The 56,992-nt window shown below is 59.2% G+C and carries 51 protein-coding genes (2 of these 51 cut by a window edge); 33 read left to right on the top strand and 18 right to left on the bottom strand.

The features are described 5' to 3' along the window. The 3 genes from J0G10_RS15725 to J0G10_RS15715 all read left to right on the top strand — a co-directional run. Positions 1-851: the 3' portion of an NAD(P)/FAD-dependent oxidoreductase gene (locus tag J0G10_RS15725; protein WP_220556162.1), read on the top strand. It extends 451 nt beyond the left edge of the window; the window shows 851 of its 1,302 coding nt (coding positions 452-1,302); the start codon falls outside the window, past its left edge; its stop codon occupies positions 849-851. Between the two features lie 256 nt (positions 852-1,107). Further along, on the top strand, positions 1,108-2,763 hold the full coding sequence (locus J0G10_RS15720; RefSeq protein ID WP_220556161.1) for a PqiB family protein: 1,656 nt from the start codon (positions 1,108-1,110) through the stop codon (positions 2,761-2,763). Between the two features lie 17 nt (positions 2,764-2,780). Beyond that, the gene (locus J0G10_RS15715) at positions 2,781-3,335 is read left to right on the top strand and encodes a PqiC family protein (protein ID WP_095048916.1); all 555 of its coding nucleotides are present in this window, start codon (positions 2,781-2,783) and stop codon (positions 3,333-3,335) included. 5 nt (positions 3,336-3,340) lie between these two features. Here J0G10_RS15715 and J0G10_RS15710 read toward each other — a convergent pair whose 3' ends face one another. Further along, complete coding sequence (locus tag J0G10_RS15710) at positions 3,341-4,186, bottom strand: site-specific integrase (protein ID WP_245398056.1); 846 nt, start codon at positions 4,184-4,186, stop codon at positions 3,341-3,343. 447 nt (positions 4,187-4,633) lie between these two features. Between J0G10_RS15710 and arnB the strand changes: the two genes are divergently transcribed. From arnB to J0G10_RS15660, 10 genes are all read left to right on the top strand, one after another. Continuing rightward, positions 4,634-5,782, top strand: a complete 1,149-nt coding sequence (arnB, locus tag J0G10_RS15705; protein ID WP_095048915.1) for a UDP-4-amino-4-deoxy-L-arabinose aminotransferase — start codon at positions 4,634-4,636, stop codon at positions 5,780-5,782. Then, on the top strand, positions 5,779-6,801 hold the full coding sequence (gene arnC / locus J0G10_RS15700) for an undecaprenyl-phosphate 4-deoxy-4-formamido-L-arabinose transferase (protein ID WP_220556160.1): 1,023 nt from the start codon (positions 5,779-5,781) through the stop codon (positions 6,799-6,801). Before arnB ends, arnC begins: the two co-directional genes overlap by 4 nt. Further along, positions 6,798-8,789 carry a bifunctional UDP-4-amino-4-deoxy-L-arabinose formyltransferase/UDP-glucuronic acid oxidase ArnA gene (gene arnA / locus J0G10_RS15695; protein ID WP_095048913.1) on the top strand — a complete coding sequence of 664 codons (1,992 nt, stop codon included), beginning with the start codon at positions 6,798-6,800 and terminating at the stop codon, positions 8,787-8,789. Before arnC ends, arnA begins: the two co-directional genes overlap by 4 nt. After that, positions 8,789-9,673 carry a 4-deoxy-4-formamido-L-arabinose-phosphoundecaprenol deformylase gene (arnD, locus tag J0G10_RS15690; RefSeq protein WP_095048912.1) on the top strand — a complete coding sequence of 295 codons (885 nt, stop codon included), beginning with the start codon at positions 8,789-8,791 and terminating at the stop codon, positions 9,671-9,673. Before arnA ends, arnD begins: the two co-directional genes overlap by 1 nt. Then, positions 9,670-11,322: a lipid IV(A) 4-amino-4-deoxy-L-arabinosyltransferase gene (gene arnT, locus J0G10_RS15685; protein WP_095048911.1), complete on the top strand. Its 1,653-nt coding sequence runs from the start codon at positions 9,670-9,672 to the stop codon at positions 11,320-11,322. Before arnD ends, arnT begins: the two co-directional genes overlap by 4 nt. After that, complete coding sequence (gene arnE, locus J0G10_RS15680; protein WP_095048910.1) at positions 11,319-11,663, top strand: 4-amino-4-deoxy-L-arabinose-phosphoundecaprenol flippase subunit ArnE; 345 nt, start codon at positions 11,319-11,321, stop codon at positions 11,661-11,663. Before arnT ends, arnE begins: the two co-directional genes overlap by 4 nt. Further along, positions 11,660-12,064 (top strand): 4-amino-4-deoxy-L-arabinose-phosphoundecaprenol flippase subunit ArnF, encoded by a 405-nt coding sequence (gene arnF, locus J0G10_RS15675; protein WP_220556159.1) that lies wholly within the window; start codon positions 11,660-11,662, stop codon positions 12,062-12,064. The genes arnE and arnF overlap by 4 nt, the downstream gene beginning before the upstream one ends. Next, positions 12,061-13,440 (top strand): UDP-glucose dehydrogenase family protein, encoded by a 1,380-nt coding sequence (locus J0G10_RS15670; RefSeq protein WP_220556158.1) that lies wholly within the window; start codon positions 12,061-12,063, stop codon positions 13,438-13,440. The genes arnF and J0G10_RS15670 overlap by 4 nt, the downstream gene beginning before the upstream one ends. Then, entirely contained in the window at positions 13,413-15,035 is a 1,623-nt protein-coding gene (locus J0G10_RS15665; RefSeq protein WP_220556157.1) for an ArnT family glycosyltransferase, read from the top strand. Before J0G10_RS15670 ends, J0G10_RS15665 begins: the two co-directional genes overlap by 28 nt. A gap of 107 nt (positions 15,036-15,142) precedes the next feature. Continuing rightward, positions 15,143-15,661 carry a GNAT family N-acetyltransferase gene (locus tag J0G10_RS15660; protein ID WP_095048906.1) on the top strand — a complete coding sequence of 173 codons (519 nt, stop codon included), beginning with the start codon at positions 15,143-15,145 and terminating at the stop codon, positions 15,659-15,661. Positions 15,662-15,663: 2 nt separating this feature from the next. Here the strand turns inward: J0G10_RS15660 and J0G10_RS15655 are convergent, their stop codons facing one another. Further along, positions 15,664-16,629, bottom strand: a complete 966-nt coding sequence (locus tag J0G10_RS15655) for a LysR family transcriptional regulator (protein WP_220556156.1) — start codon at positions 16,627-16,629, stop codon at positions 15,664-15,666. 296 nt (positions 16,630-16,925) lie between these two features. On the opposite strand from J0G10_RS15655, the gene argH reads away from it, so the two are divergent. The 11 genes from argH (at position 16,926) to J0G10_RS15600 (ending at position 29,050) form a co-directional block, all read left to right on the top strand. Then, positions 16,926-18,353, top strand: coding sequence for an argininosuccinate lyase (gene argH, locus J0G10_RS15650; protein WP_220556155.1), 1,428 nt, complete (start codon positions 16,926-16,928; stop codon positions 18,351-18,353). A 151-nt stretch (positions 18,354-18,504) separates the two neighbouring features. Beyond that, positions 18,505-19,383, top strand: a complete 879-nt coding sequence (locus tag J0G10_RS15645) for an amino acid ABC transporter permease (protein WP_095048903.1) — start codon at positions 18,505-18,507, stop codon at positions 19,381-19,383. Positions 19,384-19,393: 10 nt separating this feature from the next. After that, complete coding sequence (locus J0G10_RS15640; protein ID WP_064587499.1) at positions 19,394-20,158, top strand: amino acid ABC transporter ATP-binding protein; 765 nt, start codon at positions 19,394-19,396, stop codon at positions 20,156-20,158. Positions 20,159-20,196: 38 nt separating this feature from the next. Further along, a complete protein-coding gene (locus J0G10_RS15635) occupies positions 20,197-21,021 on the top strand; it encodes an ABC transporter substrate-binding protein (RefSeq protein ID WP_220556154.1) in 825 nt (274 codons plus the stop codon). A 208-nt stretch (positions 21,022-21,229) separates the two neighbouring features. Then, the gene (locus tag J0G10_RS15630) at positions 21,230-22,075 is read left to right on the top strand and encodes a polysaccharide deacetylase family protein (RefSeq protein WP_220556153.1); all 846 of its coding nucleotides are present in this window, start codon (positions 21,230-21,232) and stop codon (positions 22,073-22,075) included. Beyond that, on the top strand, positions 22,068-22,955 hold the full coding sequence (locus J0G10_RS15625) for a polysaccharide deacetylase family protein (protein ID WP_220556152.1): 888 nt from the start codon (positions 22,068-22,070) through the stop codon (positions 22,953-22,955). Before J0G10_RS15630 ends, J0G10_RS15625 begins: the two co-directional genes overlap by 8 nt. A gap of 163 nt (positions 22,956-23,118) precedes the next feature. Beyond that, positions 23,119-24,297, top strand: coding sequence for an MFS transporter (locus tag J0G10_RS15620; RefSeq protein ID WP_220556151.1), 1,179 nt, complete (start codon positions 23,119-23,121; stop codon positions 24,295-24,297). A 157-nt stretch (positions 24,298-24,454) separates the two neighbouring features. After that, positions 24,455-25,141 (top strand): HPP family protein, encoded by a 687-nt coding sequence (locus tag J0G10_RS15615; protein WP_220556150.1) that lies wholly within the window; start codon positions 24,455-24,457, stop codon positions 25,139-25,141. Positions 25,142-25,393: 252 nt separating this feature from the next. Beyond that, positions 25,394-26,500, top strand: a complete 1,107-nt coding sequence (locus J0G10_RS15610) for an enoyl-CoA hydratase/isomerase family protein (RefSeq protein WP_220556149.1) — start codon at positions 25,394-25,396, stop codon at positions 26,498-26,500. A gap of 3 nt (positions 26,501-26,503) precedes the next feature. Next, the gene (locus J0G10_RS15605; RefSeq protein WP_220556148.1) at positions 26,504-27,655 is read left to right on the top strand and encodes an acyl-CoA dehydrogenase family protein; all 1,152 of its coding nucleotides are present in this window, start codon (positions 26,504-26,506) and stop codon (positions 27,653-27,655) included. A gap of 241 nt (positions 27,656-27,896) precedes the next feature. Beyond that, a protein-coding gene (locus J0G10_RS15600; protein WP_320413737.1) for an IS3 family transposase occupies positions 27,897-29,050 on the top strand; the annotation gives its coding sequence in 2 pieces (ribosomal slippage) (positions 27,897-28,170 and positions 28,170-29,050; 1,155 coding nt in all). Positions 29,051-29,126: 76 nt separating this feature from the next. On the opposite strand, the gene J0G10_RS15595 is transcribed toward J0G10_RS15600, so the two are convergent. The 6 genes from J0G10_RS15595 to J0G10_RS15570 form a co-directional block, all read right to left on the bottom strand. Next, the gene (locus J0G10_RS15595) at positions 29,127-29,900 is read right to left on the bottom strand and encodes an enoyl-CoA hydratase (protein WP_095048895.1); all 774 of its coding nucleotides are present in this window, start codon (positions 29,898-29,900) and stop codon (positions 29,127-29,129) included. Positions 29,901-29,915: 15 nt separating this feature from the next. Continuing rightward, the gene (locus J0G10_RS15590) at positions 29,916-31,043 is read right to left on the bottom strand and encodes an acyl-CoA dehydrogenase (protein ID WP_220556146.1); all 1,128 of its coding nucleotides are present in this window, start codon (positions 31,041-31,043) and stop codon (positions 29,916-29,918) included. Positions 31,044-31,185: 142 nt separating this feature from the next. Further along, positions 31,186-32,379 (bottom strand): acetyl-CoA C-acyltransferase, encoded by a 1,194-nt coding sequence (locus J0G10_RS15585; protein ID WP_095048893.1) that lies wholly within the window; start codon positions 32,377-32,379, stop codon positions 31,186-31,188. Between the two features lie 12 nt (positions 32,380-32,391). Further along, positions 32,392-33,153 (bottom strand): SDR family NAD(P)-dependent oxidoreductase, encoded by a 762-nt coding sequence (locus J0G10_RS15580; RefSeq protein WP_095126290.1) that lies wholly within the window; start codon positions 33,151-33,153, stop codon positions 32,392-32,394. A 16-nt stretch (positions 33,154-33,169) separates the two neighbouring features. Next, the gene (locus J0G10_RS15575) at positions 33,170-34,834 is read right to left on the bottom strand and encodes an AMP-binding protein (RefSeq protein WP_220556145.1); all 1,665 of its coding nucleotides are present in this window, start codon (positions 34,832-34,834) and stop codon (positions 33,170-33,172) included. Positions 34,835-35,101: 267 nt separating this feature from the next. Beyond that, the gene (locus J0G10_RS15570) at positions 35,102-36,118 is read right to left on the bottom strand and encodes an AraC family transcriptional regulator (protein ID WP_095048890.1); all 1,017 of its coding nucleotides are present in this window, start codon (positions 36,116-36,118) and stop codon (positions 35,102-35,104) included. Between the two features lie 286 nt (positions 36,119-36,404). Between J0G10_RS15570 and efeU the strand changes: the two genes are divergently transcribed. From efeU to efeO (J0G10_RS15550), 4 genes are read left to right on the top strand one after another with little or no spacing between them, the layout of a single operon-like run. Then, positions 36,405-37,244: an iron uptake transporter permease EfeU gene (gene efeU, locus J0G10_RS15565; RefSeq protein WP_095048889.1), complete on the top strand. Its 840-nt coding sequence runs from the start codon at positions 36,405-36,407 to the stop codon at positions 37,242-37,244. 8 nt (positions 37,245-37,252) lie between these two features. After that, complete coding sequence (efeO, locus tag J0G10_RS15560; RefSeq protein WP_220556144.1) at positions 37,253-38,452, top strand: iron uptake system protein EfeO; 1,200 nt, start codon at positions 37,253-37,255, stop codon at positions 38,450-38,452. Between the two features lie 18 nt (positions 38,453-38,470). Further along, entirely contained in the window at positions 38,471-39,769 is a 1,299-nt protein-coding gene (gene efeB, locus J0G10_RS15555; protein ID WP_220556143.1) for an iron uptake transporter deferrochelatase/peroxidase subunit, read from the top strand. A gap of 28 nt (positions 39,770-39,797) precedes the next feature. Continuing rightward, entirely contained in the window at positions 39,798-40,622 is an 825-nt protein-coding gene (gene efeO / locus J0G10_RS15550; RefSeq protein ID WP_095126287.1) for an iron uptake system protein EfeO, read from the top strand. A 131-nt stretch (positions 40,623-40,753) separates the two neighbouring features. On the opposite strand, the gene pssA is transcribed toward efeO (J0G10_RS15550), so the two are convergent. Further along, on the bottom strand, positions 40,754-42,097 hold the full coding sequence (gene pssA, locus J0G10_RS15545; RefSeq protein WP_095048886.1) for a CDP-diacylglycerol--serine O-phosphatidyltransferase: 1,344 nt from the start codon (positions 42,095-42,097) through the stop codon (positions 40,754-40,756). A 204-nt stretch (positions 42,098-42,301) separates the two neighbouring features. On the opposite strand from pssA, the gene J0G10_RS15540 reads away from it, so the two are divergent. Next, a complete protein-coding gene (locus J0G10_RS15540; protein ID WP_007914737.1) occupies positions 42,302-42,865 on the top strand; it encodes a TetR/AcrR family transcriptional regulator in 564 nt (187 codons plus the stop codon). 54 nt (positions 42,866-42,919) lie between these two features. After that, positions 42,920-43,399, top strand: a complete 480-nt coding sequence (locus tag J0G10_RS15535) for a nuclear transport factor 2 family protein (RefSeq protein ID WP_095048885.1) — start codon at positions 42,920-42,922, stop codon at positions 43,397-43,399. A gap of 110 nt (positions 43,400-43,509) precedes the next feature. Here J0G10_RS15535 and sfnG read toward each other — a convergent pair whose 3' ends face one another. Then, positions 43,510-44,592 (bottom strand): dimethylsulfone monooxygenase SfnG, encoded by a 1,083-nt coding sequence (gene sfnG, locus J0G10_RS15530; RefSeq protein WP_093432753.1) that lies wholly within the window; start codon positions 44,590-44,592, stop codon positions 43,510-43,512. A 359-nt stretch (positions 44,593-44,951) separates the two neighbouring features. On the opposite strand from sfnG, the gene J0G10_RS15525 reads away from it, so the two are divergent. Then, on the top strand, positions 44,952-45,731 hold the full coding sequence (locus tag J0G10_RS15525) for a TSUP family transporter (RefSeq protein WP_095048884.1): 780 nt from the start codon (positions 44,952-44,954) through the stop codon (positions 45,729-45,731). Here the strand turns inward: J0G10_RS15525 and nudC are convergent. The 4 genes from nudC to J0G10_RS15505 all read right to left on the bottom strand — a co-directional run bounded on the left by nudC (position 45,699) and on the right by J0G10_RS15505 (position 50,049). Continuing rightward, a complete protein-coding gene (gene nudC / locus J0G10_RS15520; protein WP_220556142.1) occupies positions 45,699-46,529 on the bottom strand; it encodes an NAD(+) diphosphatase in 831 nt (276 codons plus the stop codon). The two genes, J0G10_RS15525 and nudC, sit on opposite strands and share 33 nt — an antisense overlap. A 6-nt stretch (positions 46,530-46,535) precedes the next feature. Next, positions 46,536-47,348 (bottom strand): crotonase/enoyl-CoA hydratase family protein, encoded by an 813-nt coding sequence (locus J0G10_RS15515; protein WP_095048882.1) that lies wholly within the window; start codon positions 47,346-47,348, stop codon positions 46,536-46,538. A 195-nt stretch (positions 47,349-47,543) separates the two neighbouring features. Next, positions 47,544-48,467 (bottom strand): magnesium transporter CorA family protein, encoded by a 924-nt coding sequence (locus tag J0G10_RS15510; RefSeq protein WP_220556141.1) that lies wholly within the window; start codon positions 48,465-48,467, stop codon positions 47,544-47,546. Positions 48,468-48,474: 7 nt separating this feature from the next. After that, a complete protein-coding gene (locus J0G10_RS15505) occupies positions 48,475-50,049 on the bottom strand; it encodes a RimK family protein (RefSeq protein ID WP_245397978.1) in 1,575 nt (524 codons plus the stop codon). Positions 50,050-50,141: 92 nt separating this feature from the next. On the opposite strand from J0G10_RS15505, the gene J0G10_RS15500 reads away from it, so the two are divergent. Then, entirely contained in the window at positions 50,142-51,242 is a 1,101-nt protein-coding gene (locus J0G10_RS15500) for a GNAT family N-acetyltransferase/peptidase C39 family protein (RefSeq protein ID WP_095048879.1), read from the top strand. Positions 51,243-51,348: 106 nt separating this feature from the next. Here the strand turns inward: J0G10_RS15500 and J0G10_RS15495 are convergent, their stop codons facing one another. Together J0G10_RS15495 and J0G10_RS15490 are read right to left on the bottom strand one after the other, a co-directional pair. Continuing rightward, a complete protein-coding gene (locus J0G10_RS15495; protein WP_220556140.1) occupies positions 51,349-52,503 on the bottom strand; it encodes a PQQ-dependent sugar dehydrogenase in 1,155 nt (384 codons plus the stop codon). A 51-nt stretch (positions 52,504-52,554) separates the two neighbouring features. Further along, a complete protein-coding gene (locus J0G10_RS15490) occupies positions 52,555-52,875 on the bottom strand; it encodes a hypothetical protein (RefSeq protein WP_220556139.1) in 321 nt (106 codons plus the stop codon). A 189-nt stretch (positions 52,876-53,064) separates the two neighbouring features. On the opposite strand from J0G10_RS15490, the gene ku reads away from it, so the two are divergent. Next, positions 53,065-53,931, top strand: coding sequence for a non-homologous end joining protein Ku (ku, locus tag J0G10_RS15485; RefSeq protein WP_095048876.1), 867 nt, complete (start codon positions 53,065-53,067; stop codon positions 53,929-53,931). A gap of 117 nt (positions 53,932-54,048) precedes the next feature. Here the strand turns inward: ku and lpxO are convergent, their stop codons facing one another. Continuing rightward, positions 54,049-54,948, bottom strand: coding sequence for a lipid A hydroxylase LpxO (lpxO, locus tag J0G10_RS15480; RefSeq protein ID WP_220556138.1), 900 nt, complete (start codon positions 54,946-54,948; stop codon positions 54,049-54,051). Positions 54,949-55,273: 325 nt separating this feature from the next. Then, positions 55,274-56,992, bottom strand: partial view of a hypothetical protein gene (locus tag J0G10_RS15475; protein WP_220556137.1) — the 3' portion only. It continues 33 nt past the right edge of the window; the window shows 1,719 of its 1,752 coding nt (coding positions 34-1,752); its start codon lies beyond the right edge, outside the window — the gene reads right to left on this strand; it ends in the stop codon at positions 55,274-55,276.

Genomic DNA, 56,992 nt, shown 5'->3' with positions numbered 1-56,992 from the left:
TCGGCTATGCCCATGAAACCCGCCTGATCGGCCCCGAGCAGGTGCGCCAGCAGGTGGTCAACTCCGACATCTATGCCGGTGGCCTGGTCGACATGGGGTCCGGTCATCTGCATCCGCTGGATTTGGTGCAAGGCGAAGCGCGACTTGCAGCATCGTTGGGCGTAAGGATTTTCGAGCAGAGTGAAGTGCTGGAAATCATCCACGGCTCGACCGTGCAGGTGCGTTGCGCAAACGGCTCAGTGCGTGCCGGCAGTCTGGTGCTCGGCTGCAATGCGCATCTGGACGACCTCGAACAGCAACTCAGTGGCAAGGTGCTGCCGGCCGGCAGTTACATCATCGCCACCGAACCGTTGTCCGAGGCGCGCGCCGCGCAACTGATCCCGCACAATCTGGCGGTGTGCGACCAGAAAGTCGGCCTCGATTACTACCGGCTCTCGGCGGACCGACGCTTGCTGTTCGGCGGTGCCTGCCACTATTCCGGGCGTGATCCGGCGGACATCGCCGCTTACATGCGCCCGAAGATGCTCAAGGTCTTCCCGCAACTGGCCGACGTGCGCATCGATTACCAGTGGGGCGGCAAGATTGGCATCACCGCCAACCGCTTTCCACAGGTCGGCCGGCTCAAGCAGCACCCGAACGTGTTCTATGCGCAGGGCTATTCCGGCCATGGCCTGAACGTCACGCACTGGTGCGCGAAACTGCTCGGCGAGGCGATTCATGCCGGTCACAGCCAAGGCATGGATGTGTTCAGCGGCGTGCCGCACATGACCTTCCCGGGCGGTCCGGCCTTGCGTTCGCCACTGCTGGCACTGGGGATGTTCTGGTATCGCCTGCGGGAAATGCTCGGCTGACAGCACAAACCGCGCTGACACGATCTGATCGTTCCCGGCTTTGATCGTTCCCACGCTCCGCGTGGGAATGCCTCAAGGGACGCTCTGCGTCCAGTGACGCGGAGCGTCACGGGCTGCATTCCCACGCAGAGCGTGGGAACGATCAGGTCGCGGCAGGTGAGCTATTCACATTTGCTCTATCGCCAAGCACTTCTATATTGATGAGGTGCTTTGGCGTTCCTGACGCTCAGTGCCCAATCAATCGAGGAGGACATGGATGAAGTCGTCAGCCACCGACGAGCCGCGAGCACCCGGCCAAGCCCCAGTCAAAACCCGCCGTTTCAGCATTTCACTCGTCTGGATCGTGCCGATTGTGGCGGTGCTGGTGGGCATCTCGCTGGTGGTGCACAACGTGATGCAGGAAGGGCCGACGATCATCGTCAACTTCAAGACCGGCAGCGGCCTGACGGCCAACAAGACCGAGGTCAAATACCGCAACGTGGTCATCGGTCAGGTGACGGATGTCGAGTTGAGTAACGACCAGAAAAGTGTCGACGCCACCATTAAACTGTCAAAACAGGCGGAAACCTTCACGCGCGAAGACTCACAGTTCTGGGTGGTGCGCCCGCGCATTGGCGCCGGCGGCGTTTCGGGCATCGACACCCTGCTTTCCGGTGACTACATCGGCGCCGACGTCGGCCAGTCCGATGGCCGCGCAAAGAACTTCAAGGGTCTGGAAAACCCGCCGCCGATCACCTACGGCGAACCCGGCAAGCGCTTCATGCTGCATGCGCCGGACCTCGGTTCACTGGATATCGGTTCACCGGTTTATTACCGCAAGATTCCGGTCGGCCAGGTCGTCACCTACGCCCTCAACCCCGAAGGCAAAGGGGTGGATATCGAGGTGTTCATTCACGCGCCGAACGACGCGTTCGTCACTGAAAACACCCGTTTCTGGAATGCCAGCGGCATCGACATCAATGTCGGTGCCAACGGCTTTGCCGTGAAGACCGAATCGCTGTCGACCATGCTGGTGGGCGGGATTGCGTTCCGTGCTCCGGATTACAGTCCCAACGATGTGGCCGCCGCAGACGACAAAGATTTCGAACTGTTCGCCGACCAGCAGAGCGCCCTCGCCCCACCGAATGGCAAGGCGCAATACATGGTGCTGCGTTTCGAACAGTCACTGCGCGGGCTCAAGGTCGATGCGCCGGTCGAGTTCCTCGGTATGGAAATCGGCCGGGTCGTGGGCATCAACCTGGATTTCGATGCGAAAAAACGCACCTTCCCGCTTAACGTCGGTATCGTCATTTACCCGCAGCGTCTCGGTCAGGCCTACAAAAAGATGCTCACCGAATTCAAGCACGACCCCAACGACGAAGCCGCTGGCATCCGCTTGCTGGGCACCTTCGTCGATAATGGCCTGCGTGCCCAGGCGCGCAGTGGCAACCTGCTGACCGGCCAGTTGTACGTCGCGTTGGACTTCTTCCCGAAAGCGGAGAAAGTCGCGTTCGACCCGAGCGCTCGCCCGGTCGTTCTACCGACCGTGCCCGGCAGCCTCGAACAGTTGCAGGAAAAACTCGAAGCGGTGGTCGACAAGCTCAACAAGTTGCCAGTGGATCGCATCGCCAACAACCTCGACAGCAATCTGATCGAGCTGCGCAAAGGTCTGACTCAGTTCAACGCCAAGACCCTGCCGGGCGTGCAGAGCACGCTCGCCGACGTCAGCAAGACCTTGCAGTCCGCCAGTTCAACCCTGGCCGAAGATTCGCCACAACGCGAGAAACTCACGGAAACCCTCGACGAACTCGGGCGCATGTCGCGTTCGCTGCGTGAGCTGTCGGATTACCTCGGTCGTCATCCGGAATCGCTGATTCGTGGTCGCCCCGATAACGCAGCACCTATCGATCTGAAAGGACCGCCACGCAATTGAGCACAGGAGCTAACACAATGGCTTTACCGCTAAAGATCACCGTGCTCGCTGCGTTCATGCTGCTGAGCGCCTGTCGCAGCGACCCGATCAGCTTTCACACCCTGACGCCGGTGCAGATCGCCAACACACGGACCGGCGCGCAGATTCCGATTGAAGCGCTGAGCGTGCCGCCGCAGGTCGACCGTGCGCAAATCGTTATCCGCCAGGGCAACAGCGGCCTGGCGATTCTTGAAACTGATTGGTGGGGCGCGACACTGGCGGATGAGTTGCGCGGTGCGTTGGCCGATCAATTGAGCAATACCGGTGGGCAAGGCAACGTTTCGGTGCGCATCGAAGTGCAACGCTTCGACTCGATCCCCGGTCAGTACGGCCTGATCGACGCCAAATGGCGCTTGCGTCCTGTCGGCGCCACTGACAATGGCTCGCTGACCTGCCGTTCGACCCTGCAAACACCGTCCGGCCCGACCATCGATGATCTGGTGGGGGCCCAGCAGCACAACGTCAAACGGCTGGCCGAGCAGATCAGTCGGGCGGCAACCGGCAACGCGCGCACCTGCCCTTCCCCGTCCTGACGGACCTACAGATCGAAGCGATCCACCGCGCGCCGCCGCTCGTTGTCGTCCCGCACATCGTAATTGGCGGTGGTCTGGATATTGCTGTGGTGCGCCAGTTTCTGCGCAATCGACAAATCATGCTCCTCGATCACCCGCGTAATAAACGAACGGCGGAAATCGTGCGGCATGATCTTCACCCCGACCTGGGTGCCACGCTGACGGGCGATGTAATAGATCGCGTGTTTGGTGATGCGCTCGCGGGTGATATGACTGCCGCGACGGATACGGTTGAACAGAAAGGCATCGTCACTCTCGCCCTCCTTCAGCTCTGAACGCCGCAGTTCCAGCCATGCATCGAGTTTGGCGAACGCCCAGGCCGGTGCGTACTTGATCAGTTGCTTATTGCCTTTGCCGGTGACGGTCAGGCTGCGCTCCGTGAAATCGACCTGATTCAAGTCCAGGTCCACCGACTCTGATTTACGCATGCCGGTGCCGTACAACAACGCAATCACCGCTGCGTCGCGCAGCCCTTGCGGACGCGGATCAGCGGCGCAGACTTCCATCAATTCGTGAATCAAGGTGCGCTTCAAGTTGCGCCCCTGAGATAACCGCGTGCCGGCGATGCCTTTGACCGAACGCATTTTCAGCAGATGATCCTGGCTGATCAGGCTCATGCGCCAGGCTTCATTCATCACACCGCGCACGGCATTCACGTACAGCGACGAGGTATTCGGCGCATAACCGTCGGAGCGCAATGCGGCGACCAGCGCCACGACGTCTTCCGGTTGCAGCCGGTGCCAGGGGATTTCCTCGATGTCCACGTCTTCAAAACCAAGACGGTCAGCGGCGTCCTGCAAGACATAACGCATGGTCAGTTGGCTGGACGGCGCCAGGCGGGCCAGATAAAGCGTCAGCGGATTAGTGTTGGACGGGGTGGATTCAGTACTCGACAAGTCAATCAAACGAAACGGCCTTGAATAGAAAACAGTTCAACAAAACAACTTAAAAGTGCAAAGAAACTTATATAAAGAGCGACTCTTCCGTAAAACTTTTCTACTAAAACAGCCGATAAACGGAAGAAGTCTGAACGGTGGCTGTATGGCTTACAGATAGACGAATCGCCGACCGTTTTTTCATGTTCCTTTCACAAAAACGCGCATAACCTTAGTTACAACAGGTTGCCCCGAAAGGCCTGCAACCCTGCCGACCGCGGACTGAAAAGTCAATCAGGTATCCCCCGATCGGTATCTCAACCCTTTGAAATTCCGTGTTTTTCAGACAATCGGCTGAAGGATGGCTATCGCCTCGAGGTTCTTATGAGTCAAGCGTTTCTGCCGTTTTCCCGCCCGAGTATCGGCGATGAAGAAATAGCCGCCGTTGAACAAGTATTGCGGTCAGGGTGGATTACCACCGGCCCTAAAAACCAGGCACTGGAAGAACACTTCGCCAACTATGTCGGTTGCAAACACGCCGTGGCACTTTCCTCGGCCACCGGCGGCATGCACATCACTTTGCTGGCCTTGGGCATTGGCCCGGGTGACGAGGTCATTACCCCGTCGCAGACCTGGGTCTCGACCGCCAACATGATCTCCCTGCTCGGCGCCACACCGGTGTTCGTCGACGTTGATCGCGACACCCTGATGACCGATGCCGCGCGCATCGAAGCCGCCATCACCCCACGCACCAAAGCAATCATTCCTGTGCATTACGCCGGCGCCGCGTTTGATCTTGATCCGCTGTACGCGCTGGCCGACAAACACGGCATCGCCATTATCGAAGACGCCGCCCACGCTGCTGGCACCCGTTACAAGGGCCGGCACGTCGGTGTGCAGGGCACGGCGATTTTCTCCTTCCACGCGATCAAGAACATGACCTGCGCCGAAGGCGCGATGTTCGTCACCGACGACGAAGCGCTGGCCAGCCGCGTGCGCATGCTCAAGTTCCACGGTCTCGGCGTCGACGCCTACGATCGTCTGACCGGTGGCCGCAAGCCGCAGGCGCAAGTGATGGAACCGGGGTTCAAATACAACCTCGCCGACATCAATGCCGCGATTGCCCTGGTGCAACTGGAGCGTCTCGACGCAATCAATGCGCGCCGCACCGAACTGGCCGCCGCCTACCGGCAAAAACTCGAAGGCCTGCCGGTGCAAACGCTGGCCCTGCCCGCCTACGCACAAACCCACGCCTGGCACCTGTTCATCCTGCGCATCGACAGCGAGCGCTGCGGCATGGACCGCGAAGCCTTCATGAAAGGCTTGCAGGACCAAGGCATTGGCTCCGGCATCCATTTCATCGCCACCCACTTGCACACCTGGTATCGCCAGCGTGACCCCGACCTTTACCTGCCCGACACCGAGTGGAACTCGGCGCGGCTGTGCTCGATTCCGTTGTTCCCCGACATGAGCGATCAGGACCTTGATCGCGTGGTCGGCGCCATCGCCACCCTTATGGACAAACGCCCGTGAAAACCTATCCGATCCGCTGTGTGTCGATCGTCATCCCGGTCTACAACGAACAGGACAGCCTGCCGGAACTGCTGCGCCGTACTGAAGCCGCCTGCAAGATGCTGCGTCACGACTTTGAAATTGTCCTCGTCGACGACGGCAGCCGTGACGAGTCCGCCAACCTTCTGGAAGAAGCCGCGACCCGTGAAGACAGCCCGTTCGTGGCGGTCATCCTCAACCGTAACTACGGCCAGCACGCAGCAATCATGGCCGGTTTCGAACAATGCAAAGGCGATGTGGTGATCACCCTCGACGCCGACCTGCAGAACCCGCCGGAAGAAATCCCCCGGCTGGTTGCCGAAGCGGAAAAGGGTTACGACGTGGTCGGCACCGTGCGCGGCAACCGCCAGGACTCGGCCCTGCGCCGCTATCCATCGAAGCTGATCAACCTCGCCGTGCAACGCTCCACCGGCGTCGCCATGAGCGACTACGGCTGCATGCTCCGCGCTTACCGCCGGACGATCATCGACGCAATGCTCGCCTGCCGTGAACGCAGCACCTTCATCCCGATTCTGGCCAACAGCTTCGCCCGCCACACCACCGAAATCGTCGTCGCCCACGCCGAACGTGAGCACGGCGATTCGAAGTACAGCCCGATGCGCCTGATCAACCTGATGTTCGACCTGATCACCTGCATGACCACTACACCTTTGCGCCTGCTGAGCATCGTCGGTTTCACCATGGCCGGGCTTGGGTTGCTGTTTGCTTTCGCACTGATCGTTATGCGTCTGGCTTTCGGTTCCGGCTGGGCCGGTGACGGCATGTTCGTGCTGTTCGCGGTGCTGTTTGTGTTCACCGGTGGCCAGTTCATCGGCATGGGCCTGCTCGGCGAATACCTGGGGCGCATGTACAGCGACGTGCGCGCCCGCCCGCGTTTCTTCATCGAAAAAGTCTTGCGCAGCCACGCCGCCGAGCCAGCGCCTGCCGTCACGGTTGACGGTCTCTCTTCTACTTCTACTACCGGTCAGGTTCACTCATGAGTGCAAAAACTGTTGTCTTCGCTTACCACGATATTGGCTGCGCCGGCATTCAAGCCCTGCTCGACAGCGGCTATGACATTGCGGCGGTGTTCACTCACGCCGATGACCCGAAAGAGAACGCGTTTTACAGCTCGGTCGCACAACTGTGCGCCACCAAAGGCATCCCGGTGCATGCGCCGGAAGACGTCAACCACCCGCTGTGGATCGAGCGCATCGCCAAGCTCGATCCTGAATATATTTTCTCGTTCTACTATCGCAACCTGCTAAGCGAGCCGCTGCTGGCACTGGCGAAAAAAGGTGCGTTCAACCTGCACGGTTCGCTGCTGCCAAGCTACCGTGGCCGCGCCCCGGCCAACTGGGTACTGGTCAACGGCGAAAGCGAAACCGGCGTCACTTTGCACCGCATGGTCAAACGTGCCGATGCCGGCGCCATTGTTGCCCAACAGCGTATCGCCATTGAACGCAGCGACACCGCGTTGAGCCTGCACGGCAAATTGCGCATCGCCGCGACGGATCTGCTGCGCGACACCTTGCCGGCCATGCTGCAAGGCAAGATCAGCGAAACCCCACAAGACGAATCGAAAGCCACGGTGTTCGGTCGTCGCACCGCCGCGGACGGCAAACTGGTCTGGGCGAAACCGGCCGAGCAACTGTTCAATCTCGTGCGTGCCGTGACCCAACCTTACCCGGGCGCCTTCTGCGCTGTGGGCGAGCACAAACTGATCGTCTGGAGCGCTGAAGTTGCCAAGGGCAACGACGGCCAGGCACCGGGCCGAGTAATCAGCGTCAATCCGCTGCGCATTGCCTGCGGCGAAGATTCGCTGGTGATCCTCTCCGGTCAGCGCAACGACAACGGTCTGTTCCTCAGCGGCCCGCAACTGGCCAGTGAACTGGGTCTGGTCGACGGCTCGCTGTTGCGCGGTGCCGAGTCCGGCCGTGCGCCACGCCGTACTCGCGTGCTGATCCTCGGCGTCAACGGTTTTATCGGCAATCACTTGTCTGAGCGCCTGCTGCGTGATGACCGCTACGAAGTCTATGGTCTGGACATCGGTTCCGACGCTATCGAGCGTCTGCGCAGCCATCCGCACTTCCACTACGTCGAAGGCGACATCAGCATTCACTCCGAGTGGATCGAGTACCACATCAAGAAGTGCGACGTGGTCCTGCCGCTGGTGGCCATCGCCACGCCGATCGAATACACCCGCAACCCGCTGCGTGTGTTCGAACTCGACTTCGAAGAAAACCTGAAACTGGTGCGCTACTGCGTCAAGTACAACAAGCGCGTGATCTTCCCGTCGACCTCGGAAGTCTATGGCATGTGCCAGGACAAACACTTCGATGAAGACACTTCCAACCTGGTGGTCGGCCCGATCAACAAGCAGCGCTGGATCTACTCCGTGTCCAAGCAACTGCTGGACCGGGTGATCTGGGCCTACGGCGCCAAGGGTCTGAATTTCACCCTGTTCCGCCCGTTCAACTGGATGGGCCCGCGTCTCGATCGCCTGGACTCGGCACGCATCGGCAGCTCCCGGGCCATCACCCAGTTGATCCTCAACCTGGTCGAAGGCACGCCGATTCGCCTGTTCGACGGTGGCGAGCAAAAACGCTGCTTCACCGACATCGCTGACGGCGTCGAGGCACTTGCACGGATCATCGATAACGACAACGACGTCTGCAACGGCCAGATCATCAACATAGGCAACCCGGACAACGAAGCCAGCATTCGTCAGTTGGGTGAAGAGCTGCTGCGTCAGTTCGAAGCGCATCCGCTGCGCGACAACTTCCCGCCGTTCGCCGGTTTCCGCGATGTCGAGAGCAAGGCGTTCTACGGTGCCGGTTACCAGGACGTCGAACACCGTAAACCCAGCATCGCCAACGCCAAACGTCTGCTCGACTGGACGCCGACCGTGGAAATGCGCGAGACCATTGGCAACACGCTCGACTTCTTCTTGCGTGAAGCCATGCTCGAACAAGCGGACAAGCGCTAATGCAGGCCGGTCTACGCATCGACGTCGACACCTTTCGCGGCACCCGTGAAGGTGTGCCGCGCTTGCTGGAAATGCTCGACGAGGCGCAGGTCAAGGCAACTTTCTTCTTCAGTGTCGGCCCTGACAACATGGGCCGGCATCTGTGGCGCCTGATCCGCCCGCAGTTTCTCTGGAAGATGCTCCGCTCCAATGCCGCCGGCCTGTATGGCTGGGACATTCTGCTCGCCGGCACCGCGTGGCCGGGCAAGCCGATTGGCCGCGATCTCGGGCACCTGATGCGTCAGGCCCGTGATGCCGGTCATGAAGTGGGTTTGCATGCGTGGGATCACCACGGCTGGCAGGCCAATGCCGGGCGCTGGAGCGACACGCAACTGATCGAGCAGATCCGTCAGGGCGTCGACACCTTGAGCGACATTCTCGGCGAGAAAATCCAGTGCTCGGCCGCCGCCGGTTGGCGTGCCGACGAGCGCGTGATCGAGGCCAAGCAAGCCTTCGGTTTTCGCTACAACAGCGATTGCCGTGGGCGGCGTCTGTTTCGTCCGCTGTTGGCCGATGGCACGCCGGGCACGCCGCAGATTCCGGTGGACCTGCCGACCTTCGATGAAGTCGTCGGCCCCATCGTCGCGGCGCGGGACTTCAACGGTTTCATCCTTGATCACTTCCGCCCGCAACAACTCAACGTCTACACCATTCACGCCGAAGTAGAAGGGATTCTGATGGCTGAGGGTTTTCGTCAATTACTCGCCGATGCGCGTCAGCGCCAAATCGACTTCAAACCACTGGGCGACTTGCTGCCCGAGTTCTTCAACACCTTGCCCGTGGGGCGCGTGCAACGCGGCACCCTCGACGGCCGTGAAGGCTGGCTGGGAGTACAAGGCGCATGATTAAACGCTGGACGCTGCCACTGCTGTTGCTGGGTATTTGCTTATTGGCTTACCTGCTGCCGCTGGGCACGCACGGTTTGTGGATTCCTGATGAGACTCGATACGCACAGATCAGCCAGGACATGCTGCTCAGTGGCAACTGGGTGTCGCCGCACTTCATGAGCCTGCGTTATTTCGAGAAGCCGATTGCCGGCTACTGGATGATCGCGCTGGGTCAGGCGTTGTTCGGGCAGAACCTGTTCGGCGTGCGCTTTGCATCGGCGCTGAGCACCGGGTTGAGTGTGCTGCTGTGCTATCTGCTCGCCCGGCGCTTGTGGGACGAGCCGCGTAAAAGCTTCGTCTGCGCCCTGCTCTACATGAGCTTCACGATTGTTGCCGGTCAGGCCGGTTACGCCAACCTCGATCCGCAGTTCACCTGCTGGGTCAATCTGAGTCTGGTGGCGCTGTGGTTTGCCGTCGACAGCCACACCAACGGCAAGCGCATAGCGGCCTGGGCTGTTCTGGGGCTGGCGTGTGGCATGGGTTTCATGACCAAAGGCTTTCTCGCCTGGTTGCTGCCGGTGCTGATCGCCCTGCCGTGGATGCTCTGGCAAAAACGCTGGCGTGAACTGCTGATGTTCGGCCCGGTGGCGATTGCCGTGGCGATCCTCGTCAGCCTGCCGTGGGTGCTTTCGGTGCATGCGCAGGAACCGGACTACTGGCGGTTCTTCTTCTGGCACGAACACATTCGTCGCTTTGCCGGTGATGACGCACAACACGATGCGCCGTGGTGGTTTTACTTGCCGCTGCTGGTCGCGTTCAGTCTACCGTGGATCGGGTTGTTGCCGACCGCGTTCAAGCAAGCCTGGCAAAGCCGCGCTCAGCCCAAAGTCGTGTTTTTGCTGCTGTGGCTGCTGATGCCGCTGCTGTTTTTCAGCCTGAGCAACGGCAAATTGCCGACCTACATCCTGCCGTGCCTGCTGCCGATGGCGTTGCTGCTGGGCAATGCGCTGGCCGATCGTTTGCGTCTGGAGCAAGGTCGGGCGCTGAGCATCAACGGTGTGCTGAATCTGTTGCTGGGCATCGTCACGTTGATCGCGCTGGTCTATCTGCAACTGACCAAACCGGTCTACGACCACGAACTGCACAGCCTGGTGCTGGTGTTCATTGCCCTGATCGGCTGGATCATCGCCAACCTGCTGCAAGCCTTTCTGCCGCTGCAATGCTGGGCGGCTCCGGCGCTGGGCAGCCTGTTGCTGATCGCGGTGTTGCCGGCGGCGCTGCCCAAATCGGTGGTCGCCAACAAGATGCCGGATCAGTTCATCAAGCATCACGTCACCGAACTGGCGCAAACCACCCACCTGCTGAGTAACGACCTCGGTGCCGCGTCCGCACTGGCCTGGCGCCTGAAAACCCCGCAAGTCGCGTTGTACAACACGATAGGCGAATTGAAATATGGCCTTGCCTATCCTGACGGCATTCAACAGCGGGTCGATCCCGATCACGTGCAACAGTGGATGCGCGAGGCACGCCGCAGCGGTGCGGTCGGCGTGGTGATGCGCGTCAAGGGGCAGGACGAACTGGACGAAATCGACAGATTGCCAAAGGACGGCGTCCGTTATGAGCAGGGCAACCTGGTGATCATGATCCTGCCCAAGGAGGCGTCATGAGCCTGTTGCTGCTGTTGGCTGCGTGCCTGCTCACCTGCCTCGGGCAGGTTGCGCAGAAGCACGCCGTGGAGAGCTGGCGCGGTGTCGAGTCGGGCTGGGCCGACAAACTGCGTACGCCGTGGTTGTGGCTGGCCCTGCTCGCCCTCGGCTCGGGTCTGTTGGTTTGGCTGCTGGTGTTGCAGCGTCTGGAAGTCGGCATCGCCTACCCGATGCTCAGCCTCAACTTTGTGCTGATCACCCTGATCGCGCGCTTCGTCTTCCGTGAACCCATCGACCGCCAGCATTGGCTTGGCGTGGCATTGGTGATCGGCGGCGTGGTTTTGCTGGGACAACAGTCATGAATCAACGTCGCGGCATCACCTTCGCGCTAGGCAGTGTGTTCCTCGTCAGCGCTGCGCAATTGGGCATGCGCTGGAGCATGACCCGCCTGCCCGTGCCGGAACAATGGCTGCACATCGACAGCCTCGATTGGCTGGCCCTGGCCGTGGTCATTGCGGCGATTTTTGCCTACGCCCTGTCGATGCTTTGCTGGCTCGCCGCCCTGCGCGATCTGCCGTTGGGCCGGGCTTACTCGCTGCTGAGCATCAGCTATGCGCTGGTTTATCTGCTGGCGGCCAGTCTGCCGCTGTTCAACGAATCCTTCAGTTTCACTAAATCACTGGGCGTGGCGCTGGTCATGCTCGGGGTCATCACCATCAACACTCGTCCGTCTCGTGCGCCCGAATTCAGGAGTGCTCCATGAAAATCACAGTATTTGGCAGCGGTTACGTCGGTCTGGTGCAAGCGGCTGTGTTGGCCGAGGTCGGCCATGATGTCGTGTGCATGGATGTCGACCAGAAGAAGGTCGACCTGTTGCGCCAGGGTCATGTCAGCATTTTTGAGCCGGGGCTGGCCAGCCTGGTGCGCGAAGGTCTGGATTCGAAACGCCTGCAATTCACCACCGATGAAAAACTCGCCGTGCAGCACGGTCGGGTAGCGTTCATTGCCGTGGGTACGCCGTCGCGTGAGGACGGTTCGGCCGATCTGCGCTACGTGCTATCGGTCGGTGATGCCATTGCCCGGCATCGTGAGCAGCCGTTGATCATCGTCGAGAAATCCACGGTGCCGGTAGGCACGGGCGACACCCTGCGCACGCACATCGAAAAAGCCTTGATCAAGGTCGGCCGCCTGCTGCAGTTCGATATCGTCTCCAACCCGGAATTTCTCAAGGAAGGCTCGGCTGTCGCTGACTGCCGCCGCCCGGACCGTATCGTCATCGGCTGCGAAGGTGATGAGGTGCGCGACGTAATGCGCGATCTGTACTCGCCATTCAACCGCAACCATGACCGCATCATGTTCATGGATCTGCGCAGCGCTGAGCTGACCAAGTACGCCGCCAACTGCATGCTGGCGACCAAGATCAGCTTCATCAACCAGATCGCCGAACTGGCCGAGCACCTGGGCGCCGACATCGAATCGGTGCGCCAGGGCATCGGTGCCGACACGCGCATCGGTTACCACTTCATCTACCCCGGCTGCGGTTATGGCGGCTCGTGCTTCCCCAAAGACATGCGCGCATTGATTCACAGCGCCGAAGAAGCGCACTGCTTCAGCGACTTGCTGCAAGCGGTCGAGGCGATCAACCAGCGGCAGAAACACAAGCTGTTCGAGCGCATCAACGCGTTCTACAAGGGTGATCTGCGCGGCAAGACTTTCGCCCTCTGGGGCCTGGCGTTCAAACCCAACACCGATGACATGCGCGATGCGCCAAGCCGTGTCTTGCTGGAGGAGCTGTGGGCCGCCGGTGCCAGCGTGCGCGCCTTCGACCCGGAAGCCATGCAGGAAACCCAGAACCTTTACCCGGACGAGTCGAAGCTGATGTTGATGGGCACGCCGGAATCGGTACTGCCCGGCGCCGACGCACTGATCATCTGCACCGAATGGCAGCAGTTCAAGGCGCCGGATTTCGATCTGATCAAACAGCGCCTCAACACCCCGGTGATTTTCGACGGGCGCAACCTGTACGACGCCGAGCGACTGGCGCGCAATGGTTTCCAGTACTTCCCGATGGGCCGTGGCGAATCGCGTAAGTTGCCGATCCCGCTGCAACAATGGCCACACGCGTCAGACGTCGCTTGATCAGCTTATCGCCTGAGATTCGCCGGCAGTCCCTGATCGCAGGGCTGCTGGCGTTTTTAGTGTTCATCGCCGGGGTCTACGGGCAGGCGCCGATCGGTTTCGATTCGCGGTTCGTGTTGTTCGCGCAAGAAATGCTGCGGCATGGGCCGACGGTGTTTCCGACCACCTATGATCAACCGTATGCGGATTATTCAGCGGTTTCGACGCTGTTCATCTGGCTGCTGTCGCTGCCGTTCGGCGCGGTGAATGCGTTTACGGCGTGGGCGCCAAGTGCCGTCGCCGGCGCGCTGATCGTGACGCTGATGTATCGACTGCTGGCACCGTACTCGCGGCGTTGGGCGTTGATCAGTATTGCGTTGCTGATGCTCACCAGCGGTTTCGTCACTGAAGTGCGCGCGGTGTCGCAGGACTTGATGCTCGCAGCGGTGGCCTTCACGGTGTTCTATCTGGGTTATGCCCATGAGCATTTTGCCGGCAAGCGTCACTGGCCGCTGATCTTCGCGTTGCTGCTGCTCGGCTTCGGCATTCGCGGACCGATTGGTCTGGTGGTGCCGACCGGCATGCTGTGCAGCTATTACCTGCTCAACCGTGAGTGGACGCGTCTGCTGGTGTTCGGCGTACTGGCTTCGCTGTTGCTCGCAGTCTGTGTCGGCCTGCTGTTGTGGCTGGCGAAACTCAGCGGTGGCCCGGTCTTCTTGCAGGACGTGATCCGCATGCAGTTCATGGGGCGCATGGACGGCAGCGAAGGCGTCAGCGGTTCGCTGTATTACTTCACCAGTTCGTTCGGCAACTATGCGCTGGCCTATCCGCTGGCATTACTGGTACTGGTGGCGGCCTGGCTGGGCAAACCGCAGCAACGTGGCCCGGCGCTGCGTCTGGTGCAGTACTGCGCGGCGGCGGGAATGATTGTGATGGTCGGGCTGTCGATTCCCCAGGCGAAGAAGGCGCGGTATTTGCTGCCGATGCTGCCCATGGCGGCGATCATTGCGGCGTATCCGTTTCAGGTCGCGCATGGGCGGGTGTTTCGTTGGTTGCGCGGGTTGATGCTGGGTGTTTGGCTGGTTACGCCGGGATTGTTGATGGTTGTGTTACTGGTCGCTCGACGGCGCTTTCCCGAGCAATTGAGTGAAGTGTCTTTGGTGTTGATCGTGCTGGGCCTGCTGCAACTCTTGGCGTTGTCGCGATTGTTGATCCCGCGTTGGCGTGTCGAGGTATTGGCGTTGTCTGCGGTGTTGGCGCTGTGGACGGTGTACGCGGCAGTGTTCGAGCCGGTGGAGCGGCGTTTGTACGACACCCAGGGATTCAGTCACGCGGTGTTTGCCCAGGTTCAACAAAAGCCGGCGCCGCTGGTGTTGCATGGCATGGGCAAGGATGCGAAGGCGATTAAGTTCATGGTCAATATCGAGCAGGATCTGCAACCGCAGTTCAGCGACTCGATCCAGCAACTGGAGGCGCTCAAAGGTCCGGCGTGGCTGATGATGGATCGCAGTGATTTTCTGGCCCTGCGGGGGACGCCGCTGGGTGAATTGCAACCGATACTCAGTGGCCGCTTCGACAAAAACGATTACGTCCTGCTTTACGCTAATCCCTTGTAGGCGCTGCCGAAGGCTGCGATCTTGATCGTTCCCACACTCTGCGTGGGCATGCAGCCTGGGACGCTCCGCGTCCCAAATTCAAAATCGTAGACTGTGGCATCTCCTACATGAATATGACCATCCGTCTTGCGCAGCCCGCTGACGCGCCCGCCCTCCCCGCCATCGAACGCTCGGCCGCCGGGCTGTTTCGCCTCGATCCGCAACTGGCCTGGCTGGCCGACGCCGAAGTGGCCGGCGTCGAATTGCATTTACAGGCCATCGAGCAGGCCAGGGTTTGGGTCGCACGATCCCCTGAAGGGCAACTTGCCGGGTTCTTGCGGGCCGTCCCGGTCGATAACCAACTGCATGTAGAGGAGCTGTCCGTCAGCCAGCACTTTCAGGGTCAGGGTATTGGCCGCAAGTTGCTGTCGGCGGTCATCGAGCATGCCTGGGCGCAACAACTTTGCGCCGTGACGCTGACCACCTTCGTTGATGTGCCGTGGAATGCGCCGTTCTATCAGAAGATCGGTTTCCAGCGTTTGAATAGCGAGGAAACAAGCGGGTATTTAGTCGACGCCTTGAACGATGAAATCGCCCACGGTTTACCCGGCCACCGGCGCTGCGCCATGCGCCTGACGTTGCCTTGAAATCAGATCGTGGCTTTCAGATCGACGCCCAATGCCTCTGCGAATGCCTTCACCAACGGACTGCGCACGGTGTTGTGCCGCAGGATCAGATTGAACGGCGTCATGATGTTGATCCGCTCGGGCAGCACCGCACGCATCTGCCCTGCTGCCACCAGCGTTGCCGCGTAATGCCGGGGCAGAAAACCAACGAAACGGCCGGTCTTGATCAGCAAGGCCACGGCTTCGACCTGGGTCGCTGACGCCGAGAAACTGTCATAGCGCGCATAGTTGAGCTTGTCGCGATGGATCGCGTAGCGGTGGTTGATGCACTCGTATTCCTGCAAGACATTGCTGCCCATTTGCGCCTCCGCCATGTCGAACAACGGATGCCCGACCGCGCAGTAGACTTCCGAGCGCTCCTCGTACAGCGGGTAATAATCGAACTCTTCACGGCGTTGATAAACCGGCACTATTCCAGCCACTAAACGCCCCTCTACCACGCCTCTTTCCACTTCATCCAGTTGCGATGCTTGAAGTTGAAACCTGACCTTCGGCGATTGTTCGTTAAGTTGTTTTAGCGCGGCAACTAGCGGTGAGTTTTCATCACTGATCGTATTGTCGATAACGCCCACACCCAGATCACCGATAAGTTCATTCTGCGCAGAACTAAGTCGATCACGAAAGTTGTCCACCGACGCAAACAGATCAATCGACGCCTGATACACCAGGCGACCTTCTTCGGTCAGGTGAAACCCCTCGCGGCCGCGTGTGCACAGACGCATGCCGATGCGGATTTCCAGGTCGGAGATCTGCTTGCTGATGGCCGCAAGGCCCACGTTCAGCTCGTTTTGCGCGGCGCTGAAGCCTCCTGCCTCGACCACCGCCTTGAACACCTTGAGCAGTTTGAAATCCAGTCCGCTGAGGGTCAGCGGTGCTCGGTGGGCCATTTTCGGTGGCGGGTTTCCGGAATTGGAAAGTGGGGTTTCCATAATGCTGATTTACCTCTGGCGCAATGTTCAACAATCTGTGTCCAACAACAAAAACATCGCCGGCTAATAATAATGATCACAGAAAACCAGCCTTGGCAACCGCCAAAAAATCCCGAACATCAGTGCCAACTCACTGATCTCGAAACATTAAAAGCTGACACTTCGATCAGTTCTCGCTCTCTAGCAACTGCCCTCTTGAACACTGCTTTGGCCTGACGCCGTCTGCTGACTTTCCAGCAACGATCACGGCCATGCACAGCGATTTCAGTTCGCGTTACCGACGAGGAAAACAACACATGTCTCAAGCCACCGACCGTCTCTGGGGTGCCCGTTTCAAAAGCGGCCCTTCAGCCGCCCTGGCCGCCCTCTCCCGGTGCCCCGAGCGCTATTTCCGCCTGACGCCGTACGATCTGGCCGGTTCCAAGGCGCATGCCGGCGAACTGCAGCGGGCCGGTCTGCTCAACGAGCAGGAAACCCGCTCCATGCTGGAAGCCCTGGACGGCATCGGTGCCGACTTCCGCGCCGGACGTATTGCGCCAACGCTGGATGACGAAGACGTTCACACCTTTATCGAACGCCTGCTGACCGAACGCCTCGGCGCCCTCGGCGGCAAGCTGCGCGCCGGCCGCTCGCGCAACGACCAGACCGCCAACGACCTGCGCCTGTTTCTGCGCGATCACGTACGCACCCTCGCCGTCGAAGTCCTCGCCTTGCAGCAAGCGCTGGTGACTCAGGCCGAGCAACACGTCGAAAGCATCTGCCCGGGTTTCACTCACTTGCAGCAGGCGCAACCGATCGTATTCGCTCACCACTTGCTGGCCCACGCGCAATCGATGCTGCGGGACGTGCAGCGTCTGGTGGACTGGGACGCGCGCACCTCATTGTCGCCACTCGGCGCAGCGGCCATGGCCGGTTCGGCGATAGCCCGCCAGCCGCAGCAATCGGCCAAGGAAATGGGCTACGCCGGGGTCTGCGAAAACTCCATCGACGCCGTCGCCAGTCGCGATCACGTCGCCGAATTCCTGTTTATCGCCAGCATGCTCGGGATCAACATTTCGCGACTGGCCGAAGAGTTTTGCCTGTGGTCATCACGGCAGTTCCGCTGGGTCGATCTGGACGATGCCTACGCCACTGGCAGCTCGATCATGCCGCAGAAGAAAAACCCGGACATCGCCGAACTGGCGCGGGGCAAGGCCGGACGCTTGATCGGCAATCTCACTGGTTTGCTGTCGACGCTGAAATCCTTGCCGCTGTCGTACAACCGCGACCTCAGCGAAGACAAGCACGGCGTGCTCGACAGCGTCGACACGTTGCTGCTGGTGCTGCCAGCCATGGCCGGGATGGTCGCGACCATGACCGTCAACGTCGAAGAATTGCGCCGCCAAGCCCCGCTGGGTTTCACCCTCGCCACCGAGGTTGCCGACTGGCTGGCAGTGCGCGGCGTGCCGTTCAAGGAAGCCCACGAAATCACCGGGGCGCTGGTGCAGGCCTGTGAAAAACACGGCATCGAATTGTGGGAGGCCTCGCCGGCGCTGCTGGCCGAGATCGATCCACGCCTGACCGCCGATGTGCGCGACAGCCTGACGCTGGAAGCCGCCATTGCGGCCCGTAATGGTTGGGGTGGTACTGCGCCGCAACAGGTGCGCGAACAGATCGGCCGCTTGAAAACCACCCTCGCCGCGCAACAGCAGTGGACCGAAAACTACCAGGGCTTCCGCCTCTGAAGCCGCCAACGCAAAACCCTGTGGGAGCGAGCCTGCTCGCGAAAGCGATGGGTCAGCCAACTGCGATTTTGAAGGTGCTGTCGCCTTCGCGAGCAGGCTCGCTCCTACAGTGGAATGTGTTGGATTTGAAAGAACAGTTGGGAGAAACACCATGAGCCAGACCCAGGCAGAACGACTCCAGTCGGAGCGCAAACTGGCGGAAAACCAGTTCGATATCACCCAGTACCAGCACGTGCCTCGGCGCTATTACGGGCGGATTTTCTTCGCTACCGTGATTGTCATCGCGATTATCGGCCTGGTGCGCGCTTTCGCCGAAGGCAAGATCGAATGGTCGTACATCGGCCAGTTCCTCACCTCTGAAGCGATCATGTGGGGCCTGTTCAACACCATCATCATGGCGGTGCTGGCCATGGCGCTGGGCATCGTTTTCGGGGTGATCACGGCGATCATGCGCATGTCGGCCAACCCGATCCTGCGCTACGTGGCGGTGACCTACACCTGGTTGTTTCGCGGTACGCCGCTGATTCTGCAACTGCTGTTGTGGTTCAACCTGGCGTTGATTTTCCCCACCATCGGCATTCCGGGCGTGTTCGAACTCGACACCGTCAGCCTGATGACGCCGTTCGTGGCCGCGCTGCTCGGTTTGAGCATCAATCAGGGCGCCTACACCGCTGAAGTGGTGCGCGCCGGCCTGCTGTCGGTGGACACCGGCCAGTACGAAGCCGCCAAGTCGATCGGCATGCCGCGCCTGCAAGCGCTGCGCCGGATCATCCTGCCGCAGGCCATGCGCATCATCATTCCACCGGTCGGCAACGAGTTTATCGGCATGGTCAAAATGACCTCGCTGGCCAGCGTGATCCAGTACTCGGAACTGCTCTACAACGCACAAAACATCTACTACGCCAACGCCCGCGTGATGGAGCTACTGATCGTCGCCGGTATCTGGTACCTGGCCACCGTCACCGTGCTGTCCTTCGGTCAAAGCCGTCTGGAGCGTCGTTTCGCTCGCGGCGCCGGCAAGCGTTCTTGAGGAGTCGAACATGAGAAGCATCGTCAAGGCCGTCAGCCTGAACAAGTATTACGACCAGTACCACGCGCTCAAGGACATCAACATCGAGGTCGAGCAAGGCGAAGTGCTTTGCATCATCGGCCCGTCCGGCTCGGGCAAGAGCACCCTGCTGCGCTGCGTCAATCAGTTGGAAAAGATCGACAAGGGCGGCCTCTGGGTTGACGGCGAACTGGTCGGCTACCGCGTGGTCGGCAACAAACTGCACGAACTCAACGAGTCGCAGATCGCCCGGCAACGCCTGGCCACCGGCATGGTGTTCCAGCGTTTCAACCTGTTCCCGCACATGACTGTGCTGCAAAACATCATCGAAGGCCCGTGCCAGGTGCTCAAGCGTTCGCCGAAAGAGGCGCACGAAGAAGCCCTGGAACTGCTGGCCCGCGTCGGCCTCGCCGACAAACGCGACAGCTATCCGATCGAATTGTCGGGCGGTCAGCAGCAACGTGTGGCGATCGCACGAGCGTTGGCCATGCGTCCGAAGCTGATGCTGTTCGATGAACCCACTTCGGCACTCGACCCGGAACTGGTCGGTGAGGTGCTGTCGGTGATGCGAGATCTCGCGCAGACCGGCATGACCATGATCGTCGTCACCCATGAACTGGGCTTCGCCCGCGAGGTTTCCAATCGCATGGTGTTCATGGACGGCGGGCAGATCGTGGAGGCTGGAAGCCCCGAAGAAATACTAATAAGTCCGCAAAACCCGCGCACCCAAAGCTTCATTTCTGCCGTTCGAACCTAAGCACCGATTGGTGTCACAACACGCATAAGAGAACGACCATGAAGAATTTCGTAATCCCCGCTGTACTCGCGTCCGTCATGTCTTGCGGTTTCGCCGTGGCCGCCGATTTGCCGGCCAGCATCAAGGAAAAAGGCGAGATCGTCGTCGCGATCATGCCCAACTATCCACCGATGGATTTCAAGGACCCGGCGACCAACACCCTCACCGGCCTGGACTACGACCTGGGCAATGCCCTCGCCGAACGTCTGGGGGTGAAGATCAAATGGCAGGAAACCGGCTTCGAGCAAATGATCAACGCGCTGACCACCGACCGCGTCGACATGGTGCTGTCGGGCATGACCGACACCGCCGAGCGTCAGGCCAGCGTGACCTTCGTCGACTACTTCACCAGCGGCCCGCAGTTCTACACCTTGCAGAAGAACGCCGCGACCAACGAGATCATCGACCTGTGCGGCAAGAAAGTCGGCACCAGCCGCCGCACCACGTTCCCGGCGGAAATCGCCGCGTGGAGCAAGGCCAACTGCGAAGCGGCCGGCAAACCGGCGATCAACGTGATCGGCACCGAAGGCTCGGCCGACGCTCGTGCGCAACTGCGCCAGAGTCGCATCGACGCGGCGATGCAGGGCAGCGAGACGTTGTCGTACCTGAAGACTCAGGAAAAGGACATGTACAATACCGTCGGCCAGCCGATCTCCGTGCAGTTCACTGGCCTTGGTGTGAGCAAGAAAAAGCCTGAGCTGAGTGAAGCGGTGAAGGTTGCCCTGCAGAGCATGGTCGATGACGGCAGCTATGGCGCGATCCTGAAGAAGTGGGAGCTGGAACTGGGCGCGATCAAGGAAGTGACCATCAACGCTGGCAAGTAACCTTCGAGATCGATCCCCCCCTCACCCCAACCCTCTCCCCCAAGGGGGCGAGGGGGAAAGGGAGCTGATCTTCAAGTGTTCGAAACCTGAGCTCGGCGCGGTCTTTCAGGTCGATGTCGCGCTAAAGAGCACCTCGGTCGGCGCCCTCTCCCTCCGGGAGAGGGCTGGGGTGAGGTTTTCTATTGATCAACACCGGAGAGCCACAACCATGTCTTCGTGCCAACCCACTTGGCCCGCCCCACACAAAGCCTGCCTCGCCTTGGCCTTCGACCTTGACGGCCCGACTGGCGACGCCATGCTCAATGGCTCGATCTGGCACAAACCCGAGTACTTCGGTTTCGGCGGCTACGGCCCTTACCGCGCCCTGCCTCGCCTGCTCGATCTGCTCGACGCGTTCAAGTTGCCAACCACGTTTTTCGTCCCGGCATGGGTCGTGGAAAACTGGCCGAAGCAATGTCAGGCCATCGTCGAGCGCGGCCATGAAGTCGCTTATCACGGCTACAAACACGAATCTTTCTACGCCCTGACGCTGGAGCAACAGCAAACCGTCATGGCCAAGTCCAGGGACGTGTTCTGGCAACACCTGCACATCCGCGCCGAGGGTTTCCGTACCCCGTCCGGCGACTGGCGCGCCGAAACCCCGGCGATGCTTGCGGACAACGGCGTCATTTACTCCAGCAGCATGCGCGGCGACGATCGCCCGTATCTGGTCAACGTCCCCGGCCACAGCACGCCGCTGGTGGAAATCCCCGGTCGCTGGGAGATGGACGATTACGCCTCCCTCGCCTACACCCGCGCGCCGAACTTTCCGTCCGGCCTTGATCGCACCGCCAGTTATGCGTTGACCCTCGACAACTGGCAGCGCGAATACGACGGCGCGATGAATGAAGGCCTGTGCCTGACCACCCTGTTCCACCCGAAAATCACCGGCAAACCGGGACGCATCCTGTTGCTGGAAAAACTCTTCGAACACATGCGCCAGCGAGATGACGTGTGGTTCGCCACCTGCCGCGATGTCGCCCGTTGGTGGCTGAAGGAGCATCACCATGGTTGATTCCAGGATCTGGCCCGCTGGCAAGCGCTGCGCAGTTGTGCTGACCGTCGATTACAACGACATCCACGGCATTCTCACCCAGGCGCCGGAAGTGGCAGGTCGCGACAAGACCCTGTCGGTCTGGCGATATGGCAGCCAGCGTGGCGTCACGCGTTTGCTCGACCTATTCGCGGAACTGGGCGTGCGCAGCAGCTGGTTCGTGCCCGGTATCGTCGCCGAAGAAAATCCGCAGCACATCGCTGCGATTCGCGCCGGCGGGCATGAGATCGCTTGCGCCGGCTACCACCATCAGGATTACGACGGGCTTGATCTGGCGGCGCAAAGTGCCGACGTCGGCAAGGGATGTGCGGCACTTGAAGCCCTGACCGGTCAACGCCCGAGCGGGTTTCGCCTCCCTGCCGGCAACGGCGCGCCGGGTTTTATGGCCGCGTTGAAAGATCATGGCATCGTCTGGTCCTCTTCGTGGCGCGGCGATGATCTGCCATTCGCCCATCCCACTGCGCCTGAGGTGATCGAACTGCCGTTGCACTATGAACTGGAAGACGAACCGTACTTCGCCTTCAATCTCAGCCCCGCCGTGCCACCGGCGCAATCGCGGATCGCCTCTTACAGTCACACCTTGGGCAACCTGCAAATGGACTTCGCCGGATTTCATCGCTTCGGCCTGTGTTATGTGCTGCGCCTGCACCCGGAAATCATCGCCACACCCGGACGCATCAGCGTGCTGCGCGAATTGCTGCAAGGCATTCAACAACATGACGATGTGTGGATCGCCACCGGTGCCGAGGTTGCGCAATGGTGGGCAGAAACCGCAGCACCGGTCGGCGCGGATCACCCGGCAGCGGTTTATGAGCAGCACTATCGGGACTATCTGTCATGACCGAACGCATTTGGCTGATCTGGCGCCTTCGCGAGCAGGCTCGCTCCCACAAGGGTTCTTCATTGTTCAGACATTCCCTGTGGGAGCGAGCCTGCTCGCGAAGGGCACGACGCGGTCTGTAGTCGAACACAAAAACAACTGAAACAAGGACATTCGATTCCCCGTGGCCACTTACTCGCTCGTCATCCGCCGTCTGATGATTGTCTCGCTGACCATTGTTGTCAGCCGCGCCATCACCAGCCCGCTGCTGACGCTGTTTCTGAGCACCAAACTCGGTCTCAACCAGCAGGATGTAGGGCTGCTGCTGGGCATTGCGGTGTTTATCGCCACCCTGCTTGCGCTGTATGGCGGCTACATCATCGATCGCCTGGAAAAACGCCGGCTGCTGATTGTCGCCATGCTCTCCAGTGCCATCGGTTTCGTCCTGCTGACGTTCGCCCAGGATCTGTACCTGACCACCGCGACTCTGGTGATTACCGAAACCGCGTCGGCACTGTTCCTCATCGGCTCGAAGGCGATCCTCAGCGAAAACCTGCCGATGAGCCAACGGGCCAAGGCGTTTTCCCTGCGCTATACACTGACCAACATCGGCTACGCCACCGGGCCGATGCTCGGTGTAGTGATCGCCGGGCATTACCCGATCGCACCGTTCCTGATCGCCGCCGCCATCGCCTTCGGCAGTATCTTCCTGATGATCGGCATCCCCAAAGACACCAGCCCGATTGCCGTGGTCAGTCAGCCGCCAAGCTTTCTGAAAACCCTCGTCACCCTGAAAAACGATCGCACCCTGATCATGTTCACCTGCGGTTGCCTGCTCAGCACGGTGGTGCACGGGCGCTTCACCCTATATCTGTCGCAATACCTGCTGGTGGTCAGCGACTCCAAGCGCGCCTTGCAAGTCATGGCCGCCCTGCTCGCCTGTAACGCGATCACGGTGATCCTGCTGCAATACCAGATCGGCCGCTTCCTCAGCCGCGAGAAACTGCGCTACTGGATCGCCGCCGGCACCGGCCTGTTCATTCTCGGTCTTATCGGCTTCAGCCTGGCTGACAGCTTGCTGAGCTGGTGCATCGCCATGTTCATCTTCACCTTGGGCGAAATGATCATTTACCCGTCGGAGTTCCTCTTTGTCGACACCCTCGCTCCGGAAGAACTGCGCGGCAGCTACTACGGCGCGCAGAATCTGGCGGCGCTGGGCGGTGCACTGAGCCCGGTGATCTGCGGGTTCCTGCTGATGCACACACCGGCACCGACGATGTTCTATGCCTTGAGCGCACTCACCGCGATGGGCGGCACCCTGTGCTTTCTTAGCGGACGTCGCGTGGATTCAATTCAACATTAATGCACTAAATCTTCATTAATATGAATTTGTCAGCATCGAGTTTGCCCGGCACACTGTGCGCGTTCCTCCCCCAATGTTGGAACACTTCGAGGGCTTTCCGGATATGCCGGACAAGTCCTTTTTTTTGCCTCGAATTTGCTGCAAGGATTGGATTCACATGCTCGCTCGCTGGTTGCCCGCCGCCATCAATACCCGCCCGACCGAATGGAGCCGCGCCGCCATCGGCATGGCGGCGGGCACATTGTTCAGTGTGTGGCTGTGCGCGCAGGTGTTCGGCCATGAAGTGGCCTACCACCTGATCGGCCCGCTGGGCGCGTCGGCGGTGTTGCTGTTCGCCGTGTCCTCCGGCGCCCTCGCCCAGCCGTGGTCGATTCTCGGCGGCTATTTATGTGCTGGCGTGGTCGCGTTGCTGGTGGCGCATGTGCTTGGCCGAACCCTTGGCAGCGCCTGTCTGGCGGCGGGTGTGGCGCTGATCCTGATGTGCTGGCTGCGCTGCCTGCATCCGCCCGCTGGCGCGTTGGCGCTGACGCTGGTGCTGGCCGATCCGGCGACAATCGCCATGGACTGGAAAGCCATGGAACCGGTGATGCTCGGCGCCGCGTGCATGCTGCTCAGTGCGCTCGCCTACAACAACCTGACCCGCATCCGCTACCCGAAACGCCCGGCAGAACCGGCGCCGGTGCTTGGGCCGGTCGACAGTCAGGCGATCACCGCCGAAGACCTGAAACTTGCCTTGGCCGAGATGGAAGCGTTTATCGACGTCACCCCTGAAGATCTCGAGCAACTGATTCACTCCAGCGAACTGCACGCCAAGCGCCGCAGCATTACCGAAACATTCCGCTGACCCCGTGTAGGAGCTGCCGAAGGCTCGGGCCGCGATCGGACGATCTTTTGATCTTGTGTTTTAAAGGTCAACAGATCGCAGCCCGAGCCTTCGGCAGCTCCTACATAGGAACCCGGTGATTTCGGGTGATGTAAAAACGCAAACTCCCCCTGCGAATATCCCGGTTGTACAGGGCAAATTTGCACTGTTACGATCCGGTAACGCTCGCGCGCGAGCTTCTCGAATAAAGACAATAAAAGCAGGGAGTTACTGATGACAGCTCAGGCTTCATCCCCGCGGACCCCGTCCTTGGATGCCACGCAAAACGAAGTGCTGGCCGAGGTTCGCAATCATATCGGTCACCTGACCCTCAACCGCCCCGCCGGTCTCAATGCCATTACCCTCGACATGGTGCGCTTGCTGCAACAGCAGCTCGATGCGTGGGCGACTGACGCCGATGTTCACGCCGTGGTCCTGCGCGGTGCCGGTGAAAAAGCCTTCTGTGCCGGTGGCGACATTCGTTCCCTGTACGACAGTTTCAAAAGCGGCGATACGCTGCACGAAGATTTCTTCGTCGAGGAATACGCCCTCGACCTGACGATTCATCACTACCGCAAACCGGTATTGGCGCTGATGGACGGTTTCGTCCTCGGCGGCGGCATGGGCCTGGTGCAAGGCGCCGATCTGCGCGTGGTCACCGAGAAGAGCCGTCTGGCCATGCCAGAAGTGGCCATCGGTTATTTCCCCGATGTCGGTGGCAGTTATTTCCTGCCGCGCATTCCCGGTGAGCTGGGCATCTATCTGGGGGTCAGCGGCGTGCAGATCCGTGCCGCCGACGCGCTGTATTGCGGCTTGGCCGACTGGTATCTGGACAGCAGCAAACTGGCGCTGCTCGACGAAAGACTCGATCAGATGGAATGGCAGGACACGCCGCTCAAGGCCCTGCAAAACCTGCTCGCCAAACACGCCGTGCAAACCTTGCCCGATGCGCCACTTGAGGCTTTGCGACCGGCCATCGACCATTTCTTCGCCCTGCCGGACGTACCGAGCATGGTCGAGCAGTTACGCGCAGTGACGGTTGCCAACAGCCACGAATGGGCGACCACAACGGCTGACCTGCTGGAAACCCGCTCACCGCTGGCCATGGCGGTGACGTTGGAGATGCTGCGTCGCGGCCGCCACTTGAGTCTGGAACAGTGCTTCGCGCTGGAGCTGTATCTGGATCGCCAGTGGTTCGCCCGCGGCGACCTGATCGAAGGCGTCCGCGCCCTGCTGATCGATAAAGACAAGACACCTCGCTGGAACCCGCCGACCCTTGCTGCGCTGGACGCAGAGCATGTCGCGAGTTTCTTCCACGGTTTTGCTGAGAGCGGGAGCTGAGCCATGCACGATCTCGAACTGACTGAAGAACAAGTGATGATCCGCGACATGGCCCGGGACTTTGCCCGTGGCGAAATCGCGCCCCATGCGCAGGCCTGGGAAAAGGCTGGCTGGATCGATGACGCGCTCGTCGCGAAGATGGGCGAACTCGGTTTACTCGGCATGGTGGTACCCGAGGAATGGGGCGGCACCTACGTCGATTACGTCGCCTATGCCTTGGCCGTGGAAGAGATCTCTGCCGGTGATGGCGCAACCGGCGCCTTTATGAGTATCCATAACTCGGTCGGCTGCGGTCCGGTGCTCAATTACGGCAGCGAAGCGCAAAAACAGACCTGGCTGGCGGATCTGGCCAGTGGGCAAACCATCGGCTGCTTCTGCCTGACCGAACCGCAGGCCGGTTCCGAGGCGCACAACCTGCGCACCCGCGCCGAGCTGCATGACGGCCAGTGGGTGATCAACGGCGCCAAGCAATTTGTCAGCAACGGCAAACGGGCGAAACTGGCGATCGTCTTTGCCGTGACCGATCCGGATCTGGGCAAGAAAGGCATTTCGGCGTTTCTGGTGCCGACCGATACCCCGGGCTTCATCGTCGATCGCACCGAACACAAGATGGGCATCCGCGCCTCCGACACCTGCGCGGTGACGCTGAACGACTGCAGCATTCCCGAGGCCAATCTGCTCGGTGAACGCGGTAAAGGCCTGGCGATCGCCCTGTCCAACCTTGAAGGAGGACGCATCGGCATCGCCGCGCAAGCATTGGGCATCGCCCGTGCCGCGTTTGAAGCGGCGCTGGTGTATTCGCGCGATCGCATCCAGTTCGGCAAACCGATCAACGAGCACCAGAGCATCGCCAATCTGTTGGCCGACATGCACATGCAAATCAACGCGGCGCGCCTGATGATCCTGCATGCGGCGCGACTGCGCACGGCGGGCAAACCGTGTTTGTCGGAGGCGTCACAGGCCAAACTGTTTGCGTCGGAAATGGCCGAGAAGGTCTGTTCGTCAGCGATTCAGATTCATGGCGGGTATGGGTATCTGGAGGATTATCCGGTCGAGAAGTATTACCGCGATGCGCGGATTACCCAGATCTATGAAGGGTCGAGCGAGATTCAGCGGATGGTGATTGCGCGGGAGTTGAAGAACTATCAGTTGTGATGGTGTTGGCCCCTTCCCTCACCCCAGCCCTCTCCCAGAGGGAGAGGGAGCCGACCGAGGTGTCTGGCGCTATCCATCGACCTGAAAGACCGGGTCGATTACGGATTCAGTAAAACTCTTTCAGGTCGGCGTTCTTTCCAAGCATCCCCCAATCAGTCCCCTCTCCCTCCGGGAGAGGGTTAGGGTTGATCTGGCTTAATGATTCTGGACACCCCTAAAGGGCGTTAATCTACGCCCAACGATGAGGTGTGATTTGACCAGACGATATTTTTCAACAGATTTCAAACGGGATGCGGCTTGCCTGGTTTTGGATAAAGACTATTCGGTGAGTGAAGCCTGTGAAGCAATGGGCGTGGGCCCTACAGCTCTGCGCCGCTGGGTTGAACAACTGCGTGCGGAGCGCAGCGGCAAGACGCCTGAGAAGTCCAAGGCCATGACCGTTGACCAACAACGCATCCAAGAACTGGAAGCAACAATTCGACGGATTGAGCGCGAGAAGGAAATTTTAAAAAAGGCTACAGCTCTCTTGATGTCGGATTCCCTCGATCGGTAAGGCTGGTCGAGGAGTTAAGCGAGCAATATCCAAGATCCGAGTTGTGTGGCGTGTTTGGCATCAACCGCAGCAGTTATTACGAGCGTCTGAAACAGCGGGCGAAAGTGCATGTCGGGCGCGATCGCCTAAAGATCAAGGCTGCCGAATTACATGAGCAAAGTCGCGGCTCAATGGGCGCGCGCAGCCTGTCAAAAGCGCTGTGTAACGAAAAAGAGTCGGTAGGTCGTTACATGGCTCGTAGCCTGATGCGCGAGCTCGGTTTGAAGAGCCAGCAACGGCGCAGGCATCGGTACAAACCCAGCGGTGCGGAGGCGCAATACGCCCCCAATCATTTGGAGCGTAAATTCAATGTCGAGGCCCCCAATCGAGTGTGGTGTGGCGACGTGACTTACATTTGGGCCGGTACTTACTGGGTTTATCTGGCTGCTGTACTTGATCTGCATGCCCGCCGCATCGTCGGCTGGGCGATGTCCAGAAGTCCGGATTCAGCTCTGACCTGTCGAGCGTTAAAGATGGCTTTCGAGTCGCGAGGACGCCCTGAAAACCTAATGTTCCATTCGGATCAGGGCTGTCATTACAGCAGTAAAGTGTTTCGTGAAACGCTGGCGGACATGCGCATAAAACAAAGCATGAGTCGACGGGGAAACTGCTGGGATAACGCTCCGATGGAACGTTTCTTTGGCAGTTTGAAATCTGAATGGATACCCAAGGCTGGTTACCGAAACGAAGACGAAGCCAGCACCGATGTGTTGCGCTACCTGACCCACTATTACAATCGGATCAGGCTGCACAGTTACAACGGATATCGGACTCCGGTAGCAATGGAAGCCTTGGCAGCATGAGAAATGACCTAAACCCTATAACCGTGTCCAGTATCGTTTGACCAGATCAGGTGAGGGGCTTTTCGCTCTAGACGCGTTACTTGCCCTTGAACTCAGCCTCACGCTTGGCAATAAACGCCGCCATCCCTTCCTTCTGATCCTGCGTGGCAAACGCCGCATGGAACACCCGACGCTCGAAGCGCACGCCCTCAGTCAGGTTCACTTCAAAGGCACGATTCACACTTTCCTTGATCATCATCGCAATCGGCAGCGATTTGCTGGCAATCACCGCAGCAACCTTCAGCGCTTCGTCGAGCAGTTCATCGCTCGGCACGATCCGCGCAACAATGCCGCAACGCTCGGCCTCCACTGCATCGATCAAACGTCCGCTCAGGCACATTTCCATGGCTTTCGCCTTACCTACTGCGCGGGTCAGGCGCTGAGTGCCGCCCATGCCCGGCAACACGCCAAGGTTGATTTCCGGCTGACCGAATCTGGCGTTGTCACCGGCCAGAATGAAGTCGCACATCAACGCCAGTTCACAACCACCGCCAAGGGCAAAACCGTTGACGGCGGCAATGATCGGCTTACGCCGGTTGGCCACGCGGTCACTGTCGCTGAACAGATCGTCCATGTAGATCTGCGGGTAAGTCAGTTCGGCCATTTCCTTTATATCGGCACCCGCGGCAAAAGCCTTTTTCGAACCGGTGATGACGATACAACCGATGTTCGCATCTGCTTCCAGCGCATCAAGGGCCTGGTTCACTTCGCTGACCAGTTGCGCATTCAGCGCGTTCAGCGCCTGCGGGCGGTTGAGGGTGATCAGGCCAACGCGGCCGTGGGTTTCGAGCAGAATGGTTTGGTAAGTCATGATTAAAATTCCTTGTCAAAGATTGCGCGAAATAACCATGCGCTGAATATCGCTGGTGCCTTCGTAGATCTGGCACACGCGCACGTCGCGGTAGATACGTTCCAGCGGGAAGTCGTTGAGGTAACCGTAACCACCGAGGGTTTGCAACGCCATCGAGCAGACCTTCTCGGCCATCTCCGAGGCGAACAGTTTGGCCATCGACGCCTCGACCAGTGCCGGTTGCCCACTGTCACGCAGGGCCGCCGCGTAATGCACCATCTGCCGGGCGACGGCGATCTGCGTGGCCATGTCGGCGAGGCGGAAAGCTACGGCCTGATGTTCGATGATCGGCTTGCCGAAGGTGTCGCGTTCACGGGCGTAATCACGTGCCGCTTCAAACGCCGCGCGGGCCATGCCCACCGCTTGCGAAGCGATGCCGACGCGACCGCCTTCAAGGTTGGCCAGGGCGATCTTGTAGCCCTCGCCCTCTTCGCCCAAGCGATTGGCTACCGGTACTTTGACGTCTTCGAAGAGGATCTGGCAGGTGTCGGAAGCGTGTTGGCCGAGCTTGTCTTCGACGCGAGCGACTTTATAGCCCGGTGAATCGGTCGGCACGATAAACGCGCTGATACCGCGTTTGCCGGCACTCGGATCGGTCACCGCAAACACAATCACGATCCCGGCGTTTTGCCCGGAGGTGATGAACTGTTTGCAACCGTTCAGCACGTAGTGATCGCCTTCCAGCCGTGCGCGGGTTTTCAGGCTGCTGGCATCGGAACCGGCCTGCGGTTCGGTCAATGCAAAAGCGCCGAGCATGGAGCCGCTGGCCAGCGGTTTGAGAAAGCGTTCACGCTGATCGTCGTTGCCGAACTTGAGGATCGGCACGCAGCCGACCGAGTTGTGCACGCTCATGATCGTCGAGCAGGCGCCGTCGCCAGCGGCGATTTCTTCCAGGGCCATGGCGTAGGCCAGATAACCAGTGTCGCAGCCGCCCCACTGCTCCGGCACGAGCATGCCGAAGAAGCCCAGCTCAGCCATCTGGCCGATGGCTTCCTTGGGGAATCGATGTTCGCGATCCCACTCGGCGGAGAACGGCTTCAAGCGTTCCTCGGCGAACTGCCGGGCCATGTCGCGGATCTGGGTTTGGTCTTCGTTGGGAATCATGGTGAATCCTTAAATCCGGGTGACAACACCGAACCCTGTGGGAGCTGGCTTGCCAGCGATGGGGCCGTGTCACTGAACATATTGGCTGTCTGACCCACCGCCATCGCGGGCAAGCCCGCTCCCACAGGGTCCAGTGTCAACGTTAGTAAACGCATTCCACGGCCATGGCCGTCGCTTCGCCGCCGCCGATGCAGATGGCTGCCACACCGCGTTTGAGGTTGCGCTGGCGCAAGGCCGAGAGCAACGTCACCAGAATCCGCGCCCCCGACGCGCCGATCGGATGGCCCAGCGCACAGGCACCACCATGCACATTCAACTTGTCATGGGGGATTTCCAGGTGCGTCATCGCCGCCATGCCAACCACGGCAAACGCTTCGTTGACCTCGAACAGATCGACATCACCCAACGACCAACCGGTCTTCTTGATCAGTTTCTTGATTGCACCAATCGGCGCCACCGGGAACAGGCCCGGGGTATCAGCAAACGCGGCATGACCATGAATCACCGCCAGCGGTTTCAGCCCGAGTTTCTGTGCCTGCGACTGACGCATCAGCACCAGAGCCGCCGCGCCGTCAGAGATCGAACTGGAGTTCGCCGCCGTCACCGTGCCGCCTTCGCGGAACGCCGGTTTCAGCGAGGCAATCTTGTCCAGTTTGGCTTTCGGTGGCTGTTCGTCGTGGCTGATCAGCACCTGCTCTTTGCCGACGGTCACGGTCAGCGGTACGATTTCGTCCTTGAAGCTGCCGTCCTTGATTGCCTGCTGCGCGCGGGTGGTCGAGGCGATGGCAAACGCGTCCTGCGCTTCACGGCTGAAGTGGTTGGTCTCGGCGCAGTCTTCGGCGAAGGTGCCCATCAAGCGGCCCTTGTCGTAGGCGTCTTCGAGGCCGTCGAGGAACATCGAGTCGAGCACGCGGCCATGACCCATGCGATAACCGGCGCGGGCACGATCCAGCAGGTACGGCGAGTTGGACATGCTTTCCATGCCACCGGCGATCACCACATCAGCACTGCCAGCCACCAGCATGTCGTGAGCGAGAATGGTAGTTTCCATGCCCGAACCGCACATCTTGTTGACCGTGGTGCAACGGGTCGATTTATCCAGCCCGGCGCCCAGTGCCGCTTGACGTGCAGGTGCCTGGCCGAGGCCCGCAGGCAGTACGCAACCGAACAGCACTTCATCAACCGTGTCACTAGCAACACCGGCACGTTCAACCGCAGCCTTGATCGCAGCAGCACCGAGTTGCGGCGCGGTGAGGCTTTTCAGTTCGCCCTGAAAACCGCCCATCGGCGTGCGCACGGCGCTGACGATGACAATCGGATCGTTGGAAATAGTCATGACAAATCCTCCTTACTTGGCGGCCATGCGCAAGGCACCGTCGAGACGGATCACCTCGCCGTTGAGCATGCTGTTTTCGATGATATGCCGAACCAGCGCGGCGTACTCGGCAGGCTTGCCCAGACGCGGCGGGAACGGTACGCCGGCGGCCAGCGAATCGCGGACTTCCGGGGTCATGCCGGCCATCATCGGCGTTTCGAAAATGCCCGGTGCGATGGTCATCACGCGGATGCCGAAGCGTGCCAGTTCACGGGCGGCCGGCAGGGTCAGGCTGGCGATCGCGCCTTTCGAAGCGGAATACGCCGCTTGGCCGATCTGGCCGTCAAACGCTGCGACCGAGGCGGTGTTGATGATCACCCCGCGTTCGCCGTCGGCATTGGCCTCGGCTTCGGCGATGGCCGCAGCGGCCAGGCGCAGCATATTGAAGCTGCCGATCAGGTTGACGTTGATCACTTGGGCGAAACTGCTCAGTGCATGCGGGCCGTTCTTGCCGAGGATCTTCTCGCCACGGACGATACCGGCACAGTTGACCAGACCGTTGAGGCTGCCAAAGGCTTTAACGGTGGCCTGCACGGCAGCTTCAGCGGCGGCTTCGTTGCTGATATCGGCAACCACGCTTTGCGCGCCCAAACGCTGAGCCTGTGCGGCGACAGCTTCGGCATTCATGTCCACCAGCATCACTTTGGCGCCGGCACTGACCAGCAATTCAGCGGTGGCAGCACCCAGGCCAGAGGCGCCGCCGGTGACGATAAAAACCTTGTTCTCGATCTGCATGACTGTATTTCCTGATTCAAGCTGAAACGTTATGCGCCGCGGCCTCTTGAGCCTTGGCGATTTCCTGGTTGCGCAAGATAAAGCGCTGCAATTTGCCACTCGGGGTCTTGGGCAATTCGCTGACAAATTCGATTTCACGTGGGTATGAGTGCGCGGCCAGACGCTTGCGCACGTGTTGGCGCAGTTCTTCGGCCAGCTCGGGCGCGGCACGGTATTGCGCGCTCAGCACGACGAAGGCTTTGACCAGTTCGGTGCGCTCCGGATCAGGTTTGCCGACGACCGCTGCTTCGACCACCGCCGGGTGCTCAATCAGCGCACTTTCGACATCGAACGGGCCTACGCGGTAGCCCGATGTGGTGATGACGTCATCGCTGCGGCCGACAAAACTGATGCTGCCGTCCGGGTTCCATTCCACGGTGTCGCCGCTCAGGTAGTAATCACCGACGAAGGCTTTGGTTGGCGCACCTTCATAGCCGCCAAACCAGCACATCGGCGATTGCGCACGGTCGATGGCGAGGATGCCGGGCTGGCCGACGCCGAGTTCGTTGTACTGATCGTCGAGCACCACGATGCGATGGCCCGGCGAGGCGAAACCGGCGGCACCAACGTGCACCGCGTGATCAAGGCCGTGGTGATTGCACAGGACCATGCCCAGTTCGGTCTGGCCGTAATGGTCGTGGATGACCACGCCGAGGTTGTCGGCGAACCAGCGGATGACTTCCGGGTTCAGCGGCTCGCCGGCGCTGCTGACGATGCGCAACTTGCCCTTGATCGACTTGGCGAATTCGTCGCCACCGGCGATCAGCAAGCGATAAGCGGTGGGCGAACCGGTGAGGTTGGTGATGCCGTATTTGTTGATCACCCGGCAGGTGCTTTCGAGGGTGAACGGCCCATCGTAGAAAGTGATTGGATGGCCCATCGACAACGGCCCGGTGACGCCGAAGTAGATGCCGTAGGCCCAACCCGGATCGGCGACGTTCCAGAAGGCGTCTTCGGGACGCAGGTCTACGGCATCGCGGGTGTAACTCTGGAACGCGACGATGGCTTTGAGCGGTACCGACAGCGCTTTCGAAGGGCCGGTGGTGCCGGACGTGAACATCAACAGAAACGGATCTTCGCCAGTCAGCAATACCGGTTCGCAGACATTGGAATAATTGGCCAGTTCGGCCCAGAAGCTGAAGTCGCCACGGACGATGCCCTGGCCTTTCGCGCCGCCAACGGTAACGAGGGTCGGGCAGTCAGCGACTTCGGCGAGTTTCGGCCGGTTGACCGCATCGGTGACCACGACTTTGGCGCCAGAGCTGTTCAGGCGATGTTCGAGGGCTTTGGGGCCGAAGGCGGTGAACAGCGGTTGATACACCGCGCCGATGCGCCAGGTGGCGAGCACGGTGATGAGCAATTCGATGTTGCGCGGCAGCAGGCCGGCGACCTTGTCACCCTTCTGCACGCCTTGGGCGAGGAGGAAGTTGGCGAAACGCGCGGCTTTGTCCTGGAGCTCGCTGAAGGTGTACGTCGCACTCGCGCCGTCGCGGCCTTCCCAGAACAGCGCAATGCGCCCGGGCAAGGCATGACGGTCGCAACATTCGACGCAGGCGTTGAGCGCCGCCAGCGTACCGCTGAGCGCGGCATCCACGGTGTGCTGATAGTTGAACTGTTCAGTGGCAGACAAGTAATCGCGCATTGCCAGAATCCCTCTGTTTTTTTATTAGGCTGGGAAGCGTAAACAACAGGGGGATAGTCGCGCTGTGGGGCGGCGGCGGCAATGGTCAAAGCCATCAATGTGGCTGACTGGTTTGGCCAAGACCGCTACCACACTGATCGTTCCCACGCTCTGCGTGGGAATGCAGCCTCGGACGCTCTGCGTCCGCTCCAGAGCTGGAACGCGGAGCGTCCCTTGAGGCATTCCCACGCGGAGCGTGGGAACGATCAAGCGGCGGAATGTGTTGGGTCAGACAACCTCATTCAGGATCAGTTGGCGATAGTGGCCCGGATTCGACCCCGACCATTTGCGAAACGCCTTGTAGAACGAACTCGCATCGGCAAATCCCAAGCGGCTGGCAATCTCGACAAAACTGATCGACGGCTCCGCCAGCCAGATAATCGCCAGCTCTTTGCGCACACTGTCCTTGAGCCCTTGGTAGGTCTGCCCTTCCTCGGCCAAACGCCGGCGCAGTGTCGAAGCCGACATGCACAACTGTTGGGCCAGGGCCTCGGTTTCCGGCCACTGCTCGGCCGGCAACTCCCGCAGATCGTGCTTGATCCGACTGGCTAGGCTCTCCGGGTCGCGGTACTTGACCAGGATGTTGGCCGGGGCGTGGGCGAGAAAGCGTTTCAGTTCTTCGGCGGTGCGCTTGATCGGTAGATCGAGACAATCGGCAGAGAAGATCATCCGTGTGCGTGGACGCTCGAAACGCAGGTTTTCCGAGAACATCACTCGATAGTCATCGGTGAACTCCGGCGCCGCACAGCGCAGTTCGATCGCCAGAATCGGAATCCGCCGCCCCGCCAGCCAACAGGCCACGCCGTGGACGATCATCCAGTAGGTGAAATAGGTGAAAGCGCGGCGTGGCTCGGGATCGTCCTCGAGCAAAACGATTTCCGCCAGACTTTGCTGGTGCACCAGTTGTGCGGGCAGGCGTTCGAGCATCAGTGACAGAAAGCTCAGGCCCGTATTCAAACCCGCCGCCAGCGTCGATTGCGCCATGGTGCTGCGGCAGAGGAATTCGAGGCTGCCAGACTTGAGCTTGCGCGGGTCCATGCCAAAGAACTCGTCATCCCCGCGTCGGGCCAACAAGCGCCAGAGTCTGGCGTACTGCGAGGCGGGCACCCGGCCGTGTTCGGTTTGCAGCAACGCCGGAGCAATCCCGACCTTGTTCAACACCTCTTCGGTGGCTGCGCCCGGGGCACAACTTTGCAGCAGCGCTTCACGCACCAGTTGCACGGCGATGGTGTCTTTTTCCGACATGGAGCGCGGTGAACCTTGTTGTTTTGGGTGGCAGGCATATTACCGCAGCTAACACAAATACCCATGTAGGAGCTGCCGAAGGCTGCGATCTTTTGATCTTGATTCTATAAATCAAAAGATCGCAGCCTTCGGCAGCTCCTACAGGGTTCCGGTGTCACCCGCATGAGAATGGTTGTTCTTTACTTTGTTCAGCTTGTGTTCAGGTTTATGTCAATCAATGTCATGTGAGAATGACTTTCATTATGTTACAACTTGTAACCTCTTCGAATGACTTGTTGGATACCGAATGCTTGTTCCCTTCCTGATCATGCTGCGCGAAGGCATTGAAGCCGCGCTGATCGTTGGCATTATCGCCAGCTACCTGCAACAGACTGGCCGTGGTCAATGGATGCCTGCCGTGTGGATCGGCGTATTTCTCGCCGCTGCCCTCGCCCTGCTGGTGGGCGGTGGTCTTGAATTGGTCAGCGCTGAATTCCCGCAAAAGCAGCAGGAACTGTTCGAAGGCATCGTCGGGCTGGTGGCCGTGGGTATTCTCAGTTCGATGGTGTTCTGGATGCGCAAAGTGGCGCGTTCGATCAAACATTCGCTGCAAGCTTCGCTGGACGAGGCGCTAACGTCCTCGAAACACCAAGTGATCGCACTGATCGCCATGGTGTTCTTCGCGGTCGCTCGCGAAGGCCTGGAAACGGTGTTCTTCCTGCTCGCGGTATTCCAGCAAAGCGAAGGCCCCGGCGCGCCCATCGGTGCGCTGCTCGGGCTGATTCTGGCGATCATCGTCGGTTTCCTGATCTACAGCGGCAGCATGCGCCTCAATCTTTCAGCGTTCTTCAAGTGGACCGGCCTGTTCATTCTGGTGGTGGCCGCCGGGATTCTCGCCAACTCGGTGCAAGCCCTGCATGAAGCCGGGCTGTGGAATCACCTGCAAACAGTACTCTTCGACTTCAGCGCGACGCTGCCGATGGATGGCCCGTTGGGCTCGGTGCTGGCCGGTATGTTCGGTTATCAGGATGCGCCGACCGTCAGCACCCTCGGTGCCTATCTGCTTTATCTGCTGGTGGCACTGGTGATGTTCTTTCTCCCCGCGCCCAAGCCTTCCGCGCAATCGTCTTCCGTTTCCAGCCAATAAGGGCATTCATGTCAAAGCCTAATACTCCTCAGGCCTCCCCTCCTCGCGCCTTGCGTTGGGCGGTGGCCGGTTCGGTGGTGGTGATGATCGCCGCCGGTGGTCTGTTTTATTACGCCTCGAAAATGGCTGCGGCCAAGCGTCAGCACAACCACGATGAAGTGGTGGTGAACATTCATCCGGGCAGTTGCGAACCCAACGCACTGACGGTCCCTGCCGGCCGCGCCAGTTTCCGCATCGTCAACCGCTCCGACCGCGCGGTGGAATGGGAAATCCTCGACGGCGTGCTCGTCGTCGAGGAGCGGGAAAACATTGCGCCGGGCCTCAGCCAAGTGATCAACGCCAACCTGCAACCGGGCGATTACGCGATCACCTGCGGCCTGCTGAGCAACCCGCGCGGCACCCTGCACGTGACGCCAACTGCCGCCTCTGATGCTGCGGCCAAAGCCAAGCCATCGATGGTCGCCTTCGTCGGGCCGCTGTCGGAATTTCGCGTGTACCTGGCCAGCCAGAGCAACGCATTGATCAAAGCCGTGACCGCGCTCGATCAAGCGATTGAAAGCGGCGACCTCAGTCAGGCTCAAGCGTTGTACCTACCGGCCCGCGCGGCTTATCAGCGTCTGGCCCCTGCCGCGCAACGCCTGGCGGAACTGGACAACAGCATCAACGCCCGCGCCGATTATTTCGAAAAGCGCGAACAGGATCCGGCCTTCGTCGGTTTCCACCGAATCGAATACGCACTGTTCGAGCAACGCAATCTCGACCAACTGACGCCCGTTGCCCAGCGCCTGCTCAGCGATGTCACCACGCTCAAACAGCAATTGCTCGCGCAGAGCCTGCCACCGGAGCAACTGGTCAGCATCATCGTGCGCAACCTCAACACCTTGGCCGACGTCCGTGCTGCCAGCGGTGAAGAAGAACGCTACAGCCACAGCGACCTCAACGGTTTCGCTGCCAACGCGCAAACCGCACACAAAGTCGTAGATCTGTTGCGGCCAATGTTGACCAAGTCGGCGGCCGAGCTGTTGCCGAAAATCGACCAGGCACTGGCAGACTTCGACAGCGAACTCGACAACTACAAGATCAAGGACGGCTACGCCAGTTACGACGCCATCAGCGGCGAACAACGCAAGCAGATTGCCGACAAGGCCCAGGCTCTGGCCGACGCTCTGGATGGCATCGATCCCGCCCTCGGCCTCTCCGGCCTGTAAGCAGAAGACCCTTTGACGATGAAAGATAGCGAACCACTCAACCTGCAACGTCGCCGTGTCCTGATGGGCATGGGCGCCGCCGGTGTCGCCCTCGCCGGCTCGACCCTGAGCTGTCCGGCCATGGCCGCCGCGCCGGCACAAGTCACCGAAGCACCGAGCAGTGACAAGACCGAAGACCGTCACGATTTCCACGGCATCCACCAGACCGGCATCGTCACCCCGCGCCCGGCGTCGGGCATGCTCGTATCGTTCGACGTGTTGGCCAGTGATCGTGAAGATCTGGAGCGGCTGTTCCGCACCCTCAACGAGCGCATCGCGTTCCTGATGAAGGGCGGCCCGGTGGCGCAGATCGATCCGAAACTGCCGCCGCCGGACTCCGGCATCCTTGGCCCGAATGTAACCCCGGACAACCTGACCATCACCGTTTCGGTCGGCGAGTCGCTGTTCGACGAGCGCTTCGGTCTGGCCGACGCCAAGCCCAAACGCCTGATGCGCATGGTCGGGTTTCCCAACGATGCGCTGGACGCCGATTGCTGCCATGGCGATCTGAGTTTGCAGTTCTGCTCGAACACCGCCGACACCAACATTCACGCCCTGCGCGATATCGTCAAAAACCTTCCCGACCTGCTGCTGGTGCGCTGGAAACAGGAAGGCAGCGTGCCGCCGCAAGCCCCGGCAAAAGCCGGTGTGCCGGCGCAATCGGCGCGTAACTTCCTGGGGTTCCGCGATGGCTCGGCCAACCCCGATTCCAACGACGCTAAAGCCATGGATCGCCTGGTCTGGGTGCAACCGGGCAGTGACGAACCGGCCTGGGCTGCTCACGGCAGCTATCAAGCGGTGCGGATCATCCGCAACTTTGTCGAGCGCTGGGACCGTACGCCATTGCAGGAACAGGAAAGCATCATCGGCCGGGTCAAAACTACCGGCGCGCCGATGGGTGCGCAGCATGAGACTGAAGTCCCGGACTACAGCAAAGACCCGGCCGGCAAGCTGACCAAGCTCGACGCGCACATTCGCCTGGCCAACCCGCGCACCGCCGCGAGCCAAGCCAACCTGATCCTGCGCCGGCCGTTCAACTATTCGAATGGCGTGAACAAGAACGGCCAGCTCGACATGGGCCTGCTGTTCATCTGCTACCAGGCCGACCTGGAAAAAGGCTTTATCACCGTGCAGACCCGCCTCAACGGCGAGCCGCTGGAGGAATACCTCAAACCGGTCGGCGGCGGCTATTTCTTCACCCTGCCGGGTGTCACGGGCGACAAGGACTTTATCGGTCGCTCGCTGCTCAACGCCACACAACCGAAAACAGCCGCATAAAATAATCTCGACACTGGAGCCGCCCCCGATGAAAAAGACGCCACTCGCGTTATTGCTGACCCTTGGTTTGCTCAACACCCCGCTGTCGGCATTCGCCGCCACTGCACCGCTGGATCTGGTGGGGCCGGTTTCGGACTACAAGATTTACGTTACCGAGCAATTGGATGAGCTGGGCAGCCACACCCAACAATTCACCGATGCCGTGAAGAAAGGCGATTTGGCCACCGCGCAAAAGCTCTACGCACCGACCCGCGTTTACTACGAGTCGATCGAGCCGATTGCCGAGCTGTTCAGTGACCTCGATGCGTCCATCGACTCCCGCGTCGACGACCACGAGAAAGGCGTGAAGGCTGACGACTTCACCGGCTTCCACCGCATCGAGTACTCGCTGTTCTCGGAAAAAAGTACCCAGGGCCTTAACGAGTTGGCGGACAAGCTCAACAGCGACGTAAAAGATCTGCAAACCCGCGTCGCCGGCCTGACTTTCCCGCCGGAAAAAGTCGTCGGCGGTGCCGCCGCGCTGCTGGAAGAAGTCGCCGCGACCAAGATCTCCGGCGAAGAGGATCGCTACAGCCACACCGACCTGTATGACTTCCAGGGCAACATCGACGGCGCGAAGAAAATCGTTGATCTGTTCCGTCCGCAGATCGAGCAGCAGGACAAGGCTTTTGCTGCGAAGGTGGACAAGAACTTTGCCACGGTCGACAAGATTCTGGCCAAGTACAAGACTAAGGATGGTGGTTTCGAGACGTATGACAAGGTGAAGGACAACGACCGTAAAGCGTTGGTTGGGCCGGTGAATACGCTGGCGGAAGACCTGTCCACGTTGCGTGGCAAGTTGGGTCTGAATTGATTTTTTGTAGCGTCTAAGCGGGCCCCATCGCTGGCAAGCCAGCTCCCACAGTGTTCTCGGTCATTCACAAATATTGTGTACACCATAGAACCTGTGGGAGCTGGCTTGCCAGCGATGGCATTTTCAGCAGCCTACAAAATCCGGTAAAGCAACCGCTCAATCCGCACCCGACTCACGCGCTTGAGAAACTTGGCCACCCCGGCCGGGTATTCGGGCAGCGTCTCCAGGCTCTGAAAGCTGTCAATCCGCGTGGTATGGCGGAAAATCTCTTCAAGCTCTTTCGCCCGCGGCTCCAGCCATTCCCCTTTCGGGTCATCGATCAACAAGGCGTTTTCCAGATCCAGGCGGAACGCCCGTGGATTGAGGTTGTTGCCGGTCAGCAACGTATAACGCTGATCAATCCACATGCCCTTGAGGTGATAGGTGTTGTCGCCGTCACGCCACAGGTGCAGGTTCAACTGCCCGCTGTCGATGTTGCGCTGATGCCGTTTGGCGAAGCGGCGCAAGCTGATTTCGTACAGATACGGCAACGCCGCGATCACCTTGAACGGCTCGCTCGGCGGAATATAAAAGTCGTTGGCCGTCTTGTCGCCGACCACGATATCGATCTTCACGCCACGGGCCAGCGCTCGGTTGATCTCGCGAATCACACCCAGCGGCAGGTTGAAGTACGGCGTGCAGATGGTCAGCTGTTTTTGCGCGCTGGCGATCAGTTCGAGAATCGCCCGGTTCAACGGGTTGTTCTTGCCGACGCCGAGCAATGGGCTGACCGACAGGCCGTCTCTGGCGACGCTGCCATTGGCGGTGTCGTACGTCGCGTACTTGAGACGGCTGCGCAGATCGCCGATGTCGTTGCGCAGGCTGCGCGTGGTCGGCAGGTTCGGCAGATCGAGACGATGCACGGCTTTGGATTCGATCAGGCCGTGCTTGACCAGGTGATGCATCGAATCAGCCAGTTCGTGGCTTTGCAGCACGTGGTAACGGTCGAAGCGGTACTTGTCGAATTTGTGCAGGTAAACGTTGTTCAGGCTCGCGCCGCTGTAGACCACGCAGTCGTCGATCACGAAGCCTTTCAAATGCAGCACACCGAACAACTCGCGGGTCTGCACCGGCACGCCGTACACCGGCACTTCGCTCTGGTGCGTGCGGGTCATTTCCTGATACCACGCCGAATTGCCCGGCTGCTTGCCGGCGCCGATCAGCCCGCGCTGGGCACGCAACCAATCGACGACCACGGCGATCTCCAGCTCGGGGCGCTTGAGCTTGGCGGCGTGCAAGGCATCGAGGATTTCCTGACCGGCTTCGTCTTGCTGCAGATACAGCGCAACGATGTAGATGCGCTGGGTCGCCGTGGCGATTTTCTCCAGCAGGCAACGACGAAACTCGGCGGCGCCGGACAGAATGGTCACGGCCTCGGCGGTCAGCGGAAAGCTGCGCAATTTGGGCAGCAAGGAACGTTTGAAAAGCAACGGCATAGGGCTCGCAATGGGTCGAATCCGAAGAACCCGAGAGCTTACACCATCGCATCCTTCGGGTCTTGTTAGTGCCCGTAAAGAGATCAAAAGATCGCAGCCTTCGGCAGCTCCTACACGGGCCAATGTAGGAGCTGCCGAAGGCTGCGATCTTTTGATTTTAAAAAACCATTGCCAAAGGAGAACAATCGTTCTACTGTTCGCCACATGAACGAAATCACTAGCAACGACACACGCGACATCATTCTGGATGTCACCGAAAAGTTGATCTACAAAAGTGGCATCGCTGCCACCAGCATGGATCTTCTGGTGAAAACCGCAGGCGTCTCCAGAAAAAGCATTTACCGCTACTTTGCCGACAAGGACGCACTGACCGTTGCCGCCCTGCAACGCCGTGACGTGCGCTGGATGCACTGGTACAGAAGCGCTGTCGATCAGGCCGAAACCCCGGCCGATCGCCTGCTCAACCTGTTTACCGTGCTCAAGAGCTGGTTTGCCTCCGAAGGCTTTCGCGGCTGCGCGTTCATCAACACCAGCGGCGAGACCGGTGACCCGCAGGACCCGGTGCGGCTGGTGGCGAAAGAACACAAACAGAAGCTGCTCGACTACGTGTGCGAGCTGTGTACCGAACATGGCGCCGAGGATCCGCAACTGCTGGCCAAACAGCTGCTGATCCTGATTGATGGTGCCATTACCGTAGCGCTTGTGATGGGTGATCACAGTGCCGCCGATAATGCGCAATGCATGGCGCGAAAGTTATTGGACCTGTAACGCCTTAATAAGCCGGACTTGTTGTTCAATTATTAATTAGATCGGGAGACTGATATGTCTACTGCAGCCCAGGTACGTCCGCCATTGCCGCCCTTCAACCGTGAATCAGCCATCGAGAAAGTTCGCCTGGCCGAGGATGGCTGGAACTCCCGCGACCCGGAACGGGTATCGCTGGCTTACACCCTCGACACCAAATGGCGCAACCGCGCCGAATTCGCCAACAGCCGCGAAGAAGCCAAGGCCTTCCTGACCCGTAAATGGGCGAAGGAACTGGATTACCGTTTGATCAAGGAACTCTGGGCTTACTCGGATACCCGTATCGCCGTGCGTTACGCCTATGAATGGCACGATGATTCGGGTAACTGGTTCCGTTCCTACGGCAATGAAAACTGGGAATTCGATGAGCATGGCCTGATGTTCCAGCGCTATGCATGCATCAACGACATGCCGATCAAGGAAAGCGAACGTAAGTTCCACTGGCCGCTGGGCCGCCGCCCGGATGATCATCCGAGCCTGTCCGACCTCGGTCTGTAACAATCGACCCTGTAGGAGCTGCCGAAGGCTGCGATCTTTTGATCTTGATCCTAAAAAACAAAATCAAAAGATCGCAGCCTTCGGCAGCTCCTACAGGGGATTTGTGGTGTTCAGGCGACGGCCGCAGTCTTCTCGGCCTCCAGTTCGCGCACCAGCGGCAACACCCGCCGCCCGAAATATTCCACCTCTTCCTGAAAGTGCAGAAACCCCGCCAGCACCAGATCCACACCCACCGCTTTCAGCGCGACAATCCGCTCGGCAATCTGCAACGGCGTACCAATCAGATTGGTCTTGAAACCATCGTTGTACTGCACCAGATCCTCAAACGTTGATTTCGCCCAGTTGCCTTCACCTTCCGGCGATGCACGGCCTGCCTGTTTCGCCGCATCGCCAAAAGCGTTTACCGCTTCCGGATCGGCCTGATCGATGATCTGCGCAAGTACCGCCCGCGCCTCTTCTTCAGTCTCACGGGCGATGACAAAGGCATTCACGCCGATCTTCACCGAATGATTGTTCGCCGCTGCCTTGGCACGAATATCGTCGACCTGCGCCTTGATCCCCTCAACGCTGTTGCCGTTGGTGAAATACCAGTCCGAAACCCGTGCGGCCATGTCCCGCGCGGCACGGGAACTGCCGCCCTGGAAAATTTCCGGACGACCCAATGGTTTCGGTTTCAGGCTGTAATTATCGAAGCGGTAGAAATCGCCGCGAAAGGTGAAGTTGTCCTGACTCCACACGCCTCGCAGTGAGCGAATGAACTCTTCGGAGCGACGATAACGCTCGTCGTGCTCCAGCCAATGCTCGCCGATGGCCTGGAATTCACCCTTGAACCAGCCACTGACGATATTCACCGCGATGCGGCCGTTGGTGAGTTGGTCGATGGTTGCCAGTTGCTTGGCCGCCAACGCGGGTTGCCATGGGCCGGGCAGGATCGCGGCGATCACTTTGAGTTTGCTGGTGGCCGCGAGCAATGCGTGGCTGAACGCCACGGATTCATGCTGGAACTCCGCACCATACCCGGCGGTGAAGCGGATCTGCGTCAACGCGTATTCGAACCCGGCGGCCTCGGCGAGTTGCGCCAGTTTACGGTTGTAGTCGATGCCCCAATCGGTGCGCTGTTCGATCTTGCTGACCACCAGCCCACCGCTGACGTTCGGCACCCAGTAGGCAAATTTTACGGCTTGCTGACTCATTGGCGTGTCCTCGGGACATTTGCGGAGATGGGAGTGGTAGAGCAGCAAGCGTGCCAGGGCTGGAATGCCCGGCTTTATTGATGTTCGGCGTGAGATTGATGTTTTGTAGAGGGGGATTTGTTGGCAGGTTGTTGTGTGGGCAACAGTTAGTTTACTTGTTGGCTCGACTGTCCTCATCGCTGGCAAGCCAGCTCCCACAAGGATCAGGGTGAACAATGATCTTGGGTACAACGCAAAAACCTGTGGGAGCTGGCTTGCCAGCGATGGCGTCAGATGGGTCGCCGCAACACTTGGAAATGAGTAACATGACCGCCCTCCCCGCAGCTCACGTTCTGCGCCCTGCCGAATAAGCCGATTCCATGCCTTTCGAACTCAGCGTTGACCTCACCACCCTCGCCATTCTGGCCTTTGTCGCTTTCATTGCCGGTTTCATCGATGCCATCGCCGGCGGTGGCGGCCTGCTGACCACGCCCGCACTGCTGACCGCTGGCCTGCCGCCGCATCTGGTGCTCGGCACCAACAAGTTGAGTTCGACGTTCGGCTCGGCCACTGCCAGTTTCACCTTCTACAAACGCAAGCTGTTCCACCCGCGTCAGTGGACCCACGCCATCGTCGGCACACTGGTCGGCGCCCTGGCCGGCGCCATCGTCGCGCATTACCTGCCCGCGGAATGGCTGAACAAGATGCTCCCGGTGATTGTGTTTGCCTGCGGCCTGTACCTGTTGTTCGGCGGCACACCGAAAGCGCCGCTGGACAGCGACGCGCCGATCAAAAAGAAATGGCAATCGAGCCAAGGCTTCAGCCTCGGTTTCTATGACGGCGTGGCCGGCCCCGGCACGGGCGCGTTCTGGACAGTGAGCAGCCTGCTGCTCTACCCGATCGATCTGGTCAAAGCCAGCGGCGTGGCGCGCAGCATGAACTTCGTCAGCAACATTGCGGCGCTGTCGGTGTTCGTGTTTTCCGGGCAGGTGGACTGGGTCATCGGCCTGAGCATGGGCCTGTCGGTGATGGTCGGCGCGTTCTTTGGCGCGCGCACCGCGATCAGCGGCGGCGCCAAGTTCATTCGCCCGGTGTTCATCACCGTGGTGCTGGGTTTGACCGTGCGCCTAGCCTGGCAGCACTGGTTCAGCGTGGCCTAAGCGTCGCGCCACGTAGACGTCGATCAGGTAACGGGCAATCGACTTTGACGCCGGCAACGGCGGCAGGTCGTGCACGTTGAACCACTGAGCGTCTTCGATCTCGTCTTCCTGACAGACAATCTCGCCACCGGCGTACTCGGCATGGAAGCCGAGCATCATCGAATGCGGGAACGGCCAGCACTGGCTGCCCATGTACTGAATGTTCTGCACCTCGATCTGCACTTCTTCGCGCACTTCCCGAATCAGGCAATCCTCAGCCGACTCGCCAGGTTCAGCGAATCCGGCCAGCGTGCTATAGACCCCGGTGACGAAACGCGGTGAGCGCGCCAACAGAATCTCGTCGCCACGGGTGATCAGCACGATCATGCTCGGCGAAATCCGCGGATAACTGCGCAGATCGCACGGCTGGCAATACATCGCCCGCTCGCGCGGGACCTGGGTCATTGCCTGCCCGCAATTGCCGCAGAAACGATGCTCGCGCGCCCACGTACCGATCTGTGCGGCGTAACCGAGGACTTTGTAGATCGTGTGCTCGCCATCGAGCATGAACGCCCGCAGGCCTTTCCAGTTACAACCCGGCACTTCGCTGGCGTTGTGCAGTTCCAGCAAGTACACCGGCTCACCGTCGAGATGGCCAATGCCGTGCTCGGCGAGGATCGACAAGTCCTGACGCTTGAGCCATTCACGTGGGAACAGCGCGCCGTTGTCGTCGAACAAAAAGCCTTCCGGGCTGCGCGCCACGGCCCAGCCGCCGGGTTGATCGGTGTCCAGTACTGCAGTGGTCCAGCGAGATGTCATGGTTTCTCAGTCCAGAAATTCGGGTTTCTGTTTGCTCATATGGGCGGCCATGGCCACGCGCAAGTCGGTGGATTGCAACATGGCGGCGTTCCAGGTGGCAACGTATTCGAGACCGTCGTCGATACGATGGTCGCGCATGTAGCTGATCATTTCCTTGGTACCGGTAACCGCGATCGGCGATTTCGAAGCGATCTCGCGAGCGATGTCCAGCACGCCTTCGAGCAGCGCGTCTTTGTCGCTGTAGACGCGATTGACCAGGCCAATGCTGCGCGCCTCGTCAGCGCCGAACGTGCGACCGGTGTAAGCCAGTTCACGCAGCATGCCGTCACCGATGATCCGTGGCAACCGTTGCAAAGTGCCAACATCGGCGGCCATGCCGATATCGATTTCCTTGATCGAGAATTGGGCGTCTTCAGCGGCGTAACGCATGTCGCAGGCCGCGATCAGGTCAATCGCACCACCGAGGCAATACCCCTGAATAGCGGCAAGCACCGGTTTGCGGCAGTTGTCGACGGCGTTGAACGAGGCTTGCAGGGTGAGGATCTTGCGGCGCAGCAGGCGCGCGTTGCGGCCGACGTCCTTGCCCAGTTCATTGGCGACGCCGGCGAGCATCATCAGATCAATGCCGGAGGAAAAGTGTTTACCGTTTCCACTGAGGACCACCACGCGCACTTCGTCGGTGTCGTCGATCCACTGGAAGATCTCGACGATCTCGCTCCAGAACGCCGCGTTCATCGCGTTGATCTTTTCCGGGCGATTGATCTGCACATGCGCGATGTTATCGGCCAGTTCGACGCTGAAAGCGGAGTATTGAGTCATGGCAGTGATCCTTTACCGGGCAGAAAATGAGGCCCGAACTATAACAAGGCATCACAGTGGCGGTTCGGCCAAATGCGGGACTGCAGAGCGCGTTCTCTGTAGGAGCTGCCGAAGGCTGCGATCCCGGCCCTTAAAAACAAAATCAAAAGATCGCAGCCTTCGGCAGCTCCTACATAGGTTGTTTGCACACGCCGATTATTTGGCCAAACGCCGTAGCCCAAACAACATCCCGCCCGCGCCCAGCAACATCACCGCCAGAAATGCCGGATAGGAAATCCACCACGGCGTCCCTGCCGTCATCATGCTGAATTCCGACATGCCGCCAATACTCGCAATCAGGTTCAACGGCAGAAACACCACGTTGATCAACGTCAGCTTGCGCAGCAGGTTGTTCATGCTGTTGTTCATCAGGTTGCCACGCGCATCGATCAGCCCGGAAAACACCGTCGAGTAGATTTCCGCCTGCTTGTAGCACTGGTTGTTCTCGATGATCAGGTCGTCGATCAGGCCAAGCGCTTCACTGCCGAAATGCTGCTTCTCGGCATGGTTGCGCAGGCGCGTGAGGACCGCGCCGTTGCTGTGCAACGCGTTGATGTAATAGATCAGGCTTTCGCTGAGGTTGAACATCTGCACCAGATGCTGGTTCTGCATCGAGTGGTTGAATTTCTGCTGCAATTCGCGGGCGACCAGTTTGATCACCTTCAGGTGCCCGAGGTAGTGATGGATATTGCTGAACAGCAAATCAAGCAACACATCCAGCGGCGTGTTCAACGGCTGGCGGGTGCCGAGGCCGTGCAGCGGCGTGTCATCGGTGGCGATTACCAGCAGTTGCCCCGGCGCGAACAGCAGCCCGCAGGACGACACTTCAAATGCCAGACTGCCACCGCCGGAATAGTTTTCCGGGCGCTTCCAGATCAGGAACAGATGGTCGGGGTGGAACTCGATACGCGAGACCTCGTCCGGGTCCAGCGCTGACGCCAGTGCATGCTCGTCGACTTTGAAATGACTGTGCAGCAAGTCGCGCTCGGCGGCATCGGGGTTGCTGAACAGCATCACCTCGGCGTCCAGTCGCTCGACCCGCTGCAGGGCGCCGTGGCTCAGTGCGAAGCTGTTGATCATCGGCGCCTCACCAGGCCTGGCCGCGACGCTTGAGTTCCAGGCGGCGCACGAACTCTTCCAGCACCAGTGAGTACAGATCGTCGTGCAAATAGGCGTCTTCGATGCCGGCGTCGAGGTTGGGGTTGTCGTTGACTTCGATCACCACCACTTTGTCGCCGGCCTGCTTCAGATCGACACCGTAGAGGCCGTCGCCAATCAGATTGGCGGTCTTCACTGCCAGCTCCACCACCGCACGCGGCGCCTCGTGGATCGCCATCGTGCGGCATTCGCCGTTGACGTCCTGACCTTTGGCCTTGTGGTTGTAGATTTGCCAGTGGCCCTTGGACATGAAGTATTGGCAGGCGAAGATCGGTTTACGATTGAGCACGCCGATGCGCCAGTCGTACTCGGTGTAGAAAAACTCCTGAGCCAGCAGCAACACCGAGTGCTCAAACAATTCGGCGGTCGCCTCAAGCAGCGCTTGCTGACTTTCGACCTTGATCACGCCGCGGGAAAAACAGCCGTCGGGAATCTTCAGCACCAGCGGAAAGCCGAGGCGCTCGCCTACCCGCTCGAAGTCTTCGGGTCGCTCCTTGTAGAGGATTTCGGTGGCGGGCATGCCCAGTTGATGGCTGTTGAGCAAGTCAGTCAGGTAGACCTTGTTGGTGCAGCGCAGAATCGACGTCGGATCATCCATCACCACCAATCCTTCACTTTCGGCCTTCTTGGCGAAGCGATAAGTGTGGTTGTCAACGCTGGTGGTCTCGCGGATCAGCAAGCCGTCGTACTCGGCCAGACGCGCGTAATCCTTGCGCTCAATCAACTCGACGTCGATGCCCATGCCTTTGCCGACCCGGACGAAATTCGCCAGTGCCTTGGCGTTGGATGGCGGCAACGCCTCCTGCGGATCGTGCAATATCGCCAGGTCGTAGCGTGCCACTTGCGGCGAGCGCGGCACCCGCCAGACTTTACGGCTGAACCCGTCCAGCGCGTTGGCGAACTGATCTTCCTGATCATCGCGCAACTTGTGCAGAACACCGGATTTTATGCCTTCAATGTGCCAGCCGTTAGTTCGGCGGAACTCAACTAACAGAATCGGGCAGGGAAACACTTCAAACAATTGCCGCGCCAGATCCTGCAAGGGTTCGATATGTGTCCGGCCGAAATACAGGGTCAGGGTAAACCCTTCGGTATCACTGTAGAGATGATGACTGAGGGCTTTCTCGAGCGTTTTATCGAGATCATCCAGCGCCAGGCCATACAGTGATTTTTTCGTCAGTTCGCTGATGGTGCGCACAGAGGGAATCACCTTGTGCCCCCGCGCTTCGGCCAGCAGCGAGCAGTAGTAGCCATGACCGAGATACTTGTAGCTGCGGCACAGATTGATCACCTGCACACGCTTGCCCGGCTCGCTGTCACAGCTGTGCTCGAGGTATTCCTGCGCCGTTAGGATGTCTTCACTGGGGAAGTATGAAGCCCAGTCTTCCTTGCGCTCGACAATAATCAACACTTGGCTGGATGCCTTAATCGCCGAACTTAAATAAGTTGCCGCCGGCAAACTTTGCTCGGATACTTCGCGCCAATGACCCTGTACCGCTGACATAGAGATTGATCCGTTGGAGAACAAGACCTTTTCTATTAAGCACGAAGTTTTTTGAAAGTCTCGTTTCGTTACGCAACTTTTACGGTGGTCATATGAAGGCTGTTTTTCGTTTGGCGGTAGTTGAAGACTTGCCGGCGCTGCTGGCACTGGAAATGCAATGTTTCACCACAGACCGGCTCACCAGTCGCAGCTTTCAGTGGATGATCACCCGTGCTCACGGGCAGTTGCTGGTGGCGGAGTGCGACGGTCAATTATTGGGTTATGCGTTGGTGTTGTTTCATCGCGGCACTTCGCTCGCCCGGCTGTATTCGATTGCACTGGCCGTTGAAGCGCGAGGGACCGGTCTGAGCAAGCAACTGCTGCAACGCATCGAAGCGATGGCGCTGGAGCACGATTGTGCGTACTTGCGCCTGGAGGTGCGCATCGACAACCCTGCGGCCATCGCCCTGTATGAACGCAATGGCTACCGGCGCTTTGCGCTGATCCATGATTACTACGAAGACCACGCCGACGCGCTGCGCTTGGAGAAACGCATTCTCCAGCACCGCGACTCGCGCAGCATCAAGGTGCCTTACTACCCGCAAACCACCGATTTCACCTGTGGCCCGGCGTGCCTGTTGATGGCCATGGGTGCACTGCAATCGGAACGTTTATTGGAGCGGCGCGAAGAGTTGCAGATCTGGCGGGAAGCGACCACGGTGTTCATGACCTCCGGCCACGGCGGGTGCAGCCCTCAGGGATTGGCATTGGCGGCGTGGCGTCGAGGCTACAAGGTAGGTTTGCAACTAAGCCTTGCCGGGCCATTGTTTCTCGACGGTGTGCGGGATGCGCATAAAAAAGACGTCATGCGCCTGGTACACGAAGAGTTCACGGCGCAATTGCAGGAGACCGATGTCGAGTGTGTGATCGGTGCGTCGCTGGATTTGCCGCGTTTGCTGGATGCCGGAGGGCAGCCACTGGTGTTGATCAGCAGCTATCGACTGACGCGCTCCAAATCGCCGCACTGGGTGGTCGTGACCGATTGTGACGAAGATTTCGTTTACCTGCATGATCCGGATGTCGATCATAGCCAGCATCGACAACCCATGGATTGCCAGCATGTGCCGGTGAGTCATGGCGAGTTCGAGAAAATGTGCCGGTTTGGCCGGGGTAAATTGCGTGCGGCGGTGGTGTTGTATTCTCGCGAAACGTAAGCCTCCACATGTAGGAGCTGCCGAAGGCTGCGATCTTTTGATTTTGTTGTGAAGATCAAGATCAAAAAAATCGCAGCCTGCGGCAGCTCCTACAGGGGCCTACCCGTCAAGGTGTCGGCTTCAGGCCAACTTTGTACAGCGAACCCTTCTCTTCATCGGTCAGCACATACAAATAACCATCCGGCCCTTGCCGCACATCACGAATCCGCTGCTTGAGTTCGCCGAGCAAACGCTCCTCATGCACGACCTTGTCGCCATCGAACTGCAGGCGGATCAGTTCCTGAGTCACCAGTGCGCCGATAAACGCATTGTGTTGCCACGGTTTAAAACGATCGGCATCGTAAAACGTCATGCCGGTAACGCCCGGCGATTTCTCCCACACATGATGCGGCGCGACGGTGCCTTCGGCCGTTTTACCCTGGGCTTCCGGAATCGGCTGCATCGAGTAATTGATGCCGTGGGTCGCCAGTGGCCAGCCATAGTTCTTGCCGCGTTCGATGATGTTCACTTCGTCGCCACCGCGCGGGCCGTGCTCGTTCTCCCACACCGTGCCGGTCCAGGGATTGAGCGCCGCCCCCTGCGGATTGCGTACGCCGTAGGCCCAGATCTCGGGGCGTACGCCGGACTGACCAACAAACGGGTTGTCATCCGGCACCTTGCCGTCCGGGTAGATGCGCACGACCTTGCCTTGCAGCTTGTCGAGATCCTGCGCGGTCGGCCGGTCGTTGTTCTCACCCAAGGTAATGAACAAATAACCGTCGCGATCAAACACCAGCCGTGAGCCGAAGTGATTGCCGACCGAAAGCTTCGGTTCCTGGCGGAAGATCACTTTGAAATCCTTCAGCGTCTTCAAGTCATCCGAGAGCCGTCCTCGCCCCACAGCGGTGCCGGCCTTGTCGCCGGCACCGCCACCTTCGGCATAGGACAGATAGACCAGACGATCCTGTTTGAAGTCCGGTGACAGCGCGACATCGAGTAACCCGCCCTGCCCCTTGGCCCAGACCTGCGGCACACCGGAGATCGGCGCCGACATTTTGCCGTCGGCGGCCACCACGCGCAGATTACCCGGACGTTCGGTGACCAGCATGCCTTGGCGATCCGGTAAAAACGCCAGTGCCCAAGGATGCTCAAGGCCTGCGGTGATGGTCGTGACTTCGAGGGTGCCCTGCTCGCTTTGCAGCTCTTTGGGCGCGGCGGCAAAGGCCGGAGCACTGATCAGCGCACCGGCACACAGTGTGGCTAGAAGGGTTTTACGCAACATGCACGATTCCTTTTTTCGTTTGAAGGGCCGACAGAACTTCAGTCCTGGCGCTCAACGATTGCTGTCTCCGCCGCGCGAAGGTGGGTTGGGAATGAACGTGGGGGGAGTGCTCGGCACCGAACGGATCGGCTGGCCGTTGCCAATGCCCCGGTTCTCGACCGTAGGCTGGCGCGGCGTTGGTACGGTGTTCGGCCCCCGAATGGGGGGAGCGCTGGGCTGAGTGCCCTGCATGCTGTTCGGATTGGCCCGGCGGATCGGGCTGTTGTAGGGGTTATTGCTGTTACCAGTGGGGCTTTGCGCCAACAGCACGTCGGCATGAACCAGCCCACCACTGAGGGCAAGGACGACGATGCCAAGCAGAATTCGGTTCATGACGCTGCCTCTCGATGGGCGTGGGATAGAGCCTTCGAGTCCACGCTACGCCGAGGGTTCGGATTTGTTAACCCGTCAGGCTTAAACAACATGTAACACGGCTTGACCAAGTGGCTGGTAACCCGCGCATCCCGGGGAAACTTTCAGTCGTGGCCGCAGGTCATCCGATCATCACTCGGAGAACTCACCATGGCTCGGGCAATCTGGAAAGGCGCAATCAGTTTTGGACTGGTGCACATCCCTGTCGCACTGGTCTCGGCGACCTCGTCGCAGGGCGTGGATTTCGATTGGCTCGACAGCCGCAGCATGGATCCCGTTGGTTATAAACGGGTAAACAAGGTCACCGGCAAAGAAGTTACCAAGGAACACATTGTCAAAGGCGTGGCCTACGAAAAAGGCCGATATGTGGTGCTCAGCGAAGAAGAGATCCGCTCGGCACACCCTGTTTCAACGCAGACCATCGACATATTCTCGTTTGTCGACGCCGATCAGATTCCCCTGCAAAACATCGACACGCCCTACTATCTGGCGCCGGACAAACGCGGTGGCAAGGTCTACGCGTTACTGCGTGAAACCCTGAGCAAAACCAACAAGGTCGCCCTCGCCCGCGTTGTCTTGCATACGCGCCAATACCTCGCAGCGTTAATGCCGCTGGAATCGGCGCTGGTGTTGGTGAAGTTGCGCTGGCCGCAGGAGGTACGTGGTCTCGATGAGCTGGAACTAGGCAGCGAAGTGACCAAGCCGCAGTTAGCCAAGGGTGAGCTGGACATGGCCAAACGGCTGGTGCAGGACATGAGCGCAGACTGGAAGCCCGAGGATTACAAGGATGAGTTCGAAGACAAGATCATGGCGCTAGTCGAGAAAAAGGCCCATGAAGGCAAGATCGAGGATGTTGAGACGGTGGGCGGCGAGGAAGAGCGTAAAACCGCTGATGTGATCGACTTGACCGAGCTGCTCAAACGCAGTCTGGGCGGGAAAGCGGTGGCGAAGCCGAAAGCGAAAGCAGAGAAAACGGCGAAATCTGCGCCGGCGAAGAAGACCAAGAAGGCTTCCTGATAGTGATTGGTTGCCCTTGATACCGTCATCGCGAGCAGGCTCACTCCTACAGTGGATCGCATTTCAAATGTAGGAGTGAGCCTGCTCGCGATGGCGTCAGCAGCGTTTATCTTGAATTCAGATCATAATGAAGATCGCCAGCAAACCACCGAAGATCGCCCACTTTTCCATGTAGTAGCGCTTGCGATTGCGCTTTTTCAGCTCTTTGCCACGCAGACGAATCTTGTAGATCCGGGTAAACAAGCGGTTGATCCCGCCCGTGCGGTCGCTGGCATCATTCGGTGCGCCCGCCGCCGACATCACCGTGCGGCTGAACCAGGCGTTGAAGGCGGCGGCCCAGCGGTACTTCAGCGGCCGTTCAATATCGCAGAACAGGATGATACGGTTCTTGTCGGTGGTGTTTTCGGCGTAATGAATAAACGTCTCGTCGAACATCACCGCTTCGCCATCGCGCCAATGGTAATTTTCACCGTCGACGTTGATGTAGCAGCCGGCATCGTTCGGCGTGTCCAGGCCCAGGTGATAGCGATAGGAACCGGCATACGGGTCACGGTGACGCACCAGTTTCGAACCCGGGGGCAACTCGGCAAACATCGCGGCCTTGATCGAACCAATGCTCTGCACCAGTTCGGTGGTGCGCGGGCACAGCTTCATGGCCGACGGATGGCTCTCGCCGTACCACTTCAGGTAAAACCGCTTCCAGCCGCTTTTGAAGAACGAGTTGAAACCGACATCGTCGTACTGGTTTGAGCGCTTGATCTCGCCGGCACGCAGCAGGTTCTGCCCCTCTTCACGGATTTCTTCCCAGTGCGCCTGCAACGGGCTCAAGTCAGGAAACTCGCTAGGGTCCAGGTACGGCTTGTTCGGTTTTTTCGAAAACAGATAAAGGAAGCAGTTGATCGGCGCGAGAAACGTCGAATGGTCGCTCAGTTGTCGACCGAGTTTGTGTCGCACACGCCCACGCAGGTGAACGTACGCAATGGAAATGACATAAATAGCAGCAATGATGAGTTTCACGGAAATCGTCACACGTCAAAAGTGAACAAACTGCGCGCCTGGCGGCCTTAGGCCCAGCGTCTTATGCAGTGGTCTGAATACACATGGCACGTCCTTGGCCCGCGCCGTAACCGGACGCTCGGTGAAAGGTGGCATTTTAGCCACAGTTTGTAACTGAGGGTGAGCCTTCATCTGTGAAAATCTGTCCTGCGATTGCGCCAAATGCTGTCCCGGCGTCCTTGGCAGCCCTTTCACAACAGCAGTCCCGCCGCTTTTTCAGACGCCTCCCCTTTGCATCATCCTCTAGAGGGCTACGGAAGATCAGCGGTAAAAGGCTTCAGATGCGCTATACGACAACTGCGATACCCAGGTACTTTTTAACAGCAAGATCGCTGCGAATCTCGACGACGTTATATACAAGCTCTGGCATCCCCGACGCCCAACTCGGACACTCAGATGTGAAATATTTGACGAAGGTATCTTTTCTCACGCCAAATCCTTCGCCAAATGTTTCGTTGGCAAACGAGTGCGCGCCAAAATCAACGGCACCGCCCCCTAAGCGGCCGATCATATTAGTGACTTCTTTCTCAATATCGTTGTAGACAGTCTGAGTGCTCGCTTCCGCAACTGCTTTTTGACACGCCGTGTCAATCGCCTCTTTTATTTGCCTATAACGGTCAGCATAGAAAGAAGCACGAGTCGACTCACGATCGACGCTTTCATCACCCACCTCAACTGCCAAAAAGCCCTCTTTAACAAGATCATCAAACTCCCTGTAATCATCATTTTTGATTAGCTTTCCCCACTCATCGAGTCTAGTTAGGACAGGCTCAAAAGAAATGGCTACAGTTTTACCTAAAACCAATAACTTGCTACGAGTGTCCTCACAGATCCACTCCGGTTCCCCTCGAAAAACCGTATTGATTTTTGCCCACTGTTCTTTCTCGTACGCGAATGGCCTGCCAACAGCCCCCTCCTCATCAACCCTCATATAACCGATCAGCGTGTTGAGCTTCGGCTTGATAACTGTTTCAAATGCAAACTCCGCGTGCTGCTTCAACTCTTCACGATCGCCAGGCCCTGCCAACGTCGCCAAAATATTGGCTGGAGAATCCTTCACCCAGACACTGGCCATTTCCTTGACCATCGATGAGTAATCCATGTTCTCCGGTACCGGATTTCCGTTGCGTCGTGGATAGACTAGAGAAGGAATAGCCAGTGTATTCACCAAGGCTTTGTTGATGTGAATGACTGCCGCTTGCTTGCCGTTGTGCAAATTTTCCAGGGTACGGTAAGTATCACCGATGAACGATTTTTCACATTCGTTCCAGTCTTTTTCTTCGGCAAACCATTCTCTCGACGCCGTAATCAAATTCGCACTTTCAATGGCGCTCATGGAAATATTCATTTGAGAATAGACATTATCGCCTTTAGCCTTATCAGAAGTGGGCTCGCAGACCTCAAGAATGCGCTGGGTTTTCTTTGACCATTTATCTCCGATGCCTTCCTGCTCAACAAGGCAAAGCAATATATCAAGGCTGTGCTTATCGTTTACTGCAACCCTTTTAATGCTCAGCATCGCATCTTTCATACAGGCGAAGACCGCAGCGATTTCCTCCTTGTTATGTTTACCTTCGATTCTAGGGATCAAAAACGGCGGCATGCCTATTTCGATAATTTGCCCAGAATCGCTTTCCAGCTCGAAACAAATACCAAACAAAGCCGATAACGCCCCGGAACTCCCCAGCGCAACGTGCGAATCCAGGCCAAATATTGAGTGTCCGGTAAACTCAAACTCGAATCCCACACTCGAGTGTTCGGTCATCACACTTCGAAAACAATGGCCAATGAACGAATTCTGATAGGCGCGCTGACTCTCAATGTATTTTTTAGCAGTCTTGCACTCTGCCATGGTTTTGTAGGGTTCCACAGGAACAGAAACCATGACCGGCATAGACAACGATGACTCGACAACGGAAGAACTGGCGCTTGCGCTATCCTTGGGGCATACCGTTTTCACTCCGACACTTTCGCCCGACTGGTCTTCGGCATGAGCCTTTTTAAT

The organism is Pseudomonas germanica (assembly GCF_019614655.1).
GTDB lineage: Bacteria > Pseudomonadota > Gammaproteobacteria > Pseudomonadales > Pseudomonadaceae > Aquipseudomonas > Aquipseudomonas neuropathica.
This window is presented reverse-complemented; position numbering and strand designations above follow the sequence as displayed.

What these genes read in the sequence shown, in the direction of transcription:
- J0G10_RS15580 (WP_095126290.1), bottom strand. Translation starts at nt 33,153, where the DNA reads ATGCAGATCGAGAACAAGGTTTTTATCGTCACCGGCGGCGCCTCTGGC.
- arnD (WP_095048912.1), top strand. Translation starts at nt 8,789, where the DNA reads ATGCAGGCCGGTCTACGCATCGACGTCGACACCTTTCGCGGCACCCGT.
- arnE (WP_095048910.1), top strand. Translation starts at nt 11,319, where the DNA reads ATGAGCCTGTTGCTGCTGTTGGCTGCGTGCCTGCTCACCTGCCTCGGG.
- efeU (WP_095048889.1), top strand. Translation starts at nt 36,405, where the DNA reads ATGCTTGTTCCCTTCCTGATCATGCTGCGCGAAGGCATTGAAGCCGCG.
- J0G10_RS15505 (WP_245397978.1), bottom strand. Translation starts at nt 50,049, where the DNA reads ATGTCAGCGGTACAGGGTCATTGGCGCGAAGTATCCGAGCAAAGTTTG.
- efeB (WP_220556143.1), top strand. Translation starts at nt 38,471, where the DNA reads ATGAAAGATAGCGAACCACTCAACCTGCAACGTCGCCGTGTCCTGATG.
- J0G10_RS15570 (WP_095048890.1), bottom strand. Translation starts at nt 36,118, where the DNA reads ATGTCGGAAAAAGACACCATCGCCGTGCAACTGGTGCGTGAAGCGCTG.
- J0G10_RS15535 (WP_095048885.1), top strand. Translation starts at nt 42,920, where the DNA reads ATGTCTACTGCAGCCCAGGTACGTCCGCCATTGCCGCCCTTCAACCGT.
- J0G10_RS15605 (WP_220556148.1), top strand. Translation starts at nt 26,504, where the DNA reads ATGCACGATCTCGAACTGACTGAAGAACAAGTGATGATCCGCGACATG.
- J0G10_RS15645 (WP_095048903.1), top strand. Translation starts at nt 18,505, where the DNA reads ATGAGCCAGACCCAGGCAGAACGACTCCAGTCGGAGCGCAAACTGGCG.
- J0G10_RS15710 (WP_245398056.1), bottom strand. Translation starts at nt 4,186, where the DNA reads ATGCGTTATGTCTTGCAGGACGCCGCTGACCGTCTTGGTTTTGAAGAC.
- ku (WP_095048876.1), top strand. Translation starts at nt 53,065, where the DNA reads ATGGCTCGGGCAATCTGGAAAGGCGCAATCAGTTTTGGACTGGTGCAC.
- J0G10_RS15585 (WP_095048893.1), bottom strand. Translation starts at nt 32,379, where the DNA reads ATGACTATTTCCAACGATCCGATTGTCATCGTCAGCGCCGTGCGCACG.
- sfnG (WP_093432753.1), bottom strand. Translation starts at nt 44,592, where the DNA reads ATGAGTCAGCAAGCCGTAAAATTTGCCTACTGGGTGCCGAACGTCAGC.
- J0G10_RS15720 (WP_220556161.1), top strand. Translation starts at nt 1,108, where the DNA reads ATGAAGTCGTCAGCCACCGACGAGCCGCGAGCACCCGGCCAAGCCCCA.
- J0G10_RS15590 (WP_220556146.1), bottom strand. Translation starts at nt 31,043, where the DNA reads ATGATTCCCAACGAAGACCAAACCCAGATCCGCGACATGGCCCGGCAG.
- argH (WP_220556155.1), top strand. Translation starts at nt 16,926, where the DNA reads ATGTCTCAAGCCACCGACCGTCTCTGGGGTGCCCGTTTCAAAAGCGGC.
- J0G10_RS15500 (WP_095048879.1), top strand. Translation starts at nt 50,142, where the DNA reads ATGAAGGCTGTTTTTCGTTTGGCGGTAGTTGAAGACTTGCCGGCGCTG.
- arnF (WP_220556159.1), top strand. Translation starts at nt 11,660, where the DNA reads ATGAATCAACGTCGCGGCATCACCTTCGCGCTAGGCAGTGTGTTCCTC.
- J0G10_RS15610 (WP_220556149.1), top strand. Translation starts at nt 25,394, where the DNA reads ATGACAGCTCAGGCTTCATCCCCGCGGACCCCGTCCTTGGATGCCACG.
- J0G10_RS15490 (WP_220556139.1), bottom strand. Translation starts at nt 52,875, where the DNA reads ATGAACCGAATTCTGCTTGGCATCGTCGTCCTTGCCCTCAGTGGTGGG.
- arnB (WP_095048915.1), top strand. Translation starts at nt 4,634, where the DNA reads ATGAGTCAAGCGTTTCTGCCGTTTTCCCGCCCGAGTATCGGCGATGAA.
- J0G10_RS15515 (WP_095048882.1), bottom strand. Translation starts at nt 47,348, where the DNA reads ATGACTCAATACTCCGCTTTCAGCGTCGAACTGGCCGATAACATCGCG.
- J0G10_RS15595 (WP_095048895.1), bottom strand. Translation starts at nt 29,900, where the DNA reads ATGACTTACCAAACCATTCTGCTCGAAACCCACGGCCGCGTTGGCCTG.
- J0G10_RS15510 (WP_220556141.1), bottom strand. Translation starts at nt 48,467, where the DNA reads ATGATCAACAGCTTCGCACTGAGCCACGGCGCCCTGCAGCGGGTCGAG.
- efeO (WP_220556144.1), top strand. Translation starts at nt 37,253, where the DNA reads ATGTCAAAGCCTAATACTCCTCAGGCCTCCCCTCCTCGCGCCTTGCGT.
- J0G10_RS15575 (WP_220556145.1), bottom strand. Translation starts at nt 34,834, where the DNA reads ATGCGCGATTACTTGTCTGCCACTGAACAGTTCAACTATCAGCACACC.
- J0G10_RS15670 (WP_220556158.1), top strand. Translation starts at nt 12,061, where the DNA reads ATGAAAATCACAGTATTTGGCAGCGGTTACGTCGGTCTGGTGCAAGCG.
- J0G10_RS15540 (WP_007914737.1), top strand. Translation starts at nt 42,302, where the DNA reads ATGAACGAAATCACTAGCAACGACACACGCGACATCATTCTGGATGTC.
- J0G10_RS15630 (WP_220556153.1), top strand. Translation starts at nt 21,230, where the DNA reads ATGTCTTCGTGCCAACCCACTTGGCCCGCCCCACACAAAGCCTGCCTC.
- J0G10_RS15495 (WP_220556140.1), bottom strand. Translation starts at nt 52,503, where the DNA reads ATGTTGCGTAAAACCCTTCTAGCCACACTGTGTGCCGGTGCGCTGATC.
- nudC (WP_220556142.1), bottom strand. Translation starts at nt 46,529, where the DNA reads ATGACATCTCGCTGGACCACTGCAGTACTGGACACCGATCAACCCGGC.
- J0G10_RS15635 (WP_220556154.1), top strand. Translation starts at nt 20,197, where the DNA reads ATGAAGAATTTCGTAATCCCCGCTGTACTCGCGTCCGTCATGTCTTGC.
- arnA (WP_095048913.1), top strand. Translation starts at nt 6,798, where the DNA reads ATGAGTGCAAAAACTGTTGTCTTCGCTTACCACGATATTGGCTGCGCC.
- pssA (WP_095048886.1), bottom strand. Translation starts at nt 42,097, where the DNA reads ATGCCGTTGCTTTTCAAACGTTCCTTGCTGCCCAAATTGCGCAGCTTT.
- J0G10_RS15660 (WP_095048906.1), top strand. Translation starts at nt 15,143, where the DNA reads ATGAATATGACCATCCGTCTTGCGCAGCCCGCTGACGCGCCCGCCCTC.
- J0G10_RS15625 (WP_220556152.1), top strand. Translation starts at nt 22,068, where the DNA reads ATGGTTGATTCCAGGATCTGGCCCGCTGGCAAGCGCTGCGCAGTTGTG.
- J0G10_RS15615 (WP_220556150.1), top strand. Translation starts at nt 24,455, where the DNA reads ATGCTCGCTCGCTGGTTGCCCGCCGCCATCAATACCCGCCCGACCGAA.
- J0G10_RS15525 (WP_095048884.1), top strand. Translation starts at nt 44,952, where the DNA reads ATGCCTTTCGAACTCAGCGTTGACCTCACCACCCTCGCCATTCTGGCC.
- J0G10_RS15715 (WP_095048916.1), top strand. Translation starts at nt 2,781, where the DNA reads ATGGCTTTACCGCTAAAGATCACCGTGCTCGCTGCGTTCATGCTGCTG.
- arnT (WP_095048911.1), top strand. Translation starts at nt 9,670, where the DNA reads ATGATTAAACGCTGGACGCTGCCACTGCTGTTGCTGGGTATTTGCTTA.
- J0G10_RS15655 (WP_220556156.1), bottom strand. Translation starts at nt 16,629, where the DNA reads ATGGAAACCCCACTTTCCAATTCCGGAAACCCGCCACCGAAAATGGCC.
- J0G10_RS15665 (WP_220556157.1), top strand. Translation starts at nt 13,413, where the DNA reads ATGGCCACACGCGTCAGACGTCGCTTGATCAGCTTATCGCCTGAGATT.
- J0G10_RS15640 (WP_064587499.1), top strand. Translation starts at nt 19,394, where the DNA reads ATGAGAAGCATCGTCAAGGCCGTCAGCCTGAACAAGTATTACGACCAG.
- efeO (WP_095126287.1), top strand. Translation starts at nt 39,798, where the DNA reads ATGAAAAAGACGCCACTCGCGTTATTGCTGACCCTTGGTTTGCTCAAC.